The organism is Flavobacterium proteolyticum (genome assembly GCF_015223105.1).
Classification (GTDB): Bacteria; Bacteroidota; Bacteroidia; order Flavobacteriales; family Flavobacteriaceae; genus Flavobacterium; species Flavobacterium proteolyticum.
Window position 1 is genome coordinate 230687 of the sequence record NZ_JADFTZ010000003.1, and the last position, 56217, is coordinate 286903.

The following is a 56217-nucleotide window of genomic DNA, read 5'->3' on the forward strand; positions in this document are numbered from 1 at the left end:
TTGACCTACACCAAAAGCACCACCTTCTAAAAATCCTGTGCTATTATTAACAGCTAAAACTTCATTGTTAATAGATGTAATATTATAACCTAATTTAAATTTCAAATTATCATTTAGATTTTCTTCGTAATCAATAGCAAATTCAAATCCTTTGTTTTGAACAGAACCCGCATTGATTGTTGGAGAACCAGATCCAGGTGCAAAAACTCCACTAATACCTGAAACTGGAATGTTTCCTATTAATAAGTTATCTCTCCTGTCTATAAAATAATCAGTGGTAATGTTTACTTTGTTTGAAAACATTTTTAAATCTAATCCGATATCAAATTTTTTAGCTTCTTCCCATTTTAATTTTGGATTTGGAAGCACTCCAATTGCAATACCATTAACCAAACTTCCGTTAAAAACATAAGTACCTTCACCACTTAAAGACCCCACATAACCATTGTTTCTTATCTGGTCATTTCCTAAAACACCATAACTAGCTCTTAATTTTAAAAAGTTTAATGTTTTATTTTCTTTAAAGAAACTTTCATCAGAAACTATCCAACCTGTTGTAAAAGAAGGAAAAATGGCTACTCTGTTATCAGGTCCAAATTTTGTTGATAAGTCTCGTCTTATAGCCGCACTTAATAAATATTTTCCTTTGAAAGCGTACTCTAAAAAGCCAAAAAAGGATAATCTTCTTTCATCATAAACATATGAACTAACGTCTCTACCTCCATCTGGACTAGTACCAGTAGCTAAACTAATATCAGCATTTGACCAAGAATTGTTTGGAACATCATAACCTGTTGCAAATAAACCTGAACCATATTCCTTATAAACAGTGGTTCCTAAAGTTCCTTTTATTTTGTGATTTTCAGCAATTACTTTATTGTATTCTCCAAAAAAATCAAATGTATAACTGTTATCATTTATTTTATTTTGAGAAACACTACTTCTTGTTACATCAAATACTTTTCCACCATAGGATACCTGTTTAGCAAATGATTTCCCATCACTATTTGAAGTATTAAAACCCATTCGAGAAACTAATTTTAGATCTTTGAATATATCGTAATCTAACCTTACATTTCCATTAAACTTCTTTAATTTATAATCATTGTATGTGTTTTCAAGTTGGGCTAAAGGATTTATTACTTCTATTCCATAACCAGGAGAACTAGGTACAAGAGTGAAATTATTACTTGAATCATAAACTGATAAAGTAGCTGGAGTGTTAATCGCATTAAAAAGAACAGAACCTAATCCACTATCATTAAATGCATCACGGTCAATATAAGTATAAATTATATTTGTGCTAAACTTAAGTTTATCTGACAAATCTGCATTTAAACCCAAACGAGCCGTGTTACGTTTAAAATCGGCTTTATCTTTACCAATTATACCTTGTTGATATAAATCTGATGCACTGAAAATATATGTTATTTTTTCAGAACCACCAGAAAAACTAAATTCATTACTTGTTATTGGAGTTTGATTAAAAATTTTATCTTGCCAATCTGTTCCCTTGCCCAATCCGCTTACATTTGGGTAAGGTAATGCTTGACCACCATTTGCATAACTTTCATTTAACAATAACGCATATTCAGTTGCATCTAACAAATTAAGTTTTTTTGTAGTTTCTTGAAATCCGGTATACCCTGTATAACTTACCTTAGTTTTTGAGTTTTTCTTTCCAGATTTTGTTGTAACCACAACAACACCGTTTGCTCCTAAAGTACCATAAATGGCTGCTTGTGCATCTTTTAAAACAGTAATTGACTCGATATCATCTGGATTTAAAATGCTTAAATCTCCTTGGTAACCATCAATAATTACATAAGGTCCATTAACACCATTGGTAGCAATACCACGGATTCTAATGTCTAAAGCGGCACCTGGAGCTCCTGATTGCTGTGTTACAACAACACCTGAAACTGTTCCTTGAAGGGCTTGTTCCACTTTAACAGGCTTTAAATCCTGAATGGTTTTGGAAGAAATAACGGTTACAGCTCCCGTAATGTCTCTTTTTTTCTGAGAAGAATACCCCAACACAACAACTTCTTGCAATCCTTTGGTCTCTTCTTCTAGTTTAATAAGAATATTAGTGTTTTCGGTTACAACATATTCATATGTTTTAAATCCGATGTAACTAAAAACAACTATTTCTCCTTTAGAAACATTTGAAAATTTAAAATTCCCATCAAAATCTGAAATAGTTCCGTTTTGTGAATGTTTTAAAAAAATACTAACTCCAGCTAAAGGTTCGCCAGTGTTTGCATCTTTAACTACTCCTATCAAATCAATAGTTTGGGAAAATACAATTGATGACATTAATAAGAGTGAGAGTAATAATAGTTTAGATCTCATAATTTATTTATTTTTTGGTATCATAAAAATAAAAGTATAGTTGCTAATAAAATTCAAATTAGCCTCAACAAAAAACATACATGATAAAAAAAACACTAATAATTTTAATATTTAACAAAAATTACTAGTGTTTATAAGAATTATACAATTAAAGATTTAATAGAATTTTCAATTAAAATCTATAACGAAAACGTTTTTGTATAGGTTATGTATAGGTAAATAAGCTAAATGTTGTATGCTTAAAAAGCTAAAATATACTCGACAAGTCCTTGCTCATGAGGTAAATCCATTTTTTTACGTAAACGATATCGTTTTATTTCAACACTTCTTACAGAAATATTTAACAGTGGAGCTATTTCTTTTGAAGATAAATTTAATCTTAGGTAAGCACAAAGTCTTAAATCATTTGGTGTTAAAGAGGGATGTAATTGCTTTACTTTTTTCAAAAAATCTTTATCAGCATTATCAAATGCTTCTTTAAAAACATTCCAAGTATCTTCATTAGAAATATTCTTATTTATAGTTGTAATAACTGATTTAATACTTTTATTTGTGTTTTCCTCAGCTGTTTTCTTAAGGTCTTCTTTAATTAAAGATAACAATTCATTCTTTTTAATTAAACTCATTGTTGAAACAGCTAACTCTTTATTTTTATTATTAACATCATTTGATAATTGCTCATTTTTTAACTTCATCAATTGCTGTTCACTTTCTAAAGCAGCAATTTCTAATAATAAATTATTTTCTTCTATTAACTTTTGCTCTTTGGCTTGATAATACTTCTTATACGTTTTATGAATGTACATAGCTAAAATAATACCCAAAACAAAGTAGAATAATATAGCAAAATTAGTAGCATACCATGGCTTAAGAATTACAAAACTATAGCTTGCAATATTTTCAGGCTTTGAATTGGCAATTTTTGCTCTTACTTTAAAAACATATTTACCTGGTGGTAGATTTTTAAAATTTGCTGAAGTTTTGGCAGACCATTCCGTCCAATCTTTTTGTAAACCTTCTAAAATGTATTGAAATTCAGCATTAATGTATTTGTTATACTCTGGAACAGTATAATTAATTATAATATTATTTTCATCATATTTAAATTCTCCAGATTCTTTAACTGAGCAATTAATTAACTTTTCATCCAGTTTATTAATAGTAATGTTTGTAACAGAAACACTATAATTTTTAAAAATCAAATCATTAATATTGATTGTATAGTAACCATCTGTTGTGCCTATTAAATAAATCGAATTTGATAATTGAGTTATATTTTCATAACCCAACATCGAATTTCGTAAAGATGCAGGAATTGGAATTGAATTCTCTTTCAATTGATTACTTAATTTACTTAAAGTAAAATAGTAAATGTAATTTTTAGAAAACAACCACAACTTATTAGATTTATCTACAATCATCTTACCCGATGTAAATTCATCATTTTGAAAAACTGAGCTTAAGACAGAATCCTTTTGGAATATTTTATTCTTCTCATTTAATTGAAAAATGCCATCCTTGAGTGAGTAATAAATTTTTCCATTGAATTTTTTTAAACAAGCATTTTTACCTTTTGTTGGAGATTTATAAGTATAAAGTTTATCTGCCTTATTGAATTCTTTATTCAACTGAAAACGAAAAACGCCTTTGTATTCATGACTTACATACACTTCATAAGAATTTGTTATTTCAAAGTATTTAGACGAATAATCAAAACCTGAAATCTTATTTTTAAACTTCCATTGGTTATTTGTCTTTTGTAAAACTGAAATACCATAATAGTTACCTTGTAATAACAAATCATTTCTTCCAGGAACCACTTCAAACTTCCATGTACCTGAAGCCGAAAAAATAGAATTAGCTATGCCATTATTTATAATAAAAGTTCCTGAGTCATGACCACAAAATAAGGTTCCATTTTGTTCAAATATCGACCAAACTTGGCCTTTTGTTCCATTAATAAACTGAAATGAATCATCAGAATTAAATTTTTTAAAAAACAATCCTTGATTGGTTCCAATATAGATAAAATTATTATGTAAAAGTGAGGTATAAACGGTACCTAGAATACCAGTGTCATCAGAAAAACTTTTTACAGGAGATAGTAAATTGATACAATTAATACCATTATCTAATCCCAACCATAAATTTTTATCAATGTCTTCGAATAATGACAAGGCAGTATTATTACTTAAACCTTTATTTTGAGTAATATGATACTTAAGTTTGCCCTCAGCAGTGATAATAAAAATTCCGTTTGAAACTGTTCCAATTGCGAAACCTTTATCCGAAAGTTGTTGAGCACTATATACACTACTAGATATTAATTGAGAATCAACCTCTGTTTTAAATGGAGTAAAAATACCATTAACATATTTAAAAAATCCATTAGATTGTGTTTGAAACAACAATCCTTCATCATTTGAAAAAACTTCAACTATTTTATTATTTAAAATTAAAGCACTTCCTGAAATTAATTTACTCTTTCCATTTTCAATTTCAAACAACCCTTCATTTGCAACTTGAAAATAAATCGAATTATTTGTTTGAAAAGCTTTTAAAACATTGTTTTTAGGTGTAATTATAGTAAATTTTCCTGTTTTTGAATCGTAAATATAAATCTGATTTAACGATTGAAAAATGATCCATTGTTCATGGTTCAAAATATTCCAAAATTGCTCATCATCAACAATTTTATTCTTAATTATATTACTTAATGAGTGATATTTTAATTGGTTATTAGCTTCACGACTCCAATAACCAAACTCCATATAACAACCCGTATATATCTTATCTCCAACTACTTTAACAGATCGAATAATGGTTTCGTTAGGAGAAGGATATAGATTCCAATTAGAACCATTAAATTCTAATAAACCTTCATTATTAGCAAAAAATATAAATTGATTTTTATCTTGAGAAATCATCCAATTTTGATTTCCTGCGTTATAAATACTTGAAGAATATTTTACGATTGGAGGTAGCTCTTGTGCTATACATAATAAGCTTGAAATAAAGACTAAAACGGTAAGTAAAGCTTTTTGTAAAATTGAATTCATTTATTAGTAAATATTAATAACAATCATAAATATATAGATAAAAAATAGAAAAATAAAATAAGATAAAATAAAAAGTAAATTTCAAATGGAACGTGCTTTAATTAATAGCTTAACTAATTATTGTTTTGTATGTAAATGGAACTATAAAACTAAATTTAACATAGATAAACTAATTTAAAATGACTTTACAATACGAAAATAATAATAGAATTATTTGATTTATTAATCTTGTAAAAAATCTTAATTCATATCTTTGCAAATCTTTTAAAAACAACGATGACACAACCTGATTTTTCTACCTTAGAACCTAAAAAAAACATTCTAATTAAAGGAGCTCAATTGCACAACCTTAAAAATTTAGATGTTGCTATACCTAGAAATAAATTAGTAGTTATTACTGGACTTTCCGGTTCTGGTAAGTCAAGCTTGGCATTTGACACCTTGTATGCTGAAGGACAACGCAGATATGTTGAAAGTTTATCGTCATACGCACGTCAGTTTTTAGGAAGATTAGACAAACCTAAGGTGGAATACATAAAAGGAATTGCACCTGCGATTGCCATAGAACAAAAAGTAAATACCAGCAATGCGCGTTCTACGGTTGGGACTTCTACCGAAATCTACGATTATTTAAAGCTTCTTTTTGCCAGAATTGGAAAAACTTACTCGCCTATTTCCGGTAAAGAAGTTAAAAAAGATACGGTTTCTGATGTAATTAACGACATTAAAGAATTCACTTTAGATAGCAAATGGTTACTTCTTGCTCCCATTCATTTAGAAGACGGAAGAGCTTTAGAAGATAAACTAAAAGTGCTGTTACAACAAGGTTTCGCTCGTATTTTAGTAGATAATGAAATGTTGCGTTTGGATACTATCGAACAACATCAATTAGATAATAAAGACATTCTTCTGATTGTTGACCGAATTGTAGTTAAAGACGAAGAAGAATTCTACAATAGATTAGCAGATGCTGTTCAAACAGCATTTTATGAAGGAAAAGGAATTTGTTATTTACAAGAAGTTGATACACAAAAACGTTTAGAATTCAGTTCCAATTTTGAACTAGATGGCATTACTTTTTTAGAACCTAATATTCACTTATTCAGTTTCAACAATCCTTACGGAGCTTGTCCAACCTGCGAAGGCTACGGAAGTGTTATTGGAATTGATGAAGATTTAGTGATTCCCAATACCGCTTTATCCGTTTATGAAAATGCTGTATTTCCTTGGAGAGGCGAAAGTATGGGATGGTATCGCGACCAATTGGTAAACAATGCTTATAAATTTGATTTTCCTATTCATAAACCTTTTTTCGAACTTTCTGACGAACAAAAACAACTGATTTGGGATGGAAATTCGTATTTTACTGGATTACATGATTTCTTTTCGGAATTAGAAGAGAAAAACTATAAAATTCAAAACCGAGTTTTACTTTCGAGATATCGAGGAAAAACAAAATGTACTACTTGTAAAGGTAAACGATTACGCTACGAAGCAAATTTCATTAAAGTTGGCGGAAAAACAATTTCGGATTTGGTTGACTTACCAATTGTAAACTTAATCGAATTCTTCAAAAAATTAGATTTAAACGAATACGATGCTAAAGTCGCGAAACGTTTGTTAATAGAAATCAACAATCGTTTAGACTTTTTATTCAATGTGGGATTGAGTTATTTGACGTTAAATCGTAACTCTAATTCGCTTTCGGGTGGTGAATCGCAACGTATTAACTTAGCGACTTCGTTAGGAAGTAGTTTAGTTGGTTCGATGTACATTTTAGATGAACCAAGTATCGGTTTACATCCAAAAGATACCGAAAGATTAATCGAAGTTTTAAAAGATTTACGTGATTTGGGCAACACTGTAATAGTAGTTGAACACGACGAAGACATCATGAAAGCTGCCGATATGATTATCGATATTGGTCCAGAAGCAGGAACTCATGGGGGTGAATTAGTAGCTCAAGGAACGTATGATGAAATTCTGAAAGCTGATTCACTTACTGCAAAATATCTGAATGGAAAAGAAGAAATTTCGGTTCCAAAAACCAGAAGAAAATTCAAAAATCATATTGAAGTTATTGGAGCAAGAGAAAATAACTTGAAAAATGAAAATTTCACCTTCCCGTTAGAATGTTTAACCGTGATTACAGGTGTTTCGGGAAGTGGAAAAAGTACGTTGGTGAAGAAAATTCTGTTTCCAGCCATTCAAAAGAAATTAGAAGGTGTTGGTGAAAAAACAGGTCAATTTACTGAATTAGCCGGAAGTTTTTCACACATCAAACATATCGAATACGTAGACCAAAATCCGATTGGAAGAAGTTCGCGTTCGAATCCTGTTACCTATATTAAAGCTTACGATGATATTCGTGATTTATTTGCCAAACAAAACGTTTCCAAACTACGAAATTATCAAGCAAAACATTTCTCTTTCAACGTAGATGGAGGAAGATGTGAAGTGTGTAAAGGAGATGGAGAAGTAACTATCGAAATGCAATTCATGGCGGATGTTCATTTAGAATGTGAAGCTTGTAACGGAAAACGTTTCAAAAAAGAAGTGTTAGAAGTTACCTTCGAAAACAAAAACATTGATGATATTTTAAAAATGACCATCGATGAAGCTTTGTTATTCTTTACTGAACAAAAACAGACAAAAATCACGCAAAAACTACAGCCTTTGCAAGACGTTGGTTTAGGCTATGTACAATTAGGACAGTCTTCTTCTACCCTTTCTGGTGGCGAGGCGCAACGTATTAAATTGGCTTCCTTTTTAGTCAAAGGAACTATAAAAGATAAAGCATTGTTCGTATTTGATGAACCTACAACAGGTTTGCATTTTCACGACATCAAAAAATTATTAGCTTCGTTTGATGCCTTATTGGAAAAAGGACACTCGATTATTGTAATTGAACACAATTTAGATTTAATCAAATGTGCCGATTATATTTTAGATATTGGTCCAGAAGGTGGTGAAAATGGAGGAAAATTAGTAGCTTTTGGAACACCAGAAGAAGTAGCTAAAAATAAAAACTCTGTTACAGGAAAATATTTAAAAGAAAAACTATAAATGATAAACCCATCTGCAAATGGTTGGATTGACAAATTTTTTGCTGAAAACAATGACAATTTCATTGATTTTCAAGGCAATATTTTGTCTTTTTATGAAGATTGTAGAGCAACCGGATTTATTTATGGTTATGTGGTACATTACCAGCTTAAAAATCAAATTAATACCACAAAATGGTCGTATGATGAAGTGACGAAAGTTGGGTTTTTAAATACGCTTTTTTCGTTATATCGTATCGAAAAATCAAACGGTACGAAAGAGGATTTCATAAATTCGGTTTACCAATTTTATAAAATCATTCAGCCTGAAAACCTGAATTTCATCAAAAAATTACTTCCAGAAGGAACACACAGTTCACGATTGGAAAAAATTATAGATGACCGAATCCAAACGAATAATAATACGATTAGCAAGAATTTCTCGCACATCATTACCAATGCGCTTTTATTTATTGATGTTTTGGCATTCGAACATTTTTTAAAAAATGAAACGTTACCATCCGATTACCTAAAAAATATAGAATCCGATTGTATTAAAATTGTTTCGTTAGCTTTAAAAATTAAAGAGCGAAAATCAAAATACGATGAATTATTGGTGAAATTGTTTGAAAATTCGATTCGTTATACTAAATTCAATACTATTGAAAATATCGAATTATCGGAAATCAAATTGATGCGTCATACTTCGTTATTAGAAAAGTTATATTTATTAGATATTGCTCAAATGGCACTTTGGAGCGATGAAAAATTGGAATCTAATGAAGACAATTTCTTAAAACTTTTGAGTTCGGAATTAGATTTAAACGCAGATTTACTTGAAAAAAGTATAAAAGAAATTAATGCTTTCATTGATACATACAAATCAGAAATTCCATTTTTTAACTATTCGAATCCGATAAAACATTTTTACGATCAAGCCAATAAAAATGTAACTAAGCTAATCATTCGCAACAAAGACCGATTAACCAAAGAAATCAAAGAAAGTGGCGAATTAATGCAGCTTTTAGCCAAATCCACCACAAAAGATTTGAGCAAAGAAGAAAAAAAGAAAGTAAAAAAACAGTTGCTTGATATCTGTAAAACAGTGCCATCATTAACTATCTTTTTACTTCCTGGTGGTGGCTTGTTATTGCCTATTTTAATAAAATTTATCCCTCAGTTATTGCCTTCGGCGTTTAATGAGAATTTGGATGATTAAAACTTCAACTGGTACACATCATCCAAATCCTTATCACAACTAAAATTTACTCCTAAATCGGTAACATAGCCATCGTTAAGTCCATAAACCCAACCATGTAAGGATAATTCTTGACCGTTTTTCCATGCATTTTGAACAATAGATGTTTTGGCTAAATCCATTACTTGTTCTTTCACGTTGATTTCAACAAATTTATTGAAACGTTCTTTTTCATCGGTAATCGCATCTAATTCTTCATGGTGAAAACGATATACATCTTTAATATGACGAATCCAATTATCAATAATCCCAATAGAATTATTTCCCATTGCGGCTTTAACACCACCACAACCATAATGTCCACAAACAATTACATGTTTTACTTTTAAAGCATTTACAGCGTAATCTAAAACACTTAACATGTTCATATCGGTATGTAAAACCATGTTGGCAATATTTCGATGCACAAAAACTTCTCCAGGTTCAGCACCAATAATTTCATTAGCAGGAACACGACTGTCAGAACAACCAATCCATAATAATGGAGGTTCTTGTCCTTCAGCCAAATTTTTAAAATAATTTGGACTAATAGCCAATTTATCTTGCACCCACTTTTTGTTGTTATCTAATATTTTCTTATAAAAATCGCTCATTATCATAATCTATGTGGTATCAAATATAAAACAAAAAAGCCATCAACACTATGTGAATTTGAAGTGAAATGATGACTTTTAAATTATCGATTTATTTTTTTAACCCTAACGAAGTGCTGCCACTGTAAAATCAGGATTTAATTCATCTTTAATAAACATCACATCGTCGTAGAAAGTTACTAAACCTGTTTCAATATCATGCATGGCACCAACAATACCTATTTCACCATTTTCAACCATTTGTTCTAAAACAAAACTGCGTTCGATGATGTTTTTCACATTTCGTTTTACATTGATTTCTGATACATTTTCAACAAAATCAGAATTAGAAGAACTTCTATTCTCTGAAATTGTACTCTCCTCATAAACAGCGGGTTGTATTTTAGATAGTAATTCCGTTAGGTTTCCTAATTTAACATGGTCGCAAGCCCCTTTTACTGCACCACATTTACTATGACCTAAAACCACAATTAATTTAGAACCAGCAACTTTACAAGCAAATTCCATACTTCCTAAGATATCCGTATTTACAATATTTCCGGCAATTCTAACCGAAAAAATATCGCCTAATCCTTGGTCAAAAATTAACTCTGCTGAAGTTCTACTATCAATACAACTTAAAATCGTAGCAAATGGCCATTGACCATCACGAGTTTCGTTTACTTGTTCTAATAAATCTCTATGAGCCTTTAAATTATTAATAAAACGATCATTTCCTTCTTGTAAAAACTGTAAAGCTTTACGAGGAGTCATTTGCGCCTGAGTTTCTTTATTATGTGCTTTCATAGTTGTTGTGTTATTTTATTTCTTCTTTTGAATCTTTAATTTTTATGTGTTTGAATTCTGTATTTTCTAAGTCATATTGCTCTTTAAAACCTTTCAATGTTAAATCGATTTCTTTATCATCTGCCTTTACATTTCTAAAATCTTTAATTAATTCAACAACATCAAAATCGATGTATTTGGTGTTTGAAGCATCAATAATTAACTTCGAACCTTTTGGAATACTTGCTAAAGTATTTTTAATCGCTGCCTTATTTAAAAACGAAACTTCTTGCGCTAATTTAATAGTAATAACATCACCATCATGAAAAGATTCTTTCTTGAATGAATAGGCTATTTTTAAGTTTTGATACAAAATAAAAATAATACTCACTGCTAATCCGATACCAACTCCTTTCAATAAATCAATACGAACCACCGCAATAACGGTAACCACAAAAGGAATAAATTGAGTATAACCATTATTCCATAAATGTACAAAAACACTTGGTTTTGCCAATTTATAACCAACCATCAATAAAACCGCTGCTAAAGCTGCTAATGGGATTTTATTTAAAATAAACGGAATAGAAAGTGCAAAAGTGAATAAAAGAAATCCATGAAAAATAGTAGATAATTTAGTTCTTCCACCAGAATTAATATTAGCAGAAGAACGAACAACTACTGAAGTCATAGGTAATCCTCCTAACAATCCACTTAATAAATTTCCAATTCCTTGCGCTTTTAATTCGCGATTCGTATCGGTGAATCGTTTGTATGGATCTAATTTATCTGTTGCTTCAATACACAATAAAGTTTCAATTGATGCCACCACAGCTATAGTAACTGCTACTATCCAAACCTTTACATTAGTTAATTCGGTAAAATCAGGTAAAGCGAATCCATTTTTAATTTCTTCAAAAGAGGGAAGATTTACTAGATGATTTTGGGTAATAATCGCTAAACTTGAACCTGATTGAATAAAAAACTCATTCAATAATATACTTACCACCACAACTACCAAAGCTCCAGGAATAACTTTTATTTTTTTCAAAGCAGGAACTTTTTCCCAAGTAATCAAAATGGCTAATGATAATAAAGCGATAATTAAAGCTCCTGTGTGTATGTAATTTATTGATTCTATTAACGTATCAAATGTAGAATGACCCGATTTTTCTATGTAGAAAAAATCACCCTCGTTATCTACATCGTGACCAAAAGCATGTGGAATCTGTTTTAGGATAATAATAATTCCTATGGCGGCTAACATTCCCTCAATTACACTTGTGGGAAAATAATTAGAAAAACTTCCAGCTCTTAAAAAACCTAATAGAATTTGTATTATTCCAGCTAAAATTACAGCAACCAAAAAAATATCAAAACTTCCTAAATCAGTAATAGCTGTTAAAACAATCGCCGTTAAACCTGCTGCTGGACCTGTAACACTCAAAGCAGAATTACTTAAAAAACCAACTAACACACCTCCAATCACCCCAGAAACAATACCAGAAAACAAAGGAGCTCCAGAGGCCAGTGCAATACCTAAACATAAGGGTAATGCAATTAAAAATACAACAAGACCAGATGCAAGATCTCCTCTTATATTAGAAAAAATAGAATGACTATTCATAGAATTATATAATACATTAATACTTTAACACCCCAAAAAACTAAAGAATGTTTAGAAGAAAAACTATATTATAAATTATTTGGAGGAGGAGAAAAAATTTGATGGGCTAAATTATCAAAACTCAAATCATACTTTAAAAGTACGTTAAAGGCTACTAACTTGACTGATGAAAAATTTATAATTAAAAAATTGCTAGTGGGTACTGATTTAATTTCATTAAATGGCGCATGATTTTCTTCCTCTTCACATGTACTATAAAAATACGACGTATCCACTTTATTATCTATCATCCCAATAATTGTTGGGGTAGATAAAAAAGTAATAAATAAAAATAAAACTATGCTAACCATTAATTTCATATTGCGAATATACTATTTTCAAATTATAATTAATCTTATTTTAGTATAAAAACCAATTTGAAAATTAACATTGCTAAATTTCCTCTTCCATCCAAGCTTTTAACATCCAATTTGTTTTTTCTTGTTCAGCAATAAAATCGCTCATCATCGAATTTGTTCCTTCATCATTTATAGCATTCGATTTAGTCAAAATTGCTCTTTCTATTTGTAATAAAACAGACAATGAATCTAATATTAATTGAATGGCTTCTACATCTTTCGAAATTCCTTTTCCAACTTTTAATTTACTATTTGCCATATAATCTGAAAAAGTGTGCAAAGGTGTTCCTCCCAAAGTTAACACTCGTTCGGCTATCAAATCAATTTTAATTTGACTATCATTATATAATTCTTCAAATTTTAAATGCAAATCAAAAAAACGTTTTCCTTTAATGTTCCAATGTAATCCTCTCAAATTTTGATAGTATATTTGAAAGTTAGATAACAATCCATTCAATTCTGTTACTAATTCCTCTGATTGTTCTTTTGGTAATCCTAAACTATTTAATTTCATAATTCTTAATTTATATATCCAAAATTAAAATTTTAAGGTTTTATTATCAATAAATTTAATTGATAGTTTTTATATTTGCATCAAATTTATCAATAATGACAATTACACAACTATATTACGTTTTGGCGGTTGCCGAATACAAAAATTTTACTTTAGCTGCTGAAAAATGTTTCGTTACTCAACCTACATTAAGTATGCAAATACAAAAACTAGAAGATGAATTGGATATTTTAATTTTTGATCGAAGTAAAAAACCAATTTTATTAACTGAAGTTGGGGAGAAAATCGTCAATCAAGCTAAGAATATTGTTAACGAAGCAGGAAGAATAAAAGACATCGTTGACCAACAAAAAGGTTACATTGGTGGCGAATTTAAAGTGGGAATTATTCCAACGGTTATGCCAACTCTACTTCCTATGTTCTTAAATAATTTTATTAAAAAATATCCAAAAGTCAATTTGATTATTGAAGAACAAACAACTGAGGAAATTATTAAAAAATTAAAGAATGGCCATTTAGATTGTGCTATTGCTGCAACTCCTTTGGAGGAAGAAAATCTAAAAGAGATTGTTTTATATTACGAGCCTTTTGTAGCCTATGTACCATCAAATCATCCATCAATTGATAAAAAAGAAATTGAAATTGCTGATTTAGACCTTGATAAAATTCTACTTTTACAAGATGGACATTGTTTTAGAAATGGTATTCTAAATTTATGTAAAAACAATAAATACATTACAGACAGTCATTTTCAATTAGAAAGTGGAAGCTTTGAAACCCTTATTAAATTAGCAGATGAAGGCTTAGGCACTACACTACTCCCTTATTTACATACTTTAGATTTGAATGAAAAAAGTAAAACAAAACTAAAACCATTTAAAGATCCTAAACCTGCTCGAGAAGTAAGTTTGATTTATCCTAAAAATGAATTAAAAATTCATATCATTAATGCTTTACGCGATACTATCGCTGGCGTTGTTCGTGGAGCTATTGCTTTTAGTGATGTTGAGATTATCAGTCCAAAAACAAAATAAATTTCAATTTATAGCATAAAAAAAGTCCCGAGGTTATCGGGACTTATATTTTTTAGTTGATATAAATTAAACATTGTCTTAATTCAGGCTTTTCTTCGGTAAACTGTAAAAGCCACTCTCTTAATTGATCAATTTCGTAAGGAAGCAATATTCGGACTGCTTTTTCTAATTCTTTACAAAATAGTTTTGCATCAAAACTCACTCGCTCCAAGATTGATTTGGTGTAAGAAAACATAGGTCTGGGCATAACTTTTCTAGTTAAATGGTTAGACTAGGGGTAAGAACTTGTTGTAAAGATAAACAAAAAAATCTTTCGAAAACGATTTAGTTGGCAAAAAAAATGCTAAAATTTTATTAAATTCTCACCTTACAATAAAAATCATATATTTTTTGTTGCTCTTAACATTTCACGTTTACCAGGAGCTCCAGGCAGTTTTTCAATTGAAAATCCGACACTTAGCATCGCGTTCTTAATCGATGAACGACATGCATACGTAACAAGAGTTCCTTTTGGTAAAAGTGCATCGAACATTTTCTTAAAAATGGCTTCACTCCATAATTCGGGTTGTAATGGAAATCCGAATGCATCAAAATAAATTAAATCATATTGATTTTTATCTTCTATATCATGAAAAAACTGTTTTCTCTTAGTTAAAAGAAAGTTTTCGGTAATCTTTTGTTGGCTTTCCCAATCACAAGAATGCATTTTATTAAAAACGTCTTGATACTTTTCTGCTTCTAATTCAGAAACATAATTCATTTGTGCAATTTCTTCTTCAGAAATTGGATATGCTTCTACTCCAACGTAATTTACTTTATCTTTAGTTAGTGTTTCTAAAAAGGTAATAAAAGTATTCAGACCTGTTCCAAAACCAATCTCTAAAATCGAAATCGAATCTTGTTTTTGAAATAAATTCAATCCATTTTTAATGAAAACATGTTTCGCTTCCTGAATAGCGCCATGAGTAGAATGATAGTTCTCATCCCAATCTGGAATTCGTATGGTCGTGGACCCGTCATCGGTAATAATAATTTCTCTTTTCATAGCAAATTCAAAAAGAAAAGGTTTAAGAATTCGTAATCTAGTTCTTAAACCTTTCTATTTTATGAGCAATTACTCAATATACAATTTCTTAATTTTTGGTATCGGTCCACCGCATTTCACTTCATGACATTGAATACAAGCGTCAATTCCGTTATTAAAGTGTTCTTTCGCATTCTTCGGATCTTGATAAATTAATTCCTGAGCTTTGATAAATTTAGCCGCTTGCTCTTCGAAAAAAGCATCTTTATCGGTTTCGTCTGTCATCACCGCTTTATGAATGCGAATAAAATGTTGCGGAAATTTTCCTATCGTATCCCCTTTTATAATGCGCTCTTTCAAACGCTGGTTGTCCACATACATTTGCTCCATTAAAGCTGCCATTTCTGACATTTCGTACATTTCAAAACCATCTTTATTTACTTTTGAATCGGTTTCACAAGCTTCTTTATCCGTTGCTTTCTCTTCAGCTTTTTTATCACAAGATAATGATAATGAGAAAATTGCAAAAGAGCAAAGTAGAATTAACTGTTTCATTATTTAGAGATTAAAACACCATCAGCCATAAAAGAATACGTCACTTTTGGTTCTGTAATACTATCAATTGCTGCTTGAGATTTTCCAGCATCTTTTGCATAATGTTTCAAAACATCAACGCTTTCAATACTTAGAAATGCTTTTCCATTAACAATTACTTCTTTATCTTGTGCGTTTTTTGGAACAAAGAAACCATAATCTTTGAATTTTACAAACGCTTCTTTGTCATCAGCCAAATCTAAAGTCATCCAACAACCTTTCTTCTGACAAACTTCGTTGATACCTGATTTGAATTTTACTTCTAAAGTGTCTCCTTCTTTTAAAGTTTTGAATTTTTCCATCATTTCTGCACTAGTTAAAGCACCATCCGACGAAATTGAATCACCAAAAACAGCATAATCAACTTTTGCAATCTCTGGTTTTGCTTCTTGTTTTTGTTCACAACTAACAAATGCTACTGTTAAAAGTGAAAGAGTAAGTATTTTTTTCATTTTAAATGTGAATATTTTGAACAAAAATAACGATATTTTTTATATTTTCGGCGCATCAAAAAAAGTTTCATTTTATTTAAATTGAAGTTTTTATCAAGAATTTAAAAACCTTTGTTGTTGATAATTATTTTTCAAGAAGTAAAAATAAAACTTCTTTTTTTTAGTAAATTTGCAACCAATATGTAAAAATCGACTATTTTTTTGTTGATTATACAAAACTAATTTTATAACAGTTTGACCCTAATGGAATTAAAAACTTTAAACGAAATTGAAATTATTTCGGCTCCTCATTCAAAAATCAGCGAGGTTGATTTTGAAAACTTAACCTTTGGTAATGTATTTACAGACCATATGTTAGTGTGCGATTATGTAGATGGAGCATGGCAAAAACCTGTTATAGAGCCTTATGCACCTTTCATGATTGATCCTTCTGCAAAAGTGTTCCACTACGGACAAGCTATTTTTGAAGGAATGAAAGCTTACAAAGACCAACAAGATGATGTTTGGTTGTTTAGACCTGATGAAAACTTTCACCGTTTTAATAAAAGTGCAACCCGTATGGCTATGCCAGAAGTTCCAGAAGATGTTTTCCTTGGAGGTTTACACCGTTTATTAGAAATTGAAAAAGAATGGGTTAAAAAAGGAAAAGGAAATACGTTATATATACGTCCGTTTATGATTGCAACCGGACATGGTGTAATTGCAGCGCCTTCTCAAGAATATCGTTTCATAATTATTTTATCTCCAGCTCGTGCATACTATTCGGGAGAAGTTAAAGTAATTATTGCTGAACACTACAGTAGAGCAGCAAACGGTGGAATTGGGGCAGCAAAAGCAGCTGGAAATTATTCAGCGCAATTTTACCCAACAAAATTAGCTAACGAACAAGGTTTCCAACAAATTATTTGGACAGACGATGCAACGCATACTAAGTTAGAAGAAGCGGGAACAATGAATGTTTTCTTTAGAATTAACGATATTTTATATACAGCACCAACAAGCGAAAGAATCTTAGATGGTGTTACTCGTAAAAGTGTTATCGAATTAGCAAAAAGAGAAAATATCAACATTGAAGTTCGTCCAGTTTTAGTAGAAGAAATTGTTGAAGCTGCTAAAAATGGTTCGTTAAAAGAAATTTTTGGAGCAGGAACGGCAGCTGTGATTAATCCAATTGTTGGTTTCTCATTCCAAGACCATTATTATGAATTGCCTAAATTAGAAAATTCAATGGCGCTTGAAATCAAAGAAAAATTAACAAATATTCAGTATAAATTAGCAGAAGATACTTTCGGGTGGACTGTTAAAATATAAGAATTTAGAAATATTGTAAAAAAAAGTTGCCTTCGAGAACCTCAGGCAACTTTTTTTATTTTAAAATCTCCTCAAAATTTGGTTTGAAATAGTTTGGTCCTTTCATTACTTTTCCGTCTTCACGGTAAATTGGTTTCCCGTCTTCGCCTAATTTACTCATATTCGAACGTTGGATTTCATCAAAAATTTCTTCAATTTTATGCTGTAAACCATGTTCTAAAATCGTACCACATAAAATATATAGCATATCGCCCAAAGCATCAGCTATTTCAACAATGTCATTGTTTTGAACGGCTTCTAGATATTCTTCATTTTCCTCTTTCATTAAATTGTAACGAAGTTCGTTTTTTAAAGCACCTAAATCGGCTTTCATTTCTTCACTTACTCCTAAACCATAGGTTTCGTGAAATAATCTTACTGCTTTTAATTGTTTTTGCATAATTAACTATATAAATTTCACTAAATTTAGAAAATTTGATACTATTAAATTATTACTTTTGTAAAAATTTTCAATATGTTTTCAACAGGCCAAATCTACTTTGCTATTTTCTTTGTTATTGTATTTGTAACTACTATGATTATAGTGTACCGAAAAGATTTAAAACAAATGAAACCGTTCTATAAAGGAACATATTGGGTATTTTTAGGATTTTTAGTTTTTATTGGATTACTCTTTCTAATTAAAGTACTAATGAAAGATTAATTTTCTTACTTTTGAAAAACAAATTCATGTCTCAATGAGAATTTTAAAATACATACTTCTTTTATTACTTCTTTTAGGTGTAGCATTTATTGTATTTGTAGCTACTCAGCAAAGCGATTATAAGGTAGTGCGTTCAAAAGAAATAAAAGTTTCAAAAGATTTTGTTTACAATTTTGTTTCTGATAGTACTGCTTTAATCGATTGGAATCCTTGGAATAAGAGCAACGTAATTATCAAAAATCAAAAATTAACTCCTAGTGATACAATAATACAAATTATCACTATTTCAGGTTTAAAAAACGAATCTTTAATACGTTTTCAAAACACTAAAACAGGAGCATTAGTTACTTGGGAATTAAAAGGAAAATTAGATTTTGAATTAAAGTTATTAAGTGTTCTTCAAGGTGGCGTTGATAATGTTTTAGGGGATAAATTAGATGAAGGGTTAAACAATATAGATACTTACCTAGTAAAAGAACTAATCTCATACAAAATAGCCATTGGTGGATTGGTTACAAAACATGCAACAAATTATATCCAACAAATTGATACTTGTTCAATATCTGATTTTCAAAAAGTATCTAAATCGATGTTACAAAATATGATGGCTTTTGTTGAAAAGAATGATATCGAAATTTTAGGGTTACCATTTATTACTTACGAAAGCATTGTTTCAAATGACAAGGAAATTATTTTTGCTATGTGTGTTCCTGTGGAAGAAGAAATTTTAACAACACCTGGAAGTGAAATTTCTGGTGGACATTTCGATGAATTTTTAGCAGTGAAAGTTCTTTTGAAAGGAGATTATTCCCACAGAAAAAAAGCTTGGGATAAAGCTCGCTTGTATGTTAAGCAAAAAAGATTAACAGAAGATAATACTAATGGTAAGTATATTGAAGTTTATAAAGTAAGTTTGCCTAAAGAACGTAAACCTTCAAATTGGGTAACCGAAATTTATGTTCCTGTTAAAAAACGAGTTTATATTTCTAGACCAAAACCAGAAGCAACTGAAGAAGGTGCTACAGCGCCAGTAGAAAATACAACAACTAAACCAACAGAATAAAAAAAATATCCCGATTTCCATCGGGATATTTTTTTTATTTATTTTTTCCTATCAAATGTTTAACAACCGTTTCTGCTGCATGCAAACCAAATAATGCAGGCATCCAACTATTCGTTCCATAAAACGACTTTTTGAAATTAGAACCATCGGTCATTTTTACACTATCGTAATCGGGTCTTTCAAAGGAGTAAACTACTTTAACTCCACTCGAAATTCCTTCCAATTTTAAACGTTTTCTTACTTGTTTCGCTAATGGACAATAATCGGTTTTGCTAATGTCTTTTACACGTACTTTTTCAGCTTCAAACTTTCCTCCAGCTCCCATGTTACTAATAACTTTCACTTTCTTGCGTTTACAAGCTACAATCAAATTGATTTTTGGTGTTAAGCTATCGATACAATCTAAAACGTAATCAAATTCAGGGGTTACCAATTCAAATGCGCGCTCTGGCGATAAAAACTCTTCAATGCGTGTTAATTTTAAATCAGGATTAATGTCCATCAATCGGTCGCCAACAATTTTCACTTTTGGTTCACCCACAGTGCTATGCAAAGCGGGTAATTGACGATTAATATTGGTAATATCCACAACATCTCCATCTACAATTGTCATTTTTCCTACACCAGCTCGTGCTAAAAATTCGGCAGCAAAACTCCCTACTCCACCTAATCCTACAACTAAAACATTTGCGTTTTCTAATCGTTGAATACCTTCTTCTTTAAATAACAATACTGCTCTTTCTTTCCACTTTGCCATAATAGTGTTGAATCGTTAAATTGGTTAATTGTTTAACTGAAAATCTTTGAAAAATTTGTGAAAACAATCGCTTTCATCTCATCTACCGAAATTCCTTTTATCGAAGCTGCTTTTTCATAGACTTGATAAATGGATTCTTCAATCGTATCGGTTTCTAATAAAATTTGATTTTCGGGTGCAAAGGTAAATACTTTTTCTAAATCTGGATTACGAAGTAAATATTTTCCAAACGATAAATAAAATCCATTTTTCAAGAGCGATTGCGCTACTTTCTCGTTTTTTGAAAAACCATGAATAATCATTGGGTTTTCCATTTTCATTTCTTTCTTGATGGCAATCACTTCATCATAAGCGGCAACACAATGTAAAACAATTGGCTTTTGAGTCTCTTTTACCAATTCTAATTGCTGTTTAAAAACTGAAATCTGTAGGTCTAATGGAATTTCAATTCGTTTATCTAAGCCACATTCTCCCAATGCTAAACATTCATCTAGTTGAAGTTTTTGTTTAATAATTTTCAAATCGGTTTCCAAACGATTTTCATAGATATACCAAGGATGAATTCCAATAGAATAACTAGGAATCGATGCGTCAAATTCCCACGGATATTGATTGACAACTTCAATCACATCCGAAAGATTCGAAAATGTGTGCGTATGTAAATTGATGAATTTAGTCATGGAATTTCTTTACTCCGGCATTAATTTCAATATCCAAATCATTTTCTAAAGGAACAATGGGACACGAATATTCATAATTATAAGCACAATACGGATTATATGCTTTATTAAAATCGATGGTCCATGTTTTTCCTTTTTGCATTCTCATGTCTACATATCTTCCACCAATATAGCTTTCCTTCCCACAAGTTAAATCTGAAAATGGCAAAAACAAATAATCCTCATATCCTGGCTTTTTTGATAAATCGATATTTTTATAAACATTCAATTTTAAATCTTTACCATCAATTGAAAAATGAAGTTCACCATATTTCACATATAATGGCGTTCTAGAAGTTGTAGTTTTCATTCCGAAAGCTTTCTCCTTTTTGGTCCTAACAAACTTAGCTTCTACAATATACTTGTCATTCAATGGAAAAAAATCCAACCCTTTAAAAGATTTAAAATCTTCTTTCATTAAAGGACTTTTTAATGAATCTGCATAATTTTGATTCAGTTCGGATTGAAATTTTTTTGCAGAAGTCAAGTCTTTTTGTGCAAACGCAAAAGCCGAACAGAATAAGAAAATCAAAAGTTTTTTCATAGAATTCATTTTTTACAAAAATATATAATTTCTATAACATTTTAATCGTGCTGGCTTTCGTAATTTTGCAATTCAATTTTAGGTATGTTACTACGCGCTTTCAACAAATACATCGATAATTTCAGAGGATTTTCTCGCGAAATTTGGATACTTACACTTATTACTTTCATCAATCGTGCCGGTACTATGGTACTTCCTTTCCTATCGAAATATTTGAAGGAAGATTTGGATTTTTCATACAACCAAGTAAAATGGATTTTGATAAGTTTTGGATTAGGTTCTATTATTGGCTCATGGCTTGGTGGCAAACTCTCCGATAAAATTGGTTTTTACAAAATCATGATTTTCAGTTTAATGACTAGTGGACTCGCCTTTTTCGGATTACAATTTATAACCAGTTTTAAAGGTTTATTAGTCGCAATGTTCTTCATCATGGTTATTGCTGATATGTTCCGACCAGCTATGTTTGTATCCTTAGGTGCTTATGCAAAACCCGAAAATCGAACACGCGCCTTGACATTAGTTCGATTGGCCATCAACTTAGGTTTCGCCGCTGGACCCGCACTTGGAGGTTTATTAATTATGAGCGTGGGATATAAAGGCCTATTTTGGGTAGACGGCGCTACCTGTATTTTAGCCATTTCCATATTTTGGTTATTGGTAAAAGAAAAGAAAAAATCGAAATTCACAGATAAAGAACATCCAGGCGAAGTATTAACACATTCCGTTTTTAAAGATACTCCCTTTTGGATTTTCTTAACGGGAACCTTAATAACAGGTATTTTATTCTTCCAATTATTTACCACTATTCCATTGTATCATAAAGAACAGTTCAACTTGAGTGAATTTCAAACTGGACTATTATTAACTCTAAATGGTGTCTTAATTTTCTTTTTAGAAATGCCTATAGTAAGCTATATTGAAAAACATAAAATCAATAAGGTAAAAGTTATTACGTTTGGTGCATTAGCCATGGCGATTAGTATGTACTTACTTTTAATTAATAATTGGGCAGGTATTTTAATTATCATGATGTTGTTCATGACTTTTGGAGAAATGTTTGCCTTTCCATTCTCTAATTCATTTGCTATGAGTCGCGCCCCTAAAGGACATGAAGGCCGTTACATGGCTATTTTCACCATGAGTTACAGCTCTGCACATATTTTAAGTGCTGAAGCAGGTATGGACATGATTCGATTATTCAGCTATCAGAACAACTGGTTTTTTATGGGAACCCTTGGTGTAATAGGCGTTTTACTCTTCATTTGGACCAATAAATTAGTAGCCAAAGAAGCTCCTAAAAATCATTAAAACTAAAAATTTAGTTAAATAACTATAAAAATAGTTGTATAACTAAAAAATTAGTTATAAGTTTGATGTATCAAAACGATACGTCATGCAAAAACTAACCAATAAAGAAGAAGAAATCATGCATATTTTATGGAAGCTCAAAAAAGCTTTTGTAAAAGACATCATGGAAGAAATCACTGAAGACAAACCTCATTACAATACTCTTTCTACTATTGTTCGTAATTTAGAAGACAAAGGATACGTGGGATACAATGCTTACGGAAAAACGCATCAGTACTTCCCTATCGTTAAGATTGAAGATTACCGAAAAACCTTTATGAATACCGCTATTGATAACTACTTCAATAGTTCGTACAAAAATTTAGTTTCCTTTTTTGCTGAAGAAGAAAAGATTTCGGCAGATGAACTTCGTGAGATTTTAGCCTTAATCGAAAAAAAGAAATAGTATGGAAAATCTGCTGATATATTTCCTAAAAGCAAACGGACTCATCATTTTATTTTATTTGATGTACGTGCTATTCCTTCGCAAAGAAACCTTTTTTGTTTCCAATCGTTGGTATTTAATTAGTGGGTTAATTTTATCCTTGATTTTACCTTTAATTACATTTACGAAAATCATTTGGGTAGAACCAACGCCTATTCCAGAATTCTATGAAGAAGTAATTCCTCTGACAAACAATGTTATTGAAGTTCCTATTCAAGAAACTCCATTGGACTGGTCGTTGATTCTAACAACAGCTTATGCAGTAATTTCAATACTAATCGTAATGAAAATCACCTTGGAATTGGTTTCCTTCTTCAATAAAATCAGAAAACATCAAAAGCAAAAAGAATCCGATTTCACTTTAATTCATTCCGACACAACAGAAAATCCATTTTCATTCTTTCATTACATTGTAATTAATCCGAATCGCTTTTCTAAAGAAGAATTCCAACATATTTTAACCCACGAAAGTATTCATGTGAAGCAAAAGCATTCTATTGATGTTTTACTTTCAAAACTGTTTTGTGCCTTATTTTGGGCAAACCCAATGATTTGGTTGTATCGAAAAGCCATACTTCAAAACTTAGAATTTATTGCCGATAGCGAAACTTTTCAACAAATAGAAAACAAATACGAATATCAAAGAACCTTATTAAAAGTAGTGACTCATCAACACGACTTAAGTATTACCAATCAATTTTATCAATCATTAATCAAAAAACGAATCGTTATGTTACACACAAATCAATCAAACAAAAGAAATGTTTGGAAGTATGCCACCATTCTTCCGCTATTAGTAGGTTTCATGTTATTATTTCAAATTGAAACGGTGGCGCAAGTTAAAGAAGTTGTAATTTCAAAATCAGTAACAAATCAAATTGTTGAATTTATAATTGATAAAAATACAACAGATGAAAAAATAAAAGCAGAATCTGAAGTATTAAAAAAAGAATATGGTGTCGATCTTAAAATTTCAAAAATTAAACGAAATGTAAAGAACGAAATTATCGCTTTAGAAGCAAAATTTGAAGATATTGATAAAACTACGGGAAAAATTTCGATCAAGGGTGAAGATCCTATTGAACCAATTCGCTTTTTCAAAGAATTAAAAGCAAACGGAAAAGGCAAGATGGGTTTTGATAGAAATAATATTTCAACAGTCTTTGCTAAAATGCAATCTGGAGATGAAAATCAAACTATCAAAATTAAAAAATCTGATACTGATGAAACAATTTACATCATTAATGGAAAAGAATATTCGAAAGAAGAAATGAAAGACAAAATCGTTGAATTAGATGGTGCTATTGAAATAAATGAAGATGGTAAAACAGGAAAGAAAATAATGGTTTTCAAAGGAAACTCATTTTTATCCAATGAACCTAATACTGTAATTTATCTTGATGATCAAATAATTTCTGAGGAAGAAATGAAAAAAATAGACGCTGAAGTAATCAAATCGGTTGATGTAAAAAAAGGAAATATCAAAAAAGAAATCAAAATAGTAACTAAAAATTCTTCAGGGTTAACAGACGATACCGAAATTTATATTAATGGTAAAAAAGCGACAAAAGAAGAGTTAGACAAAATTGAAAGAGAAGAAATTGAATCGGTAAACGTTAACAACAATAACGGTAAAAAATCAATTGAAATACAAAAGCGAAATATTAAAACAATTCAAGGAGGCTCATGGAAAGAAGTTGAAAGAGAAATGGAAATGAGTAAAGCAGAAATGGAAAAAGCCAAAGCAGAAATGGAAAAAGCTAAGGCGGAAATGGAACGAAATAAAAACACTAAAATAATTGAAACGGAAAATGGCAATCAATCTGTAATTTATGGCGGTAACAGGTTGAAAATTCCAGGCATACCAAGTGTTAAAATCGAAAATGGTAAACTAGATATTTATGTTAACGGAAAAAAACTTAAAAATGCAGAAGATTTTTTAACAATGAATCATGAAAAAATTTATTTTCTAGAAGTAACTGAAAAAGAAACAAATGAAAATAATATCGTTGTTGTAAAGAAAATTGAAGTCAAAACCAAATAATCAAAAAATCCCGTTTCATTCGGGATTTTTTATTTTTATATATTTGCCAAAAATTTAACCATGTATAAATTACTTGCCAAACTCAACAAAGCCCTTTTACCCAGTTTTACCAAACAAGGTTTAGATCCTATTAAAGCTAAGAATTGGCAAAAAGTAGTTATAGCGTATCGTTATTGGGTTACGGTGAATTCCTTGGATTAATAAGTTAAAGCAGCAAAAATCTCTTTATTTCCTAATTTTTCTCTTCCGTTTAAAAACGACAATTCCATTAAGAAATTTATTTGCACTATTTCGCCACCTAATTGCTCAACTAGCTCACAAACCGCTTTTGCAGTGCCTCCTGTCGCCAAAACATCATCGTGAATTAAAATCTTATCTCCGGGTTGAATCGCATCCACGTGCATTTCTAAAGTATCCGAACCATACTCCAATTCGTAAGAAGCGCTAATCGTATCAAAAGGTAATTTTTTAGGTTTACGAACCGGAATAAAACCTGCGTTTAACTTTTGTGCCAACAAAATTCCAAAGAAAAAACCGCGACTTTCCACTCCTATTACCTTATCAATTTTTTGATTTTGCAACGAATTAGCTAATGTTTCTAAGCAAAAAGCAGTTGCTTCAGGTGAAATTAATAACGGAGTTATGTCTTTAAAACCAATTCCTGGTTTTGGAAAATCTTGAATATCACGGATATAGTCTTGTAAGTTCATTTTTATTTACTTTTTTTCTTGTTAGGGTTTGCAATTTACACAAATATATCTATATTTGCACTCACAAAATCGGCCTCGTGGCGCAACTGAATAGCGCATCTGATTACGGCTCAGAAGGTTACTGGTTTGAATCCAGTCGAGGTCACTAAAGCTCTGCAACTGCAGGGCTTTTTTATTTTAAATACTTTTCTCTTATTACTTTTCGTATCGAAACAAAACCGATCTTGTCTAAGTCAATTTCCGAACGTTTTACCCAAATTAATTCCTGAATTTCGTCTTCTGCTTCCACTTTGATAATATCGGAAGTTAATTGACATTCGTAAAAAATATCCATTGTTTTATAAGGAACATTTTTGTATAAATAATTATTCGGTGAAGTCGTTACATACTTTAAATCCGAAACCTGCAAATTCAATCCCAACTCCTCTCTAATCTCTCTACAAGCCGCTTCTTCAGCTGTTTCATTTGGGTCGATGAATCCGCCTGGTAAATCCCATTTTCCTTTATCTGGGTCCACATTTCTAACTGTAAACAACACTTTGTCTTCAAAAGTAAAAACAAGCGCTACAGCCGCCGCAATATTATGATAATAAGTAAACTCACAATCCTCACATAAAAACCGACGATTATCAGGAAATGTAAAATGCGTTGAGGCACAACTTGGGCAAAATTTGAAAAAACTCATTTTTAAATGATTAGTGATTAGTGATTAGTGATTAGTGATTAGTGATTAGTGCAAATTTACTTTTTACTTTTTACTTTTTACTTTTTACTTTTTACTTTTTACTTTTTACTTTTTACTTTTTACTTTTTACTTTTTACTTTTTACTTAATACCTATATTTGTCACATGAAGCATTTAGTCATTATTGGAGCCGTTTGGCCAGAACCTACATCAACAGCAGCCGGAAGTAGAATGTTGCAAATCATTTCATTGTTTCAAAAGCAAAACTATGAAATCACGTTTCTGTGTTCGGCTATGCCATCTGATTTCTCTTTTGATTTAAGTATCATTTCAGTTAAAACGCAAGCGATTCAATTAAATGACAGTTCGTTCGATAGTCTCATCAAAGAATTAAATCCCGATGTTGTACTTTTTGACCGTTTCATGATAGAAGAACAATATGGATGGCGAGTGATGGAAAACTGTCCGAATGCCTTACGAATTTTAGACACAGAAGATTTACATTTTTTAAGAAAAGCCAGAGAAGTAGCCTTCAAACAAAATCGTGAATTAGTTTTTGAAGATTATATTTCCGATATTTTCAAACGCGAAATGGCATCGATTTACAGATGTGATTTGACGTTGTTGATTTCAGAATACGAAATGCAATTGGCTACTGAAACGTTTAAAATTGAAACTTCACTTCTATATTATTTACCTTTTTTATCAGAAGAAATTCTAACAAGTATTCCTTCATTTGAAGAGCGAAACCATTTTATCAGTATAGGAAACTTTTTGCATGAACCTAATTGGCAAACCGTTTTACAATTGAAAAAACATTGGAAATTTATCAAAAAACAACTTCCCGAAGCCGAACTTCATGTTTATGGTGCATATGTTTCGGAAAAAGCCAAACAATTGCATAACGAAAAAGAAGGCTTTTTAATTAAAGGAAGAGCTGAAAGTGTCGTTGATGTTTATTCAAAAGCAAAAGTGTTGTTAGCGCCAATTCCTTACGGAGCAGGTTTGAAAGGCAAATTGTTTGAAGCCATGCAATTAGGATTACCTTCTGTAACTACAAAAATGGGTGCCGAAGGAATGAATGGAGTTTTAGATTGGAACGGATTTATTTCTTCCGATGAAAATGATTTTATTGAGAAAGCAGTCGAATTGTATAACGATAAATCGCTTTGGGAAACCGCTCAAAAAAACGGTTATGAAATCATTGAAAAACGTTTCAAAAATAAATTATATGAAACTGATTTTATGAATAGAATTGATGAACTTAAAATGGATTTAAAATCACATAGAAACCAAAACTTCTTCGGACAAATCTTGCAACATCAAAGTCTACAAAGCACAAAGTACATGAGCAAATGGATTGAAACTAAGAACAAATAGTAAGAGCAAGAGCAAAAACAAAATTTAAAATTGAGACAAAAATTTAAAACATATAAGTCATATAAGTAAAAAGAAGTAAACATAACGCTGAATAAAGTTCATATTAGGCTTTAAAGATTATTTTCAAATTTCTTAAATCTGTGTTCCAAAAACCTGAAACCCGAAACTTGAAAACATATAATTACCCATGAATAGTTTCTGATTTTCCGTAACTCGCAATTACTTCTGCTTCAAATTCTAACCATTCTTCCCAACGTTTTTTAACGTCGTAACCTTCTTCTGCTAATTCGTGAGCAAATTGTAAAAATGAAGTGTAATGATTGGCTTCTGAAATCATTAACTCACGATAAAATTTTGCTAATTCTTCGTCTTTTATATTATCAGAAAGTACTTTGAAACGTTCGCAACTTCTAGCTTCAATCATGGCAGCGAATAACATTCGTTCCACAATTAAATGCTTGCGATTTCCGGGTTTCATGAATTTGAATAAATCGTTTACATAACTATCTTTTCGTTCACGTCCTAAAACCCAACCACGCGCTTTGATAATTTCATGTACTTGCTCAAAATGATCTAATTCTTCCTTAGCAATTGAAGTTAACTCGGTAGTAATTTCTGTAAATTCAGGCAACAAATTAATTAACATCATTGCGTTTGATGCTGCTTTGATTTCGCACCAAGCATGATCGGTTAGAATTTCTTCTAAATTTCCTTCTGCTATGTTGGCCCATCTTGGGTCGGTTGGTAATTTTAAACGAAACATAATTTAAGTGAAAAGTGAAAAGTAAAAAGTGAAAAGTGAAAAGTTGATTTTGACAACTTTAAAACTATTACTTAAAAAATTAATATTACAAAATTATTGTATTTAAAGTGAAATTCCTAAATTAGAAATATCCCATTGTTTATTAACATTATACTGAATATGTCCGTTTTCAATTTCTAATGGACAATCGAAGTTATTCGTATACAAACCACCTGTTCCTAAACCTTGTGGCATTTGATTATTTAAGGTGTAAGTAAATTGGGTAATCGCATTTAATCCGATGTTACTTTCTAATGCGGAAGTAATCCACCAACCGATATTTAAACTTTCTGCTATCGAAATCCATTCTAAAGTTCCTTTAAAACCACCAACTAAACTTGGCTTTAAAATGATGTATTGGGGTTGAATTTTTTCTAGCAATTTTCGCTTATTTTCCATTCCAAAAACACCAATTAGTTCTTCATCTAATGCAATAGGAAAAGGTGTTTGTTGGCAAAGCAATTTCATCTCTTGGATTTGATTTGCGTTAATTGGCTGCTCAATACTATGTAATTTAAATTCAGCTAATTGATTTAATTTACTTAAAGCTTCTTTTGAATCAAAAGCACCATTAGCATCAACTCGAATTTCAATGGTGTTAGCATCAAAATTTTGGCGAATAAATCGCAACAATCCCAATTCTTTTTCAAAATCAATCGCACCAATTTTTAGTTTGATACACGAAAATCCTTGTGCTAATTTTTCTTCGATTTGGGTTTTCATGAAGTGCTCCTCGCCCATCCAAACCAAACCGTTAATCAACATATTTTTTGTACCCGTTGTGAATTCCGAAGGAAATAAATCGAAAGGTGTTTTAGATTGCAACGACAAAAACGCCATTTCTACTCCAAACTGAATCGAAGGAAACTCGATCAATTCGTCCCATATTTTATCTTTACCTAAATGAATGTTTTGGCAAACCCATTGTAGTTTTTCCTCATAATCAGGTCGGTCATCTATGGAAAGGGTTCGTAAAATACCACATTCCCCTATTCCAATTTTACCCTTTTCTTCAAAGATTAAAAACCAAGTTTCTTTCTCCGTCATTACCCCACGAGAAGTCCCGCTTGGACGTTTGAAATTGAGGATGTATTTTTTGTAGGTTGCTTTCATATTCAAGTGCAAGAGCAAATTCAAGAACAAATTTCAAAGTTTGAAGTTGATTTTTGTACTTGAACTTGTTATTGATATTTTATTCTAAAATTCTCAAGATTTTCTTGAAGTTGTCGGTTGGTAATCCGTGTTTTTCAAAAGCTGTGAAATCGGATTTCGTTTGCGCTATCCAGGTTTTCCCATTGGATAAGCTTTCGTGAGCATATTTTTTGTGGATGTTTTTAGTTTCTGAAATTCTGTCAGTAAACAAATAAACGTGGGCTAAATTCAACTGAAAATGGATTTCGGATGAATTTAATTTTAAACCTTTGTTATAGGTTTCTTCGGCTTTTGTGAACTGTTTTGAATACAGATAATAATCTCCTAAAATGCGATAATCGAGATAAGTTGCTCTATTTTTAGCAAACATTTCGGTGGAAATAATCGAAATCGCTTCTTCATAATTTCCTTTTTGAAAAGCTGAATTTGATTGGTCTCGAATGATATCATAATACGCTTTTACTTCTCCCGTTCCTTTTAAACTTTCTTCTGTAAGCTTTTCAATAACGCTAGTTCGCTCTACAGCTAAAAGTTGAGCATATTCTCTATACGTGTACTTTTTACTGATATTTTCAATAAAAGCAGCATAAAACGCCTCTTTTTTGGTCAATTTTGAAACAACTGGAAGCTTTTTAGCCAAGTTTAAAATTTCATTTTTAGTGATTTTATCCCAACCTCTGCTCGCTTTATAATCGACCCAAGGCACAACTTCTAAAACAATTTTTTGATTCATGACCCAATTTTGGCTTTCAAATCCGAACCATAAATTAGGTAAATTGGTCAGACATAAAGAAGATGAAGAAATCAACTTAGCATCTTTGCTTACCTTTTCTTTTTGTTCCCAACACGCTCTATCGGTTTTACCTTCTTTTAAAAATAAATTGGCAGAATTCGCTTCTTGAAACAAAGCAAACGTACATTTATCATCACCTGAAATAGCTGATGTTAAATGAATCGCCCCAGCAGTTCCTTGACTAATTCCCGTAGGATCGGGAATGGCTTTTAACACCGAAACCAAACTAGAAGTCAATTTCTGATTTTCATCTAAAACCGTAATTCGGTAAACAAATTCTGTGGTTCCAACAGGCAAATCCTCTGTTTTGATTAAAGCGCGTTTTCCGGCTGAAAGCGTTATTTCTTTTGTGGTTGCGCGTTCTTTATCCCAAAAACCATCTTTCTGAGAAAAACTAAATACTGAAAACAATAAGGCTGATGCGAAGTAAAAAAGTTTATTCATTAATTTTTATTTTTTTAAACACAAATTGCACAAATTTTCACCAATTAGAAGAGTAAAATCTATGTATCTATGTGTTTAATACAGATTCCAATTTTTGTACCAAATTTACAATTCGATACTTGCTCCAATTTCTAATAACATCAAATCTTTTCCTTTATCGAAAAATTTGCGTTTGGCTTCTTCGTGATTGATTTCGATGTAACCAAACGTATCAAAATGATAGCCTAGCACTTTATCACATTCCACAAAATCAGAAGCAATAATGGCATCTTCAATGTCCATAGTGAAGTTATCACCAATTGGTAAAATCGCTAAATCTAACTTGGTACGCATTGGAATTAACTTCATATCCATGGTTAATGCGGTATCGCCTGCGATGTAGATATTTTTGTGTTCGCCCTCGATTACAAATCCGCCAGGTTGTCCGCCGTAGCTTCCATCTGGGAAAGAAGACGTATGATGTGCAATTACATATTTCACGGTTCCGAATTCAAAATCCCAACTTCCGCCGTGATTCATAGGATGATAATTAAACCCTTTGTTTCCGTAATGTGAGGCAATTTCGTAGTTAGAAACAATAACAGCTTCTGTGCGTTTTGCAATTGCTTCCACATCTAAAATATGGTCTTGATGTGCGTGGGTTAACAATATATAATCGGCTTTCAACGTATTGATATCAATATGCGAAGCCTTTGGATTTCCTGAAATGAAGGGGTCCACTAAAATGTGAACGTCATTAACTTCAATTCCGATACAAGCGTGTCCGTAAAATGTGATTTTCATAGTTTATTTTTTAGTGAATGGTAATTAATTTTAATGACAATAAAATTGCAAATAAAAATGTTGACAATGCTACATTTTTTAAATGAGGGTCAAAATCTTTTGGGTCATTAATTTTTGAAATTGTTTTATTATGTGAAATTGCCATGAAATAAAACAAAATCGAAAATCCTGGCATACTATTTTTAAAATCAAATAAAAAAATAACATATAAAAGAATGGGAACAAAAATTAATACTCTTTGATACCAAATACCAAATTTTAATCCGTATTGAACTATTAATGTATTCTTCCCAGCAATTTTATCGTTTTCAATATCGCGCATGTTGTTCAAATTCAGCACGGCTACGCTCAATAATCCAATAGCGGTTGCGGGTAAAAACAACTTCCAATCGATGAAATGGGTAAACAAAAAATTAGAACCAACAACAGAAACCAATCCGAAGAAAATAAACACAAATACATCCCCAAAACCGCTATAACCATAAGCACTTTTTCCAACTGTATATTTAATGGCAGCTCCAATTGAGCCGATTCCTAAAAGGATAAAAATCAAACTCAAAGCAAAATTTTCTTTTCCAAAAGCTATGTAAATCAACAACAAAGCAATAATGAACGTCAAAACTGCAGTAATAATTACCGCTTTTTTCATTTGCTCAGCTGTGATAACTCCGGCTGCTACAAGACGTTTTTCGCCTATTCTATTTGCATCTGTTCCTTTCACACCATCTCCGTAATCGTTGGCGTAATTGGATAATACTTGTAATCCTAATGTAGTTAACAATGCCAAAACCACAATTCTCCAATCGGAAAATCCTTGATAATAGGCATAAGCGCTTCCCACGATAATTCCAGAAACGGAAAGTGGTAAGGTTCGTAATCGTGCGGCTTGTATCCAGTGTTTCATTATATATCTTGTTATTTAAAAATTGCCAACAGTATCAAAATTCCAAATCCTATTGAAAATGGAGCGCAAATTCTCAAGTATATTGGTTTTAATGTCTCAGCTGCTTTTGTCGAAAATTTGTGATGCGTTTTCATAGATGTAAGCATCAAAATTACTGCAGAAATCATTAAAAAGTAACCAAAAATGGTAAAATATTGTTGATAAGTATTCGCTTCAGCCGAAATAACAAAACTTATACCTAACAACAAACGAACAATCAACTCTCCATAATTAATCAGAATTGTACTTCCGGCTTTACCAATTATAGTTCTTGCTTTTTCTGGGTTTAAAAACATAAGAAACCCGGAGTATATTAAAAACAACCCAAAACAAATGATGATATATTTTGAAACAAACTCCATCACATCCAATTCTTTTCCCACGTTTCCACTTCATACAACCAATAATTCACCAATTGCTTGATTTCGGTGTAATTTCCTGTGGTAAAACTTACGGTTCCTCCTGCTGTAGATAAGGTTACCGAACCAATATTAGTTGCTTTTTGCCAAAAAAATTGTTGGATTTCAATGGCTTGAATTTTATACGGTTCTATAATTGTGGTATCGATATCCCAAGCGCCATTTTGTTTGATGACAAAATCATTAGATACGAAAAGTCTATAATTTTTAAAAGAATACCAAAGTAAAATACTTGTAAAAACCGTAAATATAGAAGTATATAAAATCCATTCTTTCCATGTAACAAATTCTGTTATTTGGTTTAAAAATAAAGTAATGACTATTGGAAGTAGAAGAAAGAAAAATGAATTTACGGCTAATTTTCTCCAATTAGGTAAATACATTTTTCCTTTTTGTGGTAATTGCCCTAATAACAATTTTAGAATAGCATCACGTTCGTTTTCAGTACAACCTGGGACTTCAATTTGGTCTTTTTCTTTTACTTTTTCTACATCACTAGAAGCTTGATGAATACCAATTGTGGTAACATCTAACTTCTTTTGAAAGTAGTTTTGTGTAATTTTAATTTTTTGAACTTTATTCGGATTCAACAAGGTGCTTTTTGTGGAAAGTAATCCGTAAGATAAAATAATGGCTTGCTTACTTTTTTGAATGGTAAAATCGAAATATTTCAGAATCGTTCGAACCAAATTCACTACTAAAATAAGTCCAATAAAAAATCCAATCACAAGTAAAAATGAAGTGATAACGGGTAATGTATCTAAATAATTCGTGACTTTATCTTCATCAATTACTTCGGTATTTAACTGTTGTAGATTTTCTAAAATAGTAGTAAAAAAGACAAAAATTAAAGCAAAACTCTTAATATAATTGGAAGTAAAACCAATTTTAATCAAACTCGGTAATCCTATCGTTATAAAAGAACTTGTGGTGTTTTCCTCCAGAATATTCTCTGTGTTGAAATTCGTATCTTGTTGAGAGGAATTGATTAATCGTTCTTTTAGAATAGTTGCTAAATCATGCGAAATGGCACTAATTGAAGCTTCTTTTTTATCACTTCCCGCAGTATCAATTTCTAATTTATAAACGCCCACCAAACGCTGAATCAAACTCTGATTGATATTAACTTGCTGAATTTTATGCAACTGAATTGTAATTCTGGTTTTATTTAAAACTCCTTTTTGAATTACAAATTCGCCATTTTCATCATCAATATGAAACTTGAAAAACAAATATTGTAAATACGAAATAATACCTATCAAAACGACTACTCCTGCAACACTACCAAAAAAAACAAGTTTGTTTAGCGTGTCAAACTTTACCAACCAAATCAGCAAAATCGGCCACAAGGCACGAACCGTCTTCTGCAAGGAATTGGCAAACATGACCAAAATCCCAGGAAGCGATTGTCTTTGTGGTTGTGAAAAATCGACAGATTTATTCATGTTCTTCAGTTAATCGAGTTTCTGTTGATGCTATTTCAATTGGTTCGTCTTGTTTAGGCGGATTGATTTTTTGGGAAACTAAATTTTTAATAATCTGTGCGTCTGCCAAAAGCAAACCTGGAATTTCTAAATCAGAACTACTTCCTCCTGCGGTGAATAATTCAACAGAAGCCAAACCTAATTTTCGAGAAATAAATCCTTGATGCAAAGCCACATGTTGCACTCTATTAAATGGAATAATCGTAGTAGTTTCCGAAATTAAACCCGATTTATAAATGGCGTCGTGTTCCCTAAAAGCATATCCTTTTTTATGAAAACTAAGCTTAGTAAACACAATTAATCCTACTAAAAACAATACAATCCCAACTAATATTGTTATCCAAATTGTATTAGAAAAAGCTTCTTGCTTGAAATAAAACAAGGTTGAAAATCCTCCAATAACCAAAATTAAAAGCAATGAAAAATTAAAAAGTAAAACCGTGATATACTTCGGATTTAAGCCTTTTAATTGTACTTCCTCGAATTTTGGAAGTTGGTCGATATCGATAGGATTATTGGTGAATTCGTTCATATTTTAAAATTTAAAACCAAGACCTAAATAAATAAAATGTGTATTTGCAGTTCCTTCAATATCACCTGAGTTTACAGGAAAATACTTGTAACTACCTTCTACAAAAAGCAAATCAGAAATATGATATTTCAAACCTGGATTAATTGTCAAGCCATTAAAACTTAATTTTGTTTCCACTGTCATAAAAGCAGGGTCAGAAGGATCAAAACTTGCATTCTCATATTTAAAATTCGAGGAGAAGAAAGCATAACCCAATCCAAAAAAAGGTTTTAATTTACCTTTAAAGACATCAACTTCAATACTTACATTGGGATTCCAAATTAGGATATCGTTCTGTAAAAAGAAATCTCTGGATTGTAAATAATCGATATTCAAACCACCCAAAACCGAAATCATTTCGTCTTGATAAACCGCATAATTACCTGAAATTCCAACAACACCATTAAAGCCGTCACTGATAATATTTTCATTACGAAGATTTCCAACATAGTGAATTCCTATTTGAAATTTTGTCTCTTTTTTAACGTCTGTATTTTCTTGAGCTAATGATAAATTGCTCAACAATACTAGTAACCCGAATACAATTTTTTTCATGATATTATTTGCAATCATTTAGATTTTGAACTTCAATAAATTGATTTAATACTTCTAACTCATTTTCTTTAAAATTTTCTACTGGAAAATTAATTACTTTATCCGATTTCGAAAGAGCAATAGCTAAATTATTATTTCCCATTGTGATATATTTTATATCGGATTTTGAATAATCTTGAAAGTAATTATTTTCAATAATTGTTAAAAAATTTTGTTTGACTATCAAATGATAGTTTAATTGCTTGAGATTTATAAAACTTAAAAACAATATATTGTAAAAACTAAAATCTGGTAATTCTTTATCTCTTACAAAAATAAAAATTTGAGTTAAAGCTGACAAAATAAGAAATACCATTAAAAAAAAATCAAACCCAGAAAATTTGTATTTATGTCTACCAATTATTGTCCAATCATTTTTATAAATTTTCCATTTCAAATATGAGTAAAAAGATAATTCAATCAACAAGAATAAAATACAAAAAACTTTCCAACATTATTTAATTCCAATGAATCATTAATCCATAAAAAAAATGAATAAAGAATTGTTAGAAAAACAGTAAAAAGAATAAAATAATATGATTTGAATTTCAGCATCAAAATTTGATTGATTAAGGCAAATACTTCTTCTCAAAATTTGGTTTACGTTTTTCTAAAAACGCATCTCTTCCTTCTTTTGCTTCGTCTGTCATATAAGCTAAACGCGTGGCTTCACCAGCAAAAACTTGTTGGCCTACCATTCCATCATCTGTTAAATTCATTGCGAATTTTAGCATTTTGATTGAGGTTGGTGATTTCGCTAAAATTTCTTGTGCCCACTCATAAGCAGTATCTTCTAACTCCTCATGAGGAATTACTGCATTTACCATTCCCATTTCAAAAGCTTCTTGAGCCGAGTAATTTCTACCTAAGAAGAAAATTTCTCTCGCTTTCTTTTGTCCCACCATTTTAGCTAAATAAGCCGAACCGTAGCCTCCATCGAAACTCGTTACGTCAGCATCAGTCTGTTTGAAAATCGCGTGTTCTTTACTCGCTAAAGTCAAATCACAAACTACGTGAAGTGAATGTCCGCCACCAACTGCCCAACCTGGAACGACACAAATTACCGCTTTTGGCATAAAACGAATCATACGCTGTACTTCTAAAATGTTTAATCTGTGGTAACCGTCTTCTCCAACATATCCTTGGTGTCCACGAGCTTTTTGGTCGCCACCACTACAAAAACTCCAGATTCCGTCTTTAGAACTTGGTCCTTCAGCAGAAAGCAACACAACTCCAATAGAAGTATCTTCTTGCGCATCGTAAAATGCTTCGATTAATTCTTTGGTTGTTTTAGGACGAAATGCATTTCTAACATCTGGTCGGTTAAAAGCGATTCTGGCTACACCATTGCATTTTTTATACGTAATATCTTCAAATTCTCTAACGGTTTTCCATTCAATTTTGCTCATTTTTCAAGTATTTAAGTCGATAATTGTAAATTATGTTAAATGTAAATTTCCGTAAAAATAATTCATTTTTTGCATTATATTGCAAGTTCAAAACAATAAGATTTATGAAAAAACTATATATCGGATTGCTGTTTGCATCTGGACTGTTTCCAGCTTCGGCTCAAAACTATGAATTTCAGAACGTTAATAATGTAGAATGTTTGCCAGTCATATCGCAAGATATCACGGGAACGTGTTGGAGTTTCTCTACTTCTTCGTTTTTAGAATCAGAAATTATACGATTAACTGGTAAGAAAATCGACCTTTCGGAGATGTATCAAGCGAGAACTACGTATCCTTTAAAAGCAGAAAATTATATTCAACGACAAGGAAAAGCTAATTTTAGCGAAGGTGCTTTGGCGCATGATGTAATTAATAGTGTGGCAAAATACGGTTTAGTTCCTAATAGCATTTATGATGGATTAGATGACAACTCAACAAAGCATAATCACGCTGAAATGGTTGCGGTTTTGGAAGCCATGTTGAAAACGTATGTTGAGAATCCTGCTAAAAAATTATCTCCGAATTGGAAACAAGCTATTAGTGCCGTTTTAGATATTTATTTAGGAAGTATTCCAACTAAATTTGAATACGAAGGCAAAAATTATACACCAAAATCATTTGCAGAATTCGCTAAAATCAAACCTGAAAATTATGTGACTTTGACTTCATTTACGCATGAAGCGAATTACAAACCGTTCATTTTGAACATTCCAGATAATTTTTCAAACGGAAGTATGTATAATTTACCATTAGATGAATTTATTGCAGTTATAGATAATGCTTTAGCAAATGGTTATTCACTTTCTTTGGATTGTGATGTTTCAGAACCAACGTTTTCAGGAAAATATGGGGTGGCTTTTATTCCAGAAAAAGAAGAAGATACTAAAACTGGATTGGCAGAAATTGTTGTCGAAAAGAAAATCACTCCTGAATTCCGCCAACAAGAATTTGAAAATCTGTCAACAACAGACGACCACTTAATGCACATTGTGGGTAAAGTAAAAGACCAAAAAGGAAATGTGTATTACAAAGTAAAAAACTCTTGGGGAAGCGACGAAAAGAAAGTCGCAAACGGTGGTTATGTTTACATGAGTGTAGCTTATATGAAATTAAAAGCCATTTCGGTTATGTTGCATAAAGATGGAATTTCTAAAGAAACTAAGAAGAAATTAGGGTTATAATGATCAGAAAGTTTTCTTCATTATTTTTTTTATTCTTTACTATGTTGTCTTTTGGCAATATGGCAAATCCTTACATGGACGGTAGTAAACACTCTACACTTTTATCATCAAAAAAGATAGTTGTAAAAAAAGAAAACATCAAGATTGTAATCCAAGATGGTCTTGCTTCATTATACATTACTTATTTCATTGAATCCGATAAAGCTGGAAAATTACCTTTACTTTTCTTAGCAAAAGATTTAAAAAATGATGCAAAAGTGAAGTTGAATGGTGCTGTAATCGAAAAACAATACTATTCTTATGATTCGTCCTTTTTTAAAGAATATGGCATTCATACCGTTTTAAATGATAGTGAATATAATCTGCACATCAAATTTGATGACGCAACCGAATTTTCAGAAAACATTAGTGATGTTTTTTTATTTGAGGCGAATATAAAAAAAGGAATAAATCGTATTGAAGTAGAATATAAAGCTGAACTTGGTTCTAACACTTATGGTTACACCCAAGATTATGATTTTGAATATTTGTTATACCCTTCTAAATATTGGAAAGAATTTGGAACAATTAATATTGATGTTACAGTTCCAAAAGAATTTGATTTAACCGATTTATCACATCAATTTACCAGTAATAATCAAAATAAGTATCACTTTCAAATTAACCAAAATTTTAAAGATTTTAAATTTAAAATGGTACCAAAAATTTCAAAAGTTTCGAAATTTTTAATAGCAATTGGCCCATTTAAATTTGCACTAATTATTGCTGTTTTACTTTATGGTTTATTTATTTATCTTACCACTAAAATTAGAAAAAAACAGCTTTCAAAACTTAAAATAATACTATGGAAATTAATGTATTCCATTGTTTTAACCTTTTCGTTTTATTATGCATATGACGCATTTTACGATTTAGTAAGGGCTACTATTGGTAAAAATGGACTTTGTAATTTTTATGATTTATTTTTTCTGACTTTACCCTTTTTTGCACTTGGATTCTTGATTTTATTATTTTTTACGGATACATTAATTATAAAAAAAATGAATAAAAATGCACTATAAATCAGAAAAAACCATATTTAGTTATTTCGTTTTTATAATTCTTTTTGGTGTATTTGGAATATTAATTTATGCCGCAATTACATCAAAAGAAGCAATTGGTGTACTTATTCCAATGGGAATTGTATTAGCAATAACCTCATTTTTATTATATTGCTTTTTCAAAACCAACTATATCATTTCTAAAACCGAATTAAAATATCAATGCGGCAATTTTAAAGGTGAAATTCCTATTGATAAAATTCGGAAAATTGAATACAATAATTCTATATTTGTAGCGGTCACTTTAAAATTAGGCTGGAGTCATAAAGGCATAATCATACACTACAACAAATTTGATGATTTGTATATTTCTCCAGAAAATCGAGATCAATTTACATTTGAATTGACCCAACTAAATCCTGATATTATCATTAAAAAATAAAAACTTATATGTTCGCCCGATTATTTGCTTTAAGCCTAACATTACTATTATTAAATTGTCAAGAAACTCCAGATAAATCAAAAGAATCTACCTTAAAAGATAAAGAAGGTAATGTTTCTGAATATGCCGTAAACTTTACTCCTTTGACTACTATTTACAAAAAAAGAATGGGAAATGAAATGGAAGCGTTTTACGATAAAAAATTCAATGCAAAAGATTTCAGTGGTTCGTTTTTGGTAGCTAAAAATGGTGAAATCTTATATGAAAATTACAGTGGCTATGCGTATAAAGAAAAAGGCGACTCTATTAAACAAGACACACCTTTACACATTGCGTCCGTTAGTAAAGTGATTACAGCGGTTACCGTTTTGAAATTAGTAGACCAAAAGAAACTTAAATTAGACGATCCTGTAAAGTCGATTTTACCTGAATTTCCTTACGAAGAAACTACCGTTAGAATGTTATTGAGTCACCGAAGTGGTTTGAGAAATTATGCTTATTTTACTGACGATAAAGGCGTTTGGGATAAGAAAAAAACACTAACCAATCAAGATGTTTTAACACTTTTAGCTACCAAAGATATTGGATTAGAATCAAAACCAGGAACACGTTTTGGTTATTGTAATACGAATTATGCTTTATTAGCTTTAATCATCGAAAAAGTCACCAACAAAACGTATCCAAAAGTGCTTCAAGAAATGATTTTTGATCCTTTGGATATGAAAAACACTTTCGTTTTTGATGATTTAAACAAGAAAGACGAAGTTAGTCAATCTTACAAAAACAACTATTTACGTTTGGCTTTTGAGTTTTTGGATCAAGTATATGGTGACAAAAACATCTATTCTACTCCACGTGATTTACTAAAATTTGATTTGGCACTATATTCTGATAAATTCCTTAGTGCCAAAATGAAGGAAGAAATGTACAAAGGCTACAGCTACGAAAGAAAAGGCACTAAAAACTACGGTTTAGGTATTCGAATGTTAGAATTTGAGACGGGGCAACAATACTTCTTTCACAACGGTTGGTGGCATGGAAACACCTCTTCTCTAGTTACACTTCATAAAGATTCGGTGACTATTATTGCTTTATCCAACAAGTTTACTCGTAAAACGTATCAAACGAAACGTTTAGCACCAAAATTTGGCGATTATCCGTTTAAGTTTAATGAAGAAGAAGGCGAATAATTAGCCTATTTTCACAGAAGTCATCGTTAACGAACCTCCAACAGCTTTATCGTTAAAGAATTCCACTTTATCATTATCCGTTTGAAGTGCTAAAATGTACAACAAAGGATAATAATGGTCGGGTGTTGGAATCGCTAAAGTAGCCGCTTTATGAAGCTTTTCATATTGAATTAACTCTTTATGAAAACCGTTTGAAATTTTATTTTTAAAAACATCGTTCATTTCTAAAGCCCAATCAAATCCATATTCAGGCTCGCTAAGTTTATCCCAAGCTACCATTCGTAAATTGTGTACCATATTACCGCTTCCTATAATTAAAACACCTTTTTTACGAAGGGAAAGTAATTGTTTTGCCAATTCATAATGATAAGCCGCTGGTTTGTAATAATCAATACTCAATTGTAAAACCGGAATATCGGCATTAGGATACATGTGTTTTATTACCGACCAAGTGCCGTGATCCAATCCCCAATCGTGGTCTAATTCCACCGCTGGATTCGAAATTAATTTTTGAATTTCAGTCGCCAATTCAGGACTTCCTGGAGCTGGATATTGTACATCAAATAACGCTTGCGGGAATCCTCCAAAATCATGAATCGTTTTTGGATTTGGCATTGCTGTTACTAAAGTTCCTTTCGTTAACCAATGTGCTGAAACGACTACCACTGCTTTTGGTGTTGGAATTTCCTTCCCCATTTGTTGCCAACGTTTTGAAAACTCATTGTCTTCAATAGCATTCATTGGCGAACCGTGTCCGATGAATAAAACGGGCATTTTTTCTTCTACTTCACCTAATTCTTTTGTCCAATCATAGAACGGTTGTATACTTGCCATAGCGATTCCTCCTGAAAGTAAAGTTATGAAATTCTTGCGATTCATAAATTAATATTTGTATATACAAATGTAGTGATTTATTTTATACTAAATACTAATTACAAGTTAAAAACGTTATTCCATAAATTACTCGAAATGAAAATCCTAATTTTATTCCTCACTATTAGCCTAACAAACTATTCTGTTACAAAAAAAAACATCGAAAAAGAAAGAAGTCTATTGAAAACGGAATACCTTTCAAATGAAAATAAAGCCAATACACTAAATGAGGCAAGAATAAAACTAACCGAATGTTTATACAACGATATATTCAATCATTGGTACACCACAAAATGGAGTTTTGAAGGACATTCCGAAAAACCGAAACAAGGAACGATTGCTTGTGGTTATTTTGTTTCAACAACTTTAAGAGATGTAGGATTCAATATAAATCGATACAAATTAGCGCAAAAAAGTCCAGAAGATGAAGCAAAAGTAATTGCTTGTGGAACTTCAATTGAAAAACTTCAAAACGTTTCAAAACAAGAATTAAAAAAACACTTTCTAAAACAAAAAGATGGCATTTATTTTATTGGCTTGGATTTTCATGTTGGGTACATTTATAAAAACAATCAAGAAGTGTATTTTATCCATTCCAATTACATTGAAAATAAAGGTGTGATGAAAGAAACCATTGAAAATTCGAAAGCTATTGTAAGTTCAAAATATTTCATTGCATCCATAACTCATAATGACAACTTAATAAAGAAATGGTTACTAAAAGAAATTATAGCTACAAATTAAGCAGCTCTATTTTGAAATATCTCAAAATGAAGAAAATAGAAATTAAATTAATAATTAGAGCTAACCAATAATGTTTATTGTAATCATTAGTATTTATAGTAATTTGATATAAATTTAAAAGAGGTAAAATTACAATACCTATCCAAATAGGAATCCAAATGACTTCGGTTTCAAAACCAATGAAATTTATAGTTTCAAAATTTTGAAAAATAGCAACAAAAGTCATTAATAAAATAACAACACTTAATAACAAATAAATGGTTGGTTTTATGCTCATAACTTACTATTTAATTGATTCAAAAAAATCAAAAGCTCTCATTTCAGCAAAAGAATAATTTGATTCCTTTACAATAAAAGCACAATGACCGCCATAAACAGGCGTTTCTAAAAAGATATTCGAACTTTTGGTAGCTGCATCAACTGGAAAACATCCTTCACCTAAAAAAGTATCATTTAAGGCATTTAAGATTAAAACTGGTTTTGTAATGGCATCCAAACTTCTTGCAGGAGAAACTTTGTAATAATAATCAAAACGATCTTTAAAACCATGTAATGGTGCTGTGAAATTATCATCTAAATCTTTGAAATTTTTCACTTTCTTTAATTGGTGTAAATCGATAAGTTCTGGAAATTGCTTGGCTTTTAATTGTAATTTTTTATTTAATCCGATAAGGAAATTTTTCATATAAACTTGGTTAAATCCTTTGTGCAAAGCATCAGCACTTACTTGAATTTCAATTGGAACAGAAACAGAAACAGCTGCTTTTATAGCATCATTTAATTGGGGTTCTCTTCCTAGATAGTTCAAAATTTGGGCACCACCCATAGAAAAACCTATTAAATACAACTCTTTAATTTCTTTACTCAATGCAAATTGTACTACAGCATCTAAATCTTCTATTGAGGCATGATGATACAATTGAGGCAAACGATTCATTTCGCCACTGCAAGTACGGTTGTTCCATGCAAAAACAGAATAATTGTTTTTTAAAAAATAATCCGAACAACTATTAATATAGGTTCTTTGCGAATTTCCTTCTAAACCATGGCACAAAATAATGGCTTTATTTGGATTGGTAATTTTATAATCAACGGTTAAAAAATCGCCATCATAAAGTTCTATTTTTTCTCTTTTATAATCGGGAGCCTTAAAACGCTTGAACTTACCTGCATATATAGTAGCAATGTGAGGATTCTTGTAAAAACCCGAAACAAGTTCGTTGTATTTTGATTGCGCTATTATTGGCATTATAAACGTTGTTATACTAAATAAATCCCGTCTTCTTTGATTTCGATAAGTTTTTGTTTGTATAAATTTCCAACGGCTTTTTTGAAATTCTTTTTACTCATTTTCAAAACCGTTTTAATGTCTTCTGGATGCGAATTATCGGTTAATCGCAAGAAACCACGATTCGCTTTTAATTCGTCTAAAATTACTTGCGAAGAAGGTTCAATTGCCTCTACTCCTATTTTACGGAGTAATACATCTATTTTACCATCTGGACGAATGTTTTTGATGTAGCCTTTTGTTTTCATTCCAGGTTTTACATCATCATACACTTCGTTTTTATACGCTAAACCTTTGTGTTTTTGATTGATGATACAATTGATTCCGCCTTCGGTAATGTGCGAAATTAAAATATCGACTTCTTCATTACGTTGTAAATCTAAATTTTCGTTGCTCAAAAACTGATTGGTTTTACTCGAAGCTACTAATCGATTGGTTTTTTCATCCATAGTCATGTAAACCAAGTAACGTTTGCCTTCTTCCATAGGACGTGCTTGTTCTTTAAACGGAACAAACAAATCTTTCTCCAATCCCCAATCTAAAAAAGCTCCAAATTTGTTGATGTAATTTACTTTCAAATGCGCAAATTCGTTCAACTTAATATAAGGTTTTAACGTAGTTGCAACAGGGCGTTCTTCGTGATCTAAATACACAAATACGGTTAAATCATCGCCAATAGTAAATTCTTTTGGAACGTATTTATTTGGCAATAAAACATCATCTTCTTGTGTATCTTCGCTTCCTAAAAACAAACCAACTTTTGTATCTCTAAGAATTTTTAACGTATTGAACTGTCCTATGTGTAACATAAATAAAAATAAATAAAGCGCAAAGGTAAGCATTTTAAAAATTAGAATTTAGAATTTAAAATCACGAAATTCAGAAAATAAAAAGCCACAAATCAATTACTGATTTGTGGCTTTATGCTATAATTCTAAAACTTATATTCCGATTTCTAATTGAAAACGTACGTACCAATTTTGTTTGTTACTTCCGTCAAAATAATTCATATCACTCAAAGTAACTTCTCCTTGTAATTTGAATGCATGTTCCCATAAATATTTAGTAACACCTAACGAATATTGTTTGGAATCTGGTGTTAATGCTTTAATATCGTCATGCATATTTTGAGTTGAAAAACGACCAATGATTTCGTAATTGGTTGGGAAAACATAACTCAATTGATAATCCATTCCACTTCCTACAGGAACATAATTAAACTCTGTAATATCATCTGGATTAAAAGCAATTGGATCTTTTGCTGAACGCGACATATAACTTGACATAAAAGCCCAACCGTTATATTTAAACATCGCATCTAATAATACCGATTTCATAGTTTTTTGTTCGAATAAATCGCTCCCTAATTGCCCTTGCGTTCTTCTTGCTAAGTTATTTTGATGAAAAGCTCCAGATAATAACAATTTAGGCTTTTCTTCGCGCGCTACGTCTCCTTCAAAATTGGTTCCGTCTTTTTTGAATGAACCAAAAGGCATTAATTCTAATTTTCCCGTTAAAGCTACTCCATCATCAGCAGATTTTGTCCAGTTTCTACCTTCTCCAGTAGTTATTGCCGTCTTTACATTGTATGAAAATTTATCTTTGTTTTCGTTGAGATAATACGCTTGAAAACCAAAATCTCTATCAATTGTAAAACGAGCATTGTTAATACTTCTATCTGTCAATTGTAAGGCTCCTGATGAATTGACACGTTGACGGTTTCCTGGTAATTTAGTTTGACCAAAAAGAAAACTCCAATGTTTATTTGGACGATAAAAAACAGCTGCATCTCGAATGATATTGATGTTTTCGCCATCTTGAATTTCACCCACATCACCTGGTGCGAAAGAAAGTTGAATTACATATAAAAAGTGTGGATTACCTACATAACCATCAAAACGCAAACGCAAACGTCTAATTTCACCAGAATAAGCTGGATCAGCATCTTCATTCTGAATATAGGTAACTCGGTTTTGCATTCTAAAACGGATATTTAATTGAAATAAACTATCCGGCGATGTTATTCCCAATCCTTTTCCATAATTATAATATGGAAGTGCTGCCAACTTTAAATCGTTGTCTTTTGTGGTTACTTTTATATCCTGCGCAACAGCAAAAAAGCTGATTACAAGTAATAAAAAGGTTACTAATTTTTTCATTTGTTATGTTGTTGTTTATTTTGCGCAAACTTAACATTAAAACAAGGTTAAGTATGTTAAGTAAATATTACCTTTGCAAAAAATTAACGTTATGTCAAATATATACATTGGATATCATTTTACAATAAACCCAGTTGAATTAGGAAGTGAAATTTTAATTGCCGAACTAGGCGAAAAAGCCTTTGAAAGCTTCATTGAAACAGAAACTGGAGTTTCTGCCTTTGTTCAAAAAGATTTATGGAGTGAGAATATATTAGAGGATATTCAAATTCTAGAAAATCCAGAATTTAAAATTGACTATACATTTGAAGAAATTGAGCAAGTGAATTGGAACGAAGAATGGGAGAAAAACTTCGAACCCATTGATGTTGATGGAAAATGTCACGTAAGAGCACCATTTCATGAAAAAACGAATGCTGAATTTGACATTGTAATAGAACCAAAAATGAGTTTTGGGACTGGTCATCATGAAACTACACACATGATGATTCAACATTTGTTAGAAACGGATTTAGTAGGAAAGAAAACCTTAGATATGGGATGTGGAACTGCTATTTTAGCTATTTTGGCAGAAATGAAAGGCGCGCAACCTATTGACGCTATTGATATTGACAATTGGTGTTACTTAAACTCTATTGAAAATGCAGAGCGAAATAATTGTAAACATATTTCGGTTTATGAAGGAGATGCTTCTTTATTAGTAGATAAGAAATACGACATTATTATTGCAAACATCAATCGTAATATTTTATTAAACGATATGCAACAATATTTAGATTGTCTTAACGAAAATGGAATTTTATTCTTAAGCGGTTTCTATACCGAAGATATTCCTGTGATTTCAGAAAGTTGTACTTCAAAAGGATTAACTTATGTAAAACAATTTGAAAGAAACAATTGGGTGGCATTGAAGTTTGTAAAATAGCATTTTGAATTTTGTAAATTAAATTCTAATTTTGTTACACAACTGATACTATTTAGATTATGAGTACAATAGAAAAAGTTAAAGAAGAAATTTTAGTTGAAGAAGCTATTGGATTAAACCATGAAATCGTATTACACAATGATGATGTAAACACCTTTGATCATGTAATTGACACATTAGTTCGAGTATGTAATCATGATGATTTACAGGCAGAACAATGCGCTATACTAGTTCATTACAAAGGAAAATGCACGGTTAAAACAGGTTCTTTAGAAGAATTAAAACCGCAGTGCTCTGCTTTATTAGATGCAGGTTTAAGTGCTGAATTGATATAAAAAAAGTCCCGATTAAATCGGGACTTTTTATTTAACTCATTTTTCCAATAGCGCAACTTACATAAGACTTAGCTTTCTCCATTAAACTATTGGCTTCTCCGTCTTCGGGATATCCTAATGATTTTAATTTTTCTTTAACTTCATTTAATTTTTCTTCGGATACATAATCAAATGTTACCGAACTATCTTCAACATTTACAGCAATATTATTTATTGTTTCAATAGATGAAATTCCTTTAGTAATTGTATTAGCACAACCACCACATTTTAAATTTTGTATATGAATTGTTGTTTGCATAACTCTTAATTTTAATTACACAAATTTACAAAATATACAACCAACACACCCCAATATTTGATACTTTAACTTAACTTTAATGTGGCAATTTGTCTTTTAACAAACCATAAATATAAGTTCCTAAAAGAGCTCCTATAAGAACTACGGCAATAGCGTAAGTTCCTGTTCCAAGAAGAATAAAAATAGGTCCAGGACAACAGCCTACTAAAGCCCATCCTAATCCGAATAAACTTCCACCAATAATGTAACGCCAAAAACCACGCTCTTTTTCAATTATATTAATTGGCAAACCGTTATAATCTTTTACTTTATATTTCTTTATAATTTGTAATCCTACAATACCTGTAAATAATGCCGTTCCAATAATTCCATACATATGAAACGATTGAAAATGAAACATTTCATAAATACGATACCAAGAAACAGCTTCTGCTTTGGTTAAAACAATTCCGAAAAATATTCCGGTAAGAAAAAATCTTGCTAACTTCATGATTAAGCCGTTTTAAAAATTAGAGGTAGAATATAATGTGCCATGGCTAATCCTCCAATGAAGAACCCAATAACGGCTACTAATGATGGTAATTGTAAATTGCTTAACCCCGATATAGCATGACCAGAAGTACAACCACCAGCATATCTCGTTCCAAATCCAATTAACAAACCGCCGATTAATAAAATAGCAAATCCTTTTGGAGATTGTAATGTTTCAAAACTAAATATAGCATCCGGCACTAATTTACCATTTGGAGCATCAATTCCAAGTGTTTGCAATTGCGTAATAGTCTCTGGATTTACATTAACACCACTTCCATCTGATAAAAAGTAAAAAGCGATAAAACCTCCCACAAAAGCACCTAAGACAAGGGCTAAACTCCATTTTTGTTCGCGCCAATCCAATTTAAAAAAATCGCTAAATTTTCCAGCCCCAGCCATAGAACACATGGTTCTAAGATTAGATGACATCCCAAAAGATTTTCCGAAATAAGTTAAAATTAGCATCGTCACACCAATTAAAAATCCCGAAATGGCCCAATGCCAAGTTCCAAAAATCAATTCCATAGTATTTTTACATTTTCCACAAAAATAGAAATTCAAATTGGTATTTGTAACTTTTGTTACATTTTATAGTAAATTTGAAGCATCAAACAAAAGCATAACAAATGAAAAAGTTTTCAATCGAATTCAAATGGGCTATCATTACCACAATTATTTTTTTAGCTTGGATGACTTTAGAAAAGCAATTGGGATTTCACAATGAAAAAATTAAATGGGAACCTTTATTTAATATTTTATATATTTTCCCTTTGTTTCTCCTTTACTTTTTGGCAGTAAGAGAAAAGAAAATAAAATTTTATAATGGCGCTATGAATTGGAAACAAGGCATCATTTCCTCCATTGTAATCTCATTTATCATTGTTGTATTTAGTCCGATTGCACAATTTATTCTTCATGAATTTATAAGCCCTAATTTTCTAACTAATACTATTAATTACACAGTTGAAAGTAAAAAATTATCATTAGAAGAAGCTAAAGAATACACAACTTTGTCAAGTTCTATTTGGAAAAATATTTCAGATAGTTTATCTTTTGGAGTGGTTATTGGCGCGATTGTTGCTTACCTTTTAAAAACAAAAACCAACTAAAATGAAATACTTCTTTTCTTTATTAATCGCTTTTACTCTTACCAGTTGTGTAAGTACTAAATCGACACTAAAAAATATTGACAATACTGCGTTACGCCCTTTGGTTAAAGATAAAGCATATGTGATTACTGAATATGCCACTGATTCTAAATATGGATATGACGAAGATTATCCAATAAACATTGGTTTTATAAACGAAAAACAAGAAGACATAAATATTCAATATTATTTTAGTGGATTAGAAGGACCAAATGGTGAGAAAATTAGCTATAAAAAAGTAGATACTTGTTGTCCTTTTCCAACCAAAAATAGTTTGATGGGTGCTGGAACTATAGGTATTTATGAAGTAACCTTTGAAGGAAGTAATAAAAAAATGATCCTATATTTCAATATTTATGAAAAAGGAAAAATCCTATGTCCAAAAGGATTTTCAACAAAAAAAATTACAACAACAGATAAATAAAAACTATTTTATTATCTGTAACATAAGTAACCTTTTCTACTGCTGTAGGAAAGGTTTTTCTTTTTATCTTTGCAACTTCAAAATCAACACAAAATGAATTTAAAAAACATTCCACAAATTAAACATACAGATAGCGGTAATTTCTTTTTATTAGCAGGACCATGTGCCATTGAAGGTGAAGAAATGGCAATGCGTATAGCTGAAAAATTAGTTTCGGTTACTGATAAATTAGAAATTCCTTACGTTTTTAAAGGTTCTTTCAAAAAAGCCAATCGCTCTAGAGTTGATAGTTTTACAGGAATTGGAGATGAAAAAGCATTAAAAATTCTTCAAAAAGTATCTAGAGAATTCGGTGTTCCAACCGTTACTGATATTCATACTAACGAAGATGCAGCAATGGCAGCTGAATATGTTGATATTTTACAAATTCCTGCTTTTTTAGTGCGTCAAACCGATTTAGTAGTGGCTGCTGCCAATACAGGTAAAACCGTAAACTTGAAGAAAGGACAATTCATGAGTCCAGAAAGCATGAAACATGCTGTTCAAAAAGTGTTAGATTGTCAAAACGAAAACGTAATGGTAACTGATAGAGGAACCATGTTTGGCTACCAAGACATGATTGTTGATTTTAGAGGAATTCCAACTATGCAACAATACGCTTCAACCGTATTAGATGTAACACATTCGTTACAACAACCTAATCAAACTACTGGAGTAACAGGTGGTCGACCAGATATGATTGAAACCATTGCAAAAGCAGGAATTGCTGTTGGTGTAGATGGAATTTTCATTGAAACCCATTTCGATCCAGCAAATGCTAAAAGTGACGGAGCAAACATGTTACATTTAGATTACTTTGAAGGATTAATGACTAAACTAGTAGCCATCCGTAAAACTGTAAATCAATTTTAATTTTTTATAACTTCAAATGAAACATCCATTTTTAATGGTTGTACTAACTTTTTGTGTTTTTTCACAGTACACCTTTTCGCAAGAAACAGTCGAAAATCCTGAAAAATTCACAGCAAATAACAAAGGCAAATTTTATATTTTTTGGGGAGGAAACCGAGAATCATATTCAAAATCTGATATTCACTTTAAAGGTGCTGATTACGATTTTACTATATATGATGTATCAGCTCACGACAAACCAAAAGGATGGCATCTAGATTATTTAAATCCTGCTCGAATGACCATTCCACAAACAAATTTAAGAATTGGTTATTTCATTACCAACCACTATAATATTTCTATTGGTGTAGATCACATGAAATATGTTATGTACAATGACAGAAGAGTAGATTATTCCGGTTACTACCCAAATGCAGGAACTTATAATGAAAACCCAGCAAATGGTCAGTTAACTCTTGATGAAGACTTTTTATTATTTGAACATACCGATGGTCTAAACTATGTGAATACTGAAATTTCAAGAGTAGATGATATTTCGAATCTATTTAAATTACCAAATACAGATAAAATTCAAATTAATCTAACAGAAGGAATTGGCGGCGGTTTTTTATATCCAAAAACAAATACTACTTTACTTGGAAAAGAACGTCATGATGACTTTAACATAGCAGGTTTTGGTATTTCTGCAAAAGCTGGATTAAATTTTACATTTTTTAAATATTTCTTTATTCAAACCGAATTAAAAGGAGGATATATTGAAATGAATAATATTAAGACAACAAAAAGCAGCGCGGATTCTGCAGAACAACATTTTTGGTTCTTGCAACGAATTGTTGCCGTTGGAGGTATTTTTAGAATATAATTAAATAACATACAATATATAATCACGGATTCTTTCAGAGTTCGTGATTTTTTATTTATAAAGCAGTTTGGCTTCTAAAACAACATCAATTAAAATAGCATTATCTATCTCTCCGATCGAATAATAACGTAACGACTTTACCGTATTTCGATTTTCATCGACTAGAACTTCTTGGTTTCTTTTTAGTTCAAATCCTTTAGCAAATCCAACATCTAAAAAACCTCTTTTATGATTTGGCGCTAAATAACAGAAGGGCTTTTTTTTGTAATATAAATAAGGTATACCCCATTTAAAAAGCAATTCAGAAGAACTTAACTCCCTCTCTACAACCGAAATTACATGTAACATCATAACTTGATAGTGTTCTGGTTGACGAAGAATATATACTTCTGTAGGTTTCATCTTGATATTTTTTTCAAAAATAACCCAAAAAAAGTTTGGTCAACAAATTATTTATCATTTACTTTGTATTTCAAAGTACTTTAAAATGGAAAACGAGAAATATCTAAATGACATTAGCGAAATTAAAAATTTGATGAACAAATCGTCACGTTTTATTTCCTTGAGTGGTTTGTCAGGAATTTTGGCTGGCGTTTATGCATTAGTTGGGGCATGGATGGCTTACAAAACAATTTACTTTGATACTTCAACAATGGGAGCCTATCGTGATTTAGTAATTTCGGAAGAAGCAGTGATTCGTTTGTTAGTAATTGCAACAGCTGTTTTAGTTTTATCTATAGTAACAGGAATCGGATTAAGCATTCGTAAAGCTAGAAAAAGTAACGAAAATGTTTGGAATACCGCCTCAAGAAGATTAGTCATAAATTTCATGATTCCATTAGCAACAGGAGGTTTTTTCATTATCTTTTTAATCGAAAAAAATATGTTTGGACTCATCGCTCCCCTAACCTTAATATTTTACGGACTTGCTTGTGTAAATGCTAGTAAATATACCATTGGAGATGTTCGCTATTTAGGAATTACAATGATTGCATTAGGTCTATTATCGACTTGGTTCTTAGGTTATGGCTTATTATTTTGGGCATTAGGCTTTGGCGGTTGTCATATTTTATACGGAAGTTTAATGTATTTTAAATACGAGAGAAAGTAAGATGTATTTTTTGATTGGATTAAGTTCTCTTTTATTATTATGTATATTTTGGCTTAGAAAGAAAAAAATAAGTTATTTTAAAATTATTTTTTTTTCATCAGTTATTTTATATTTAATTCCCATTTTAGCTTTTCAGTATGAAAGTTATAAGATTAAACAAGAAATGGAAAAGTATGACATTAATAAAGATGGATTTTTCTCAAAGGAGGAAATGACATATGAGTTGGAAGAACTTGAAAATAATTTAATTAATGATTCTGGATTTGGAATTTTTGTCTTTTTTGGCTACCCTTTTTGCTTGTTATATACATTAATGATATGCTTAGTATTTCATGTCACAACAAGATTTATAATACCTAAACTTTTAACCTTTTAACCTTTTAAACTTTTAAACTTTTAAACCTTTTTTTAATGCTCAACATCATCCAAAATATCAACAAAGCCTTTGATCACCGAATTCGTTTGGGGATTATGTCGATATTGATGGTGAATGAAAGTGCGAATTTTAATATGTTGAAAGAGTTATTAGGTGTAACCGATGGTAACTTAGCTTCGCATACCAAAGCTTTAGAAGCTGAAAATTACATTCAAATTGAAAAACAATTTATTGGTAAAAAACCCAATACAAAATACAGTGCTACAAAAGAAGGGCGTGATGCTTTCACGGCTCATATTGAAGCACTTGAAAAATTAATCAAGAAAAGCTAAACCTATTTTTTTATCTATTTACTTTGAATTTCAAAGTACTTTTAATTATTAAATATGAGAGATTTATTCATCGAAAAAATGTACGAAATCAGTAAAAAACCCTATCAAAGATTCTTTAAAAAAGGGAACGCTTGGGATATCAATATCAATCAGTTGATACAACTTCCTAATGATAGTTTGGGATTTCATTTGGGTTGCTTTTTGTTGAAATACAATTTTGAAATCCAACCTAAATTGGAAGACCACGATATTATTCACGTGTTAACCAATACCGGAATTTCAGTTGTAGAAGAAATTGGTATGCAATATTATTTACTTGGAAACGGAAAAAGAAGCTTGTATTTAGGGATGGTAATTATAACAGGAACACTATTCTATCCTATTCGATTTTCCTATTTCAAACAACAATATCAAAGAGGAAAACAAGCACATGAATTCTACGGATTAGATTTTTTGAATATGCTTTCGGTTCCCATCTCAAACATTCAACAAACTTTTAATATCAAATAACATGAACAAACTCATTAACATTAGCATGACCATCGGAATTTTATTCTTTATCGGAATGGAAATTATCAAAAACATCTCATCAGAAACCAAAACTAAACTCTCAAGCTCATGGAAAAAGATTTTTTAAAGCTTCCACTTGCCATTCAAATGGCGATTGTTTCATTTGGAATTGGTTCACTATTATTACTACTTCATTTCGTATTTAAAGATTCAGATATAATAATACCCATTGGTATTTATTATGTATTGATTGCATTTCTTGTGAATGGATTAATGCTTCTAAAACTCATAATTGATTGGATTATTGAACCACTAAATAGATCTAAAATTGAAAGACAAGCATTAATTCTATTTGCTAATGTACCTATTTCATTCGTTTATTTTTTAATTGTAATCTATACATTATAAACACATTAACTTAATAAAACTAAAAATCAAATATCATGGAAACAAATTTTCAACAAGAACCAAAAGTACCGTTCTTTCAAACCACAACCGCTAAAATGATCATGGTTGGGATTCTAACTTTAGTATTAATCATTCCACTAGCTTTAGTACAAGAATTAATCGTAGAACGAAGCCAACGCCAAAAAGAAGTCATTACCGAAACCACTGCTAAATGGGGAAATTCCGTTTATTTTTATGGTCCGATTTTAAAAGTGCCGTATAAAGATCCAATGTCGGGAGCCAATAATTACGCTTATTTCTTTCCAGAAACTTTGAATAATAAAACCGAAGTTACCATGGTAAAACCTTTAGAAAGAAGCATTTACAAATCGAATGTATTTACTACCAAAATGCAATTTGATGGCAATTATACCAATCTAAATTTCGCTTCAAAAGGAATTCCTGCCGAAAACATTTATTGGAATCGCGCTAAAATTTTGATTCGTACGACCAACTTAAAAAGTCTGAAAGACGAAGTAAAAATGAAAATAGGCAATCAGAACTTGGCTTTTGAATCGGTAGCAAGCAGTTCAAATGATAGCATTGAAAGTCTAGAAACCAATTATTTTGATTACCAAAATTTACAAAACGAAGCAAAATTCAACTTCACCATTTCGTTCAACGGAAGCAAACAAGTAAAAATGGTTCCGATTGGAAAAACAACCGATGCTAAAATGACTTCGAACTGGAATTCGCCCAACTTTAATGGAAACTTCTCTCCTATTTCAAGAAATATTACCGATAACGGCTTTGAAGCGAATTGGAAAATATTACATTTTAATCGACCATTTGCACAAAGCTATTTTGATATTTTACCTGAATTAGGTAAATATGCTTTTGCGGTAGATTTCATTACACCAGTAGATGAATATCAGCAAAGTGAACGCGCTTCTAAATATGGTTTTTTAGTAATTGGGTTAACTTTTTTAATCTTCTTTTTGATTCAATCGATTAGTAAAATCAACATTCATATTTTTCAATATTCAATGATTGGAATTGCGTTAATCATGTTTTACACTTTGCTGATTTCTATTACTGAACACAGTTCGTTTTCCTTTGCTTATTTGGTAGCTGGAGCTTCGGTAATTGTTATGATTTCGATCTACTCAATTTCCATATTAAAAGATAAAAAGTTTCCGATGTTCATTGGCGCTTCGTTGAGTGTTTTATATACTTTTATTTATGTGATTATTCAATTAGAAGACTATGCGCTTTTGGTAGGA

The 56217-nt window shown here is 31.0% G+C and carries 66 protein-coding genes and 1 tRNA gene (2 of these 67 only partly in view); 30 read left to right on the plus strand and 37 right to left on the minus strand.

Going from position 1 to position 56217, the window contains the following annotated elements; translation table 11 throughout:
• Positions 1-2355: the 5' portion of a SusC/RagA family TonB-linked outer membrane protein gene (locus IM755_RS08650; RefSeq protein WP_194095816.1), read on the minus strand. The gene continues 693 nt to the left of window position 1, outside the view; only the first 2355 of its 3048 coding nucleotides appear in the window; its start codon is at positions 2353-2355; its stop codon lies off the left edge, out of view.
• Positions 2356-2594: 239 nt separating this feature from the next.
• Positions 2595-5414 carry a helix-turn-helix and ligand-binding sensor domain-containing protein gene (locus tag IM755_RS08655; RefSeq protein WP_194095818.1) on the minus strand — a complete coding sequence of 940 codons (2820 nt, stop codon included), beginning with the start codon at positions 5412-5414 and terminating at the stop codon, positions 2595-2597.
• A gap of 276 nt (positions 5415-5690) precedes the next feature.
• On the opposite strand from IM755_RS08655, the gene uvrA reads away from it, so the two are divergent.
• Complete coding sequence (uvrA, locus tag IM755_RS08660; RefSeq protein WP_194095820.1) at positions 5691-8480, plus strand: excinuclease ABC subunit UvrA; 2790 nt, start codon at positions 5691-5693, stop codon at positions 8478-8480.
• Complete coding sequence (locus tag IM755_RS08665) at positions 8481-9677, plus strand: LETM1-related biofilm-associated protein (protein ID WP_194095822.1); 1197 nt, start codon at positions 8481-8483, stop codon at positions 9675-9677.
• Here IM755_RS08665 and can read toward each other — a convergent pair.
• From can to IM755_RS08690, 5 genes are all read right to left on the minus strand, one after another.
• Positions 9674-10309 (minus strand): carbonate dehydratase, encoded by a 636-nt coding sequence (can, locus tag IM755_RS08670; RefSeq protein WP_194095824.1) that lies wholly within the window; start codon positions 10307-10309, stop codon positions 9674-9676. The two genes, IM755_RS08665 and can, sit on opposite strands and share 4 nt — an antisense overlap.
• Positions 10310-10414: 105 nt before the next feature.
• Entirely contained in the window at positions 10415-11095 is a 681-nt protein-coding gene (locus tag IM755_RS08675) for a carbonic anhydrase family protein (protein WP_194095826.1), read from the minus strand.
• Positions 11096-11105: 10 nt separating this feature from the next.
• Positions 11106-12701 carry a SulP family inorganic anion transporter gene (locus IM755_RS08680; protein ID WP_194095828.1) on the minus strand — a complete coding sequence of 532 codons (1596 nt, stop codon included), beginning with the start codon at positions 12699-12701 and terminating at the stop codon, positions 11106-11108.
• A 68-nt stretch (positions 12702-12769) separates the two neighbouring features.
• Positions 12770-13060, minus strand: coding sequence for a hypothetical protein (locus IM755_RS08685; protein ID WP_194095830.1), 291 nt, complete (start codon positions 13058-13060; stop codon positions 12770-12772).
• Positions 13061-13133: 73 nt separating this feature from the next.
• Positions 13134-13613 (minus strand): Dps family protein, encoded by a 480-nt coding sequence (locus IM755_RS08690; RefSeq protein WP_194095833.1) that lies wholly within the window; start codon positions 13611-13613, stop codon positions 13134-13136.
• A gap of 95 nt (positions 13614-13708) precedes the next feature.
• Here IM755_RS08690 and IM755_RS08695 point away from each other — a divergent pair, with 95 nt between their 5' ends.
• Positions 13709-14647, plus strand: a complete 939-nt coding sequence (locus tag IM755_RS08695; protein WP_194095835.1) for a LysR substrate-binding domain-containing protein — start codon at positions 13709-13711, stop codon at positions 14645-14647.
• Positions 14648-14699: 52 nt separating this feature from the next.
• Here IM755_RS08695 and IM755_RS08700 read toward each other — a convergent pair whose 3' ends face one another.
• From IM755_RS08700 to IM755_RS08715, 4 genes are all read right to left on the minus strand, one after another.
• Positions 14700-14894: a hypothetical protein gene (locus IM755_RS08700; protein WP_111565666.1), complete on the minus strand. Its 195-nt coding sequence runs from the start codon at positions 14892-14894 to the stop codon at positions 14700-14702.
• Positions 14895-15026: 132 nt separating this feature from the next.
• Complete coding sequence (gene mnmD, locus IM755_RS08705; RefSeq protein ID WP_194095837.1) at positions 15027-15692, minus strand: tRNA (5-methylaminomethyl-2-thiouridine)(34)-methyltransferase MnmD; 666 nt, start codon at positions 15690-15692, stop codon at positions 15027-15029.
• Positions 15693-15761: 69 nt separating this feature from the next.
• Positions 15762-16226 carry a hypothetical protein gene (locus IM755_RS08710; RefSeq protein ID WP_194095839.1) on the minus strand — a complete coding sequence of 155 codons (465 nt, stop codon included), beginning with the start codon at positions 16224-16226 and terminating at the stop codon, positions 15762-15764.
• Positions 16226-16717: a DUF4920 domain-containing protein gene (locus tag IM755_RS08715; RefSeq protein WP_194095841.1), complete on the minus strand. Its 492-nt coding sequence runs from the start codon at positions 16715-16717 to the stop codon at positions 16226-16228. The genes IM755_RS08710 and IM755_RS08715 overlap by 1 nt, the downstream gene beginning before the upstream one ends.
• A 243-nt stretch (positions 16718-16960) precedes the next feature.
• Between IM755_RS08715 and IM755_RS08720 the strand changes: the two genes are divergently transcribed.
• Entirely contained in the window at positions 16961-18028 is a 1068-nt protein-coding gene (locus IM755_RS08720; protein WP_194095843.1) for a branched-chain amino acid aminotransferase, read from the plus strand.
• Between the two features lie 55 nt (positions 18029-18083).
• Here IM755_RS08720 and IM755_RS08725 read toward each other — a convergent pair whose 3' ends face one another.
• A complete protein-coding gene (locus tag IM755_RS08725) occupies positions 18084-18467 on the minus strand; it encodes a pyrophosphohydrolase domain-containing protein (protein ID WP_194095845.1) in 384 nt (127 codons plus the stop codon).
• Positions 18468-18542: 75 nt separating this feature from the next.
• Here IM755_RS08725 and IM755_RS08730 point away from each other — a divergent pair, with 75 nt between their 5' ends.
• Positions 18543-18731 (plus strand): hypothetical protein, encoded by a 189-nt coding sequence (locus IM755_RS08730; protein WP_194095847.1) that lies wholly within the window; start codon positions 18543-18545, stop codon positions 18729-18731.
• Positions 18732-18765: 34 nt separating this feature from the next.
• The gene (locus IM755_RS08735; RefSeq protein ID WP_194095850.1) at positions 18766-19794 is read left to right on the plus strand and encodes a GyrI-like domain-containing protein; all 1029 of its coding nucleotides are present in this window, start codon (positions 18766-18768) and stop codon (positions 19792-19794) included.
• A gap of 34 nt (positions 19795-19828) precedes the next feature.
• Here the strand turns inward: IM755_RS08735 and IM755_RS08740 are convergent, their stop codons facing one another.
• From IM755_RS08740 to IM755_RS08750, 3 genes are read right to left on the minus strand one after another with little or no spacing between them, the layout of a single operon-like run.
• Positions 19829-20551 (minus strand): tRNA threonylcarbamoyladenosine dehydratase, encoded by a 723-nt coding sequence (locus IM755_RS08740; RefSeq protein WP_026726324.1) that lies wholly within the window; start codon positions 20549-20551, stop codon positions 19829-19831.
• Between the two features lie 32 nt (positions 20552-20583).
• Positions 20584-21231, minus strand: a complete 648-nt coding sequence (locus tag IM755_RS08745) for a TatD family hydrolase (protein WP_194095852.1) — start codon at positions 21229-21231, stop codon at positions 20584-20586.
• On the minus strand, positions 21224-21814 hold the full coding sequence (locus IM755_RS08750) for a DUF1684 domain-containing protein (RefSeq protein WP_194095853.1): 591 nt from the start codon (positions 21812-21814) through the stop codon (positions 21224-21226). The genes IM755_RS08745 and IM755_RS08750 overlap by 8 nt, the downstream gene beginning before the upstream one ends.
• Positions 21815-21898: 84 nt before the next feature.
• Between IM755_RS08750 and IM755_RS08755 the strand changes: the two genes are divergently transcribed.
• The 4 genes from IM755_RS08755 to IM755_RS08770 all read left to right on the plus strand — a co-directional run bounded on the left by IM755_RS08755 (position 21899) and on the right by IM755_RS08770 (position 25854).
• Positions 21899-23125: an MDR family MFS transporter gene (locus tag IM755_RS08755; RefSeq protein ID WP_194095855.1), complete on the plus strand. Its 1227-nt coding sequence runs from the start codon at positions 21899-21901 to the stop codon at positions 23123-23125.
• Between the two features lie 85 nt (positions 23126-23210).
• On the plus strand, positions 23211-23570 hold the full coding sequence (locus IM755_RS08760) for a BlaI/MecI/CopY family transcriptional regulator (RefSeq protein WP_111565653.1): 360 nt from the start codon (positions 23211-23213) through the stop codon (positions 23568-23570).
• A gap of 1 nt (position 23571) precedes the next feature.
• Positions 23572-25653: a M56 family metallopeptidase gene (locus IM755_RS08765; protein ID WP_194095857.1), complete on the plus strand. Its 2082-nt coding sequence runs from the start codon at positions 23572-23574 to the stop codon at positions 25651-25653.
• 60 nt (positions 25654-25713) lie between these two features.
• A complete protein-coding gene (locus tag IM755_RS08770; RefSeq protein ID WP_194095859.1) occupies positions 25714-25854 on the plus strand; it encodes an SsrA-binding protein in 141 nt (46 codons plus the stop codon).
• Here the strand turns inward: IM755_RS08770 and IM755_RS08775 are convergent.
• Complete coding sequence (locus IM755_RS08775) at positions 25851-26363, minus strand: adenine phosphoribosyltransferase (RefSeq protein ID WP_194095861.1); 513 nt, start codon at positions 26361-26363, stop codon at positions 25851-25853. The two genes, IM755_RS08770 and IM755_RS08775, sit on opposite strands and share 4 nt — an antisense overlap.
• 71 nt (positions 26364-26434) lie before the next feature.
• Here IM755_RS08775 and IM755_RS08780 point away from each other — a divergent pair.
• Positions 26435-26508, plus strand: a tRNA-Arg gene (locus tag IM755_RS08780).
• A gap of 27 nt (positions 26509-26535) precedes the next feature.
• On the opposite strand, the gene IM755_RS08785 is transcribed toward IM755_RS08780, so the two are convergent.
• Positions 26536-27048, minus strand: a complete 513-nt coding sequence (locus IM755_RS08785) for an NUDIX hydrolase (protein ID WP_194095863.1) — start codon at positions 27046-27048, stop codon at positions 26536-26538.
• Between the two features lie 164 nt (positions 27049-27212).
• Between IM755_RS08785 and IM755_RS08790 the strand changes: the two genes are divergently transcribed.
• A complete protein-coding gene (locus IM755_RS08790) occupies positions 27213-28427 on the plus strand; it encodes a glycosyltransferase family 4 protein (protein ID WP_194095866.1) in 1215 nt (404 codons plus the stop codon).
• A 181-nt stretch (positions 28428-28608) separates the two neighbouring features.
• Here the strand turns inward: IM755_RS08790 and miaE are convergent, their stop codons facing one another.
• The 11 genes from miaE to IM755_RS08845 all read right to left on the minus strand — a co-directional run bounded on the left by miaE (position 28609) and on the right by IM755_RS08845 (position 37821).
• Positions 28609-29190 carry a tRNA-(ms[2]io[6]A)-hydroxylase gene (gene miaE / locus IM755_RS08795; RefSeq protein ID WP_194095868.1) on the minus strand — a complete coding sequence of 194 codons (582 nt, stop codon included), beginning with the start codon at positions 29188-29190 and terminating at the stop codon, positions 28609-28611.
• A gap of 102 nt (positions 29191-29292) precedes the next feature.
• Positions 29293-30342: an o-succinylbenzoate synthase gene (locus tag IM755_RS08800; RefSeq protein WP_194095870.1), complete on the minus strand. Its 1050-nt coding sequence runs from the start codon at positions 30340-30342 to the stop codon at positions 29293-29295.
• Positions 30343-30421: 79 nt separating this feature from the next.
• Positions 30422-31618, minus strand: coding sequence for a tetratricopeptide repeat protein (locus tag IM755_RS08805; RefSeq protein ID WP_194095872.1), 1197 nt, complete (start codon positions 31616-31618; stop codon positions 30422-30424).
• A 105-nt stretch (positions 31619-31723) separates the two neighbouring features.
• Positions 31724-32401 carry a metal-dependent hydrolase gene (locus IM755_RS08810; protein WP_194095874.1) on the minus strand — a complete coding sequence of 226 codons (678 nt, stop codon included), beginning with the start codon at positions 32399-32401 and terminating at the stop codon, positions 31724-31726.
• A 10-nt stretch (positions 32402-32411) separates the two neighbouring features.
• A complete protein-coding gene (menA, locus tag IM755_RS08815; RefSeq protein WP_194095876.1) occupies positions 32412-33305 on the minus strand; it encodes a 1,4-dihydroxy-2-naphthoate octaprenyltransferase in 894 nt (297 codons plus the stop codon).
• An 11-nt stretch (positions 33306-33316) separates the two neighbouring features.
• Complete coding sequence (locus IM755_RS08820) at positions 33317-33640, minus strand: hypothetical protein (RefSeq protein WP_194095879.1); 324 nt, start codon at positions 33638-33640, stop codon at positions 33317-33319.
• A 65-nt stretch (positions 33641-33705) separates the two neighbouring features.
• Entirely contained in the window at positions 33706-35208 is a 1503-nt protein-coding gene (locus tag IM755_RS08825; protein WP_194095890.1) for a PH domain-containing protein, read from the minus strand.
• Positions 35201-35779 carry a PH domain-containing protein gene (locus IM755_RS08830; protein WP_194095898.1) on the minus strand — a complete coding sequence of 193 codons (579 nt, stop codon included), beginning with the start codon at positions 35777-35779 and terminating at the stop codon, positions 35201-35203. Before IM755_RS08830 ends, IM755_RS08825 begins: the two co-directional genes overlap by 8 nt.
• A 3-nt stretch (positions 35780-35782) precedes the next feature.
• Positions 35783-36373: an outer membrane beta-barrel protein gene (locus IM755_RS08835; RefSeq protein WP_194095900.1), complete on the minus strand. Its 591-nt coding sequence runs from the start codon at positions 36371-36373 to the stop codon at positions 35783-35785.
• A gap of 4 nt (positions 36374-36377) precedes the next feature.
• Positions 36378-36809 carry a hypothetical protein gene (locus IM755_RS08840; RefSeq protein ID WP_194095902.1) on the minus strand — a complete coding sequence of 144 codons (432 nt, stop codon included), beginning with the start codon at positions 36807-36809 and terminating at the stop codon, positions 36378-36380.
• Between the two features lie 172 nt (positions 36810-36981).
• Positions 36982-37821 (minus strand): 1,4-dihydroxy-2-naphthoyl-CoA synthase, encoded by an 840-nt coding sequence (locus IM755_RS08845; RefSeq protein WP_194095904.1) that lies wholly within the window; start codon positions 37819-37821, stop codon positions 36982-36984.
• Between the two features lie 104 nt (positions 37822-37925).
• On the opposite strand from IM755_RS08845, the gene IM755_RS08850 reads away from it, so the two are divergent.
• Genes IM755_RS08850 through IM755_RS08865 form a run of 4 tightly spaced genes read left to right on the plus strand, consistent with a single transcriptional unit; the run spans position 37926 to position 41716 of the window.
• The gene (locus IM755_RS08850) at positions 37926-39044 is read left to right on the plus strand and encodes a C1 family peptidase (RefSeq protein ID WP_194095907.1); all 1119 of its coding nucleotides are present in this window, start codon (positions 37926-37928) and stop codon (positions 39042-39044) included.
• 59 nt (positions 39045-39103) lie between these two features.
• Positions 39104-40105 (plus strand): hypothetical protein, encoded by a 1002-nt coding sequence (locus tag IM755_RS08855; RefSeq protein ID WP_194095910.1) that lies wholly within the window; start codon positions 39104-39106, stop codon positions 40103-40105.
• A complete protein-coding gene (locus tag IM755_RS08860; protein WP_194095912.1) occupies positions 40095-40526 on the plus strand; it encodes a PH domain-containing protein in 432 nt (143 codons plus the stop codon). Before IM755_RS08855 ends, IM755_RS08860 begins: the two co-directional genes overlap by 11 nt.
• Before the next feature lie 8 nt (positions 40527-40534).
• Positions 40535-41716 carry a serine hydrolase domain-containing protein gene (locus tag IM755_RS08865; RefSeq protein WP_194095938.1) on the plus strand — a complete coding sequence of 394 codons (1182 nt, stop codon included), beginning with the start codon at positions 40535-40537 and terminating at the stop codon, positions 41714-41716.
• Here the strand turns inward: IM755_RS08865 and ygiD are convergent, their stop codons facing one another.
• Positions 41717-42550, minus strand: coding sequence for a 4,5-DOPA-extradiol-dioxygenase (ygiD, locus tag IM755_RS08870; RefSeq protein WP_194096010.1), 834 nt, complete (start codon positions 42548-42550; stop codon positions 41717-41719).
• A gap of 135 nt (positions 42551-42685) precedes the next feature.
• Here ygiD and IM755_RS08875 point away from each other — a divergent pair, with 135 nt between their 5' ends.
• Entirely contained in the window at positions 42686-43333 is a 648-nt protein-coding gene (locus IM755_RS08875) for a hypothetical protein (RefSeq protein WP_194095940.1), read from the plus strand.
• Here the strand turns inward: IM755_RS08875 and IM755_RS08880 are convergent.
• The 4 genes from IM755_RS08880 to IM755_RS08895 all read right to left on the minus strand — a co-directional run bounded on the left by IM755_RS08880 (position 43323) and on the right by IM755_RS08895 (position 46780).
• Positions 43323-43610, minus strand: a complete 288-nt coding sequence (locus IM755_RS08880) for a hypothetical protein (RefSeq protein WP_194095942.1) — start codon at positions 43608-43610, stop codon at positions 43323-43325. The two genes, IM755_RS08875 and IM755_RS08880, sit on opposite strands and share 11 nt — an antisense overlap.
• Positions 43611-43616: 6 nt before the next feature.
• Complete coding sequence (locus IM755_RS08885) at positions 43617-44582, minus strand: YheT family hydrolase (RefSeq protein WP_194095944.1); 966 nt, start codon at positions 44580-44582, stop codon at positions 43617-43619.
• An 11-nt stretch (positions 44583-44593) separates the two neighbouring features.
• Positions 44594-45430, minus strand: a complete 837-nt coding sequence (locus tag IM755_RS08890; RefSeq protein WP_194095946.1) for a CvfB family protein — start codon at positions 45428-45430, stop codon at positions 44594-44596.
• 132 nt (positions 45431-45562) lie between these two features.
• Entirely contained in the window at positions 45563-46780 is a 1218-nt protein-coding gene (locus IM755_RS08895) for a porin (RefSeq protein ID WP_194095948.1), read from the minus strand.
• Positions 46781-46871: 91 nt separating this feature from the next.
• Here IM755_RS08895 and prmA point away from each other — a divergent pair, with 91 nt between their 5' ends.
• Positions 46872-47705, plus strand: a complete 834-nt coding sequence (prmA, locus tag IM755_RS08900; RefSeq protein ID WP_194095950.1) for a 50S ribosomal protein L11 methyltransferase — start codon at positions 46872-46874, stop codon at positions 47703-47705.
• A 59-nt stretch (positions 47706-47764) separates the two neighbouring features.
• A complete protein-coding gene (locus tag IM755_RS08905) occupies positions 47765-48040 on the plus strand; it encodes an ATP-dependent Clp protease adaptor ClpS (RefSeq protein WP_194095952.1) in 276 nt (91 codons plus the stop codon).
• 31 nt (positions 48041-48071) lie between these two features.
• Here IM755_RS08905 and IM755_RS08910 read toward each other — a convergent pair whose 3' ends face one another.
• The 3 genes from IM755_RS08910 to IM755_RS08920 all read right to left on the minus strand — a co-directional run bounded on the left by IM755_RS08910 (position 48072) and on the right by IM755_RS08920 (position 49397).
• The gene (locus IM755_RS08910) at positions 48072-48338 is read right to left on the minus strand and encodes a heavy-metal-associated domain-containing protein (protein WP_194095954.1); all 267 of its coding nucleotides are present in this window, start codon (positions 48336-48338) and stop codon (positions 48072-48074) included.
• Positions 48339-48414: 76 nt separating this feature from the next.
• A complete protein-coding gene (locus IM755_RS08915) occupies positions 48415-48828 on the minus strand; it encodes a DUF6691 family protein (RefSeq protein ID WP_026726808.1) in 414 nt (137 codons plus the stop codon).
• 2 nt (positions 48829-48830) lie between these two features.
• Positions 48831-49397 (minus strand): YeeE/YedE family protein, encoded by a 567-nt coding sequence (locus tag IM755_RS08920; protein WP_194095956.1) that lies wholly within the window; start codon positions 49395-49397, stop codon positions 48831-48833.
• A 101-nt stretch (positions 49398-49498) separates the two neighbouring features.
• On the opposite strand from IM755_RS08920, the gene IM755_RS08925 reads away from it, so the two are divergent.
• The 4 genes from IM755_RS08925 to IM755_RS08940 all read left to right on the plus strand — a co-directional run bounded on the left by IM755_RS08925 (position 49499) and on the right by IM755_RS08940 (position 52218).
• Entirely contained in the window at positions 49499-49981 is a 483-nt protein-coding gene (locus IM755_RS08925) for a DUF4199 domain-containing protein (protein WP_194095958.1), read from the plus strand.
• A gap of 1 nt (position 49982) precedes the next feature.
• Positions 49983-50444 carry a 2-dehydro-3-deoxyphosphooctonate aldolase gene (locus IM755_RS08930; protein WP_194095960.1) on the plus strand — a complete coding sequence of 154 codons (462 nt, stop codon included), beginning with the start codon at positions 49983-49985 and terminating at the stop codon, positions 50442-50444.
• Between the two features lie 93 nt (positions 50445-50537).
• Positions 50538-51356 carry a 3-deoxy-8-phosphooctulonate synthase gene (gene kdsA, locus IM755_RS08935; RefSeq protein WP_194095962.1) on the plus strand — a complete coding sequence of 273 codons (819 nt, stop codon included), beginning with the start codon at positions 50538-50540 and terminating at the stop codon, positions 51354-51356.
• 16 nt (positions 51357-51372) lie between these two features.
• The gene (locus IM755_RS08940; RefSeq protein ID WP_194095964.1) at positions 51373-52218 is read left to right on the plus strand and encodes a hypothetical protein; all 846 of its coding nucleotides are present in this window, start codon (positions 51373-51375) and stop codon (positions 52216-52218) included.
• A gap of 51 nt (positions 52219-52269) precedes the next feature.
• Here the strand turns inward: IM755_RS08940 and IM755_RS08945 are convergent, their stop codons facing one another.
• Positions 52270-52620: a DUF1801 domain-containing protein gene (locus tag IM755_RS08945; RefSeq protein ID WP_194095966.1), complete on the minus strand. Its 351-nt coding sequence runs from the start codon at positions 52618-52620 to the stop codon at positions 52270-52272.
• Between the two features lie 85 nt (positions 52621-52705).
• On the opposite strand from IM755_RS08945, the gene IM755_RS08950 reads away from it, so the two are divergent.
• The 7 genes in view from IM755_RS08950 to creD are tightly spaced (at most 54 nt apart) and all read left to right on the plus strand, a layout consistent with a single transcriptional unit that may run on beyond the window.
• On the plus strand, positions 52706-53329 hold the full coding sequence (locus IM755_RS08950) for a hypothetical protein (RefSeq protein WP_194095968.1): 624 nt from the start codon (positions 52706-52708) through the stop codon (positions 53327-53329).
• A gap of 10 nt (positions 53330-53339) precedes the next feature.
• Positions 53340-53705, plus strand: a complete 366-nt coding sequence (locus IM755_RS08955; protein WP_194095970.1) for a hypothetical protein — start codon at positions 53340-53342, stop codon at positions 53703-53705.
• A 35-nt stretch (positions 53706-53740) separates the two neighbouring features.
• Entirely contained in the window at positions 53741-54037 is a 297-nt protein-coding gene (locus tag IM755_RS08960; protein WP_194095972.1) for a winged helix-turn-helix domain-containing protein, read from the plus strand.
• Between the two features lie 54 nt (positions 54038-54091).
• Positions 54092-54547, plus strand: a complete 456-nt coding sequence (locus tag IM755_RS08965) for a hypothetical protein (protein WP_194095974.1) — start codon at positions 54092-54094, stop codon at positions 54545-54547.
• Between the two features lies 1 nt (position 54548).
• The gene (locus IM755_RS12835; RefSeq protein WP_262486624.1) at positions 54549-54674 is read left to right on the plus strand and encodes a hypothetical protein; all 126 of its coding nucleotides are present in this window, start codon (positions 54549-54551) and stop codon (positions 54672-54674) included.
• Complete coding sequence (locus tag IM755_RS08970; protein WP_194095976.1) at positions 54656-54955, plus strand: hypothetical protein; 300 nt, start codon at positions 54656-54658, stop codon at positions 54953-54955. The genes IM755_RS12835 and IM755_RS08970 overlap by 19 nt, the downstream gene beginning before the upstream one ends.
• Before the next feature lie 35 nt (positions 54956-54990).
• Positions 54991-56217: the 5' portion of a cell envelope integrity protein CreD gene (gene creD, locus IM755_RS08975; protein WP_194095979.1), read on the plus strand. The gene runs 69 nt beyond the window's last position; the window shows 1227 of its 1296 coding nt (coding positions 1-1227); the start codon lies at positions 54991-54993; its stop codon lies beyond the right edge, outside the window.

What these genes read in the sequence shown, in the direction of transcription:
- IM755_RS08665 (WP_194095822.1), top strand. Translation starts at nt 8,481, where the DNA reads ATGATAAACCCATCTGCAAATGGTTGGATTGACAAATTTTTTGCTGAA.
- IM755_RS12835 (WP_262486624.1), top strand. Translation starts at nt 54,549, where the DNA reads ATGAACAAACTCATTAACATTAGCATGACCATCGGAATTTTATTCTTT.
- IM755_RS08655 (WP_194095818.1), bottom strand. Translation starts at nt 5,414, where the DNA reads ATGAATTCAATTTTACAAAAAGCTTTACTTACCGTTTTAGTCTTTATT.
- IM755_RS08675 (WP_194095826.1), bottom strand. Translation starts at nt 11,095, where the DNA reads ATGAAAGCACATAATAAAGAAACTCAGGCGCAAATGACTCCTCGTAAA.
- IM755_RS08835 (WP_194095900.1), bottom strand. Translation starts at nt 36,373, where the DNA reads ATGAAAAAAATTGTATTCGGGTTACTAGTATTGTTGAGCAATTTATCA.
- miaE (WP_194095868.1), bottom strand. Translation starts at nt 29,190, where the DNA reads ATGTTTCGTTTAAAATTACCAACCGACCCAAGATGGGCCAACATAGCA.
- kdsA (WP_194095962.1), top strand. Translation starts at nt 50,538, where the DNA reads ATGAATTTAAAAAACATTCCACAAATTAAACATACAGATAGCGGTAAT.
- IM755_RS08735 (WP_194095850.1), top strand. Translation starts at nt 18,766, where the DNA reads ATGAGAATTTTAAAATACATACTTCTTTTATTACTTCTTTTAGGTGTA.
- IM755_RS08965 (WP_194095974.1), top strand. Translation starts at nt 54,092, where the DNA reads ATGAGAGATTTATTCATCGAAAAAATGTACGAAATCAGTAAAAAACCC.
- IM755_RS08720 (WP_194095843.1), top strand. Translation starts at nt 16,961, where the DNA reads ATGGAATTAAAAACTTTAAACGAAATTGAAATTATTTCGGCTCCTCAT.
- IM755_RS08745 (WP_194095852.1), bottom strand. Translation starts at nt 21,231, where the DNA reads ATGACTAAATTCATCAATTTACATACGCACACATTTTCGAATCTTTCG.
- IM755_RS08810 (WP_194095874.1), bottom strand. Translation starts at nt 32,401, where the DNA reads ATGAAAATCACATTTTACGGACACGCTTGTATCGGAATTGAAGTTAAT.
- ygiD (WP_194096010.1), bottom strand. Translation starts at nt 42,550, where the DNA reads ATGGCAAGTATACAACCGTTCTATGATTGGACAAAAGAATTAGGTGAA.
- IM755_RS08725 (WP_194095845.1), bottom strand. Translation starts at nt 18,467, where the DNA reads ATGCAAAAACAATTAAAAGCAGTAAGATTATTTCACGAAACCTATGGT.
- IM755_RS08860 (WP_194095912.1), top strand. Translation starts at nt 40,095, where the DNA reads ATGCACTATAAATCAGAAAAAACCATATTTAGTTATTTCGTTTTTATA.
- IM755_RS08785 (WP_194095863.1), bottom strand. Translation starts at nt 27,048, where the DNA reads ATGAGTTTTTTCAAATTTTGCCCAAGTTGTGCCTCAACGCATTTTACA.
- IM755_RS08805 (WP_194095872.1), bottom strand. Translation starts at nt 31,618, where the DNA reads ATGAATAAACTTTTTTACTTCGCATCAGCCTTATTGTTTTCAGTATTT.
- IM755_RS08760 (WP_111565653.1), top strand. Translation starts at nt 23,211, where the DNA reads ATGCAAAAACTAACCAATAAAGAAGAAGAAATCATGCATATTTTATGG.
- IM755_RS08875 (WP_194095940.1), top strand. Translation starts at nt 42,686, where the DNA reads ATGAAAATCCTAATTTTATTCCTCACTATTAGCCTAACAAACTATTCT.
- IM755_RS08750 (WP_194095853.1), bottom strand. Translation starts at nt 21,814, where the DNA reads ATGAAAAAACTTTTGATTTTCTTATTCTGTTCGGCTTTTGCGTTTGCA.
- IM755_RS08690 (WP_194095833.1), bottom strand. Translation starts at nt 13,613, where the DNA reads ATGAAATTAAATAGTTTAGGATTACCAAAAGAACAATCAGAGGAATTA.
- IM755_RS08765 (WP_194095857.1), top strand. Translation starts at nt 23,572, where the DNA reads ATGGAAAATCTGCTGATATATTTCCTAAAAGCAAACGGACTCATCATT.
- IM755_RS08895 (WP_194095948.1), bottom strand. Translation starts at nt 46,780, where the DNA reads ATGAAAAAATTAGTAACCTTTTTATTACTTGTAATCAGCTTTTTTGCT.
- IM755_RS08850 (WP_194095907.1), top strand. Translation starts at nt 37,926, where the DNA reads ATGAAAAAACTATATATCGGATTGCTGTTTGCATCTGGACTGTTTCCA.
- IM755_RS08700 (WP_111565666.1), bottom strand. Translation starts at nt 14,894, where the DNA reads ATGCCCAGACCTATGTTTTCTTACACCAAATCAATCTTGGAGCGAGTG.
- IM755_RS08880 (WP_194095942.1), bottom strand. Translation starts at nt 43,610, where the DNA reads ATGAGCATAAAACCAACCATTTATTTGTTATTAAGTGTTGTTATTTTA.
- IM755_RS08960 (WP_194095972.1), top strand. Translation starts at nt 53,741, where the DNA reads ATGCTCAACATCATCCAAAATATCAACAAAGCCTTTGATCACCGAATT.
- IM755_RS08790 (WP_194095866.1), top strand. Translation starts at nt 27,213, where the DNA reads ATGAAGCATTTAGTCATTATTGGAGCCGTTTGGCCAGAACCTACATCA.
- mnmD (WP_194095837.1), bottom strand. Translation starts at nt 15,692, where the DNA reads ATGAAAAGAGAAATTATTATTACCGATGACGGGTCCACGACCATACGA.
- IM755_RS08890 (WP_194095946.1), bottom strand. Translation starts at nt 45,430, where the DNA reads ATGTTACACATAGGACAGTTCAATACGTTAAAAATTCTTAGAGATACA.
- IM755_RS08770 (WP_194095859.1), top strand. Translation starts at nt 25,714, where the DNA reads ATGTATAAATTACTTGCCAAACTCAACAAAGCCCTTTTACCCAGTTTT.
- can (WP_194095824.1), bottom strand. Translation starts at nt 10,309, where the DNA reads ATGAGCGATTTTTATAAGAAAATATTAGATAACAACAAAAAGTGGGTG.
- IM755_RS08910 (WP_194095954.1), bottom strand. Translation starts at nt 48,338, where the DNA reads ATGCAAACAACAATTCATATACAAAATTTAAAATGTGGTGGTTGTGCT.
- IM755_RS08685 (WP_194095830.1), bottom strand. Translation starts at nt 13,060, where the DNA reads ATGAAATTAATGGTTAGCATAGTTTTATTTTTATTTATTACTTTTTTA.
- IM755_RS08915 (WP_026726808.1), bottom strand. Translation starts at nt 48,828, where the DNA reads ATGAAGTTAGCAAGATTTTTTCTTACCGGAATATTTTTCGGAATTGTT.
- IM755_RS08940 (WP_194095964.1), top strand. Translation starts at nt 51,373, where the DNA reads ATGAAACATCCATTTTTAATGGTTGTACTAACTTTTTGTGTTTTTTCA.
- IM755_RS08855 (WP_194095910.1), top strand. Translation starts at nt 39,104, where the DNA reads ATGGCAAATCCTTACATGGACGGTAGTAAACACTCTACACTTTTATCA.
- IM755_RS08710 (WP_194095839.1), bottom strand. Translation starts at nt 16,226, where the DNA reads ATGAAACAGTTAATTCTACTTTGCTCTTTTGCAATTTTCTCATTATCA.
- IM755_RS08865 (WP_194095938.1), top strand. Translation starts at nt 40,535, where the DNA reads ATGTTCGCCCGATTATTTGCTTTAAGCCTAACATTACTATTATTAAAT.
- IM755_RS08715 (WP_194095841.1), bottom strand. Translation starts at nt 16,717, where the DNA reads ATGAAAAAAATACTTACTCTTTCACTTTTAACAGTAGCATTTGTTAGT.
- IM755_RS08920 (WP_194095956.1), bottom strand. Translation starts at nt 49,397, where the DNA reads ATGGAATTGATTTTTGGAACTTGGCATTGGGCCATTTCGGGATTTTTA.
- IM755_RS08845 (WP_194095904.1), bottom strand. Translation starts at nt 37,821, where the DNA reads ATGAGCAAAATTGAATGGAAAACCGTTAGAGAATTTGAAGATATTACG.
- IM755_RS08775 (WP_194095861.1), bottom strand. Translation starts at nt 26,363, where the DNA reads ATGAACTTACAAGACTATATCCGTGATATTCAAGATTTTCCAAAACCA.
- IM755_RS08740 (WP_026726324.1), bottom strand. Translation starts at nt 20,551, where the DNA reads ATGGCAAAGTGGAAAGAAAGAGCAGTATTGTTATTTAAAGAAGAAGGT.
- IM755_RS08905 (WP_194095952.1), top strand. Translation starts at nt 47,765, where the DNA reads ATGAGTACAATAGAAAAAGTTAAAGAAGAAATTTTAGTTGAAGAAGCT.
- IM755_RS08950 (WP_194095968.1), top strand. Translation starts at nt 52,706, where the DNA reads ATGGAAAACGAGAAATATCTAAATGACATTAGCGAAATTAAAAATTTG.
- IM755_RS08695 (WP_194095835.1), top strand. Translation starts at nt 13,709, where the DNA reads ATGACAATTACACAACTATATTACGTTTTGGCGGTTGCCGAATACAAA.
- IM755_RS08680 (WP_194095828.1), bottom strand. Translation starts at nt 12,701, where the DNA reads ATGAATAGTCATTCTATTTTTTCTAATATAAGAGGAGATCTTGCATCT.
- IM755_RS08800 (WP_194095870.1), bottom strand. Translation starts at nt 30,342, where the DNA reads ATGAAAGCAACCTACAAAAAATACATCCTCAATTTCAAACGTCCAAGC.
- menA (WP_194095876.1), bottom strand. Translation starts at nt 33,305, where the DNA reads ATGAAACACTGGATACAAGCCGCACGATTACGAACCTTACCACTTTCC.
- IM755_RS08825 (WP_194095890.1), bottom strand. Translation starts at nt 35,208, where the DNA reads ATGAATAAATCTGTCGATTTTTCACAACCACAAAGACAATCGCTTCCT.
- IM755_RS08820 (WP_194095879.1), bottom strand. Translation starts at nt 33,640, where the DNA reads ATGTTTTTAAACCCAGAAAAAGCAAGAACTATAATTGGTAAAGCCGGA.
- IM755_RS08970 (WP_194095976.1), top strand. Translation starts at nt 54,656, where the DNA reads ATGGAAAAAGATTTTTTAAAGCTTCCACTTGCCATTCAAATGGCGATT.
- IM755_RS08945 (WP_194095966.1), bottom strand. Translation starts at nt 52,620, where the DNA reads ATGAAACCTACAGAAGTATATATTCTTCGTCAACCAGAACACTATCAA.
- IM755_RS08930 (WP_194095960.1), top strand. Translation starts at nt 49,983, where the DNA reads ATGAAATACTTCTTTTCTTTATTAATCGCTTTTACTCTTACCAGTTGT.
- prmA (WP_194095950.1), top strand. Translation starts at nt 46,872, where the DNA reads ATGTCAAATATATACATTGGATATCATTTTACAATAAACCCAGTTGAA.
- uvrA (WP_194095820.1), top strand. Translation starts at nt 5,691, where the DNA reads ATGACACAACCTGATTTTTCTACCTTAGAACCTAAAAAAAACATTCTA.
- IM755_RS08885 (WP_194095944.1), bottom strand. Translation starts at nt 44,582, where the DNA reads ATGCCAATAATAGCGCAATCAAAATACAACGAACTTGTTTCGGGTTTT.
- IM755_RS08755 (WP_194095855.1), top strand. Translation starts at nt 21,899, where the DNA reads ATGTTACTACGCGCTTTCAACAAATACATCGATAATTTCAGAGGATTT.
- IM755_RS08830 (WP_194095898.1), bottom strand. Translation starts at nt 35,779, where the DNA reads ATGAACGAATTCACCAATAATCCTATCGATATCGACCAACTTCCAAAA.
- IM755_RS08925 (WP_194095958.1), top strand. Translation starts at nt 49,499, where the DNA reads ATGAAAAAGTTTTCAATCGAATTCAAATGGGCTATCATTACCACAATT.
- IM755_RS08730 (WP_194095847.1), top strand. Translation starts at nt 18,543, where the DNA reads ATGTTTTCAACAGGCCAAATCTACTTTGCTATTTTCTTTGTTATTGTA.